This is a genomic window from Saccharomonospora sp. CUA-673 (genome assembly GCF_001942305.1).
GTDB lineage: Bacteria > Actinomycetota > Actinomycetes > Mycobacteriales > Pseudonocardiaceae > Prauserella.
The window spans coordinates 1-54,718 of the sequence record NZ_MKKE01000026.1 but is presented as its reverse complement, the minus strand read 5'-3'; the positions used below and the strand labels follow the sequence as shown (position 1 = coordinate 54,718).

The following is a 54,718-nucleotide window of genomic DNA, read 5'->3' as shown; positions in this document are numbered from 1 at the left end:
TCGAATCCCTATAGGCGCGCCAAAGCCCCAGGTCACAGACCTGGGGCTTTTTACTGCCTCGACGATCACCGCGTCGCTAGGCGGCGGAGGAGGCGGACCCACGGGTTCCAGCGGGCGGGGGTCGCGATGGTGCCGGTGATGCGGTGTTCGGCGCGGTCGAGGAGGTCTTCGAGGAGTGCGTCGTGCAGCGGGCCGTAGACGAGTGGCCAGCTGAGGCGCGCTGTTCCGTGGACGCGCATGGCGATCAGGTGACGCAACACCGTGTGGTCGCCGTCGGTGAGCGCGGTGAACTCGTGGACGCCGTCGAACCCGGTGGGCCGGTCGAACGAGAAGCGCACCCAACGGCCGGGGACGTAGGCGATCACGTGGTACCGGACGGGGCCGTGTCCGCCGGTCGCCCCGACGCCCAGCGGTCGGTCCAGGCGGAGCGGGGGCCACAGTTTGCCGGGCCACACCGGGTCGTCGTCGCCGGCCAGCGCGTCGATCAGCGCGCCGACCTGGTCCTGGGGCACGGCGAAGCGCCGCTCGTGCACGTTCACGACACCCATGCCGACCACCCGTCCTGCCCCCTGACACCGACATTACCGGCGAGTAGTCGCGCGGGCGAGTGGAGCGCGCAGGTCGGTGTCCGCAGGGGTCAGCTGGCGCGGTCTGCGGTGAGTGCCGCGAGCAGTCGCAGATCGGCCACGGCAGCGGGGTCGCGTCGATGCCGGACACCGTCGCCACAGCCTGCTCGCCGAGCTGACGTGCCTGTTGCCGGCTCCATGCGCGCCCACCGGCGACTTCGACCAACTCTGCGGCCTTCTCCGCTTCGGCGTCGTCGAGCGGCGCGTCGCGGGCGTACAGGTCGGCCAGCGCGGCGCCCGCCTCCGTGCCGGAATGCAGCGCCCACACCACGGGTAGCGACTTCTTGTGACTGCGGAGGTCGGAGTACGCGGACTTCCCGGTGACCGCCGGATCGCCCCAGATGCCGAGCAGATCGTCGGCGTGCTGGAACGCGCGGCCGCACAGGCGGCCGTACTCGCGCAGGCGGTGGAGGTCGTCCGGGCCGGCGTCGCCGAACATGCCGCCCGCGGTGGTGGCGCACTCGAACAGCGCGCCGGTCTTGTCATCGGCCATGGCGAGACATTCGGTGACGTCCACATCGGAGCGTTGTTCGAAGCTCACATCGGCGAACTGCCCCTCGATGAGGCGGCTGACGGCCCTGCTGATCAGTTCCGTCACCTCGGTCGCCCGCGCATGGCCGCTGACGGCGACCAACTCCAGCGCCCGGGTCAGCAGGGCGTCACCGGCGAGGATCGCCGGTCCGGTCCCGAACGCCACCCACGCGGTCGTCCGATGCCGACGGGTCGTGTCGCCGTCCATGACATCGTCGTGCAACAGCGAGAAGTTGTGCACGAGTTCGACCGCGACCGCCGCGGGCAGAGCGGCGTCCGTACTGCCGCCGACCGCGCGGGCGGCGAGCAGTGCGAGCGCGGGCCGCAACGCCTTGCCACCGTCGGTGTCCTCCGGCCGGCCGTCACGATCCCACCAGCCGAGGTGGTAACCCGCGACGGTCCGGATCGACGCGGGCAGCGTGTGCACCGCGTCCCGCAGTTTCGGTGTGACGCAGGCCCGACTGCGTTCGAGAATCGCCACGGCGGCGTCTGCGTCGGCGCTCTGAGACCTCGTCGGCAATTCGGGTGCTCCCTCGTCGATGCTTACCGGCCGAGCTGAACGTTCGTCAGCATGCCGAGGGCGTCGCTGACGAGCACGGCCGCGGCGTGGTTTGCGCCCAGCACGTAGGTGGCGACGGCCTTCTCGTCGATGCCCGCGAACCGGGCATTGATGCCGGGCCGGACCTCGTCCGGCAGACCCGTCTGCCGCAACGCGATCACTCCGTCGTCGCGCTCGCCGACGCGCATGGCGAGAATGCTGCTGGTGCCGGTGGCCGAGATCGGGATCTTGTCGGACGGCAGGATCGGCACCCCGCGCCACGCCTGGACCGGACGGCCCTCGACCTCTGCCGGCGTCGGGTAGATGCCACGTGCCGTGCATTCGCGGCCGAACTGGGCGATGACCTTCGGATGTGCCAGGAAGAACGCGGTCTTGCGGCGCCGGGCCAACAGCCGATCCATGTCGTCCGGGGCGGGTGCGCCGGTGACCGACCGCAGCCGCTGGGTGGGATCGACGTTGTTCAGCAGTCCGTAGTCGTGGTGGGTGAGCAGATCGCGTTCCTGCCGCTCCAACAGCGACTCGATCGACAGCCGCACCTGCTGCTGCAACTGGTCCATCGGCTTGTTGTAGAGGTCGCTGACCCGGGTGTGCACCCGCAGCCGCAGCTGGGCGATGCTCAGCTCGTACTCACGCGGCTGTGGCTCGTAATCGACGTAGGTGCCGGGAATGGCCGGCTCGCCGTGCTGCCCCGACGTGAGCCCGATCGCCGCCTGCCCGTACTTGTCGGATCGAGCGCGGTCGGCGACGACCCTGGCGGCGGTCTCGGTGAGGTGGGCCGCCAGGTGCGGATGGCTGGTGCTCACCCGGTCGACCACCTCTCGCGGCAGGGTCAGCACCGTGCACGTGGTTTCGGCGACCGCCGTGAAATCCCAGGCCGCCTGCGGGTCCAGCAGTCCTGTTCCGCCGAAATGGTCGCCGTCGTCGATGACGTCGAGCAGGATCCGTTCACCGTATTCGCCGGTACCGTGCCTGGTGACCCTGCCGCGCGCGAGCACCCGCACCCCGTCGACGGGGTCGCCGGACGCGCAGATCGTCTCGCCGGAGGTGTACTCGTCCTGCCGGAACGCCTCCGCCAGTTCCCGCAGCACGTCATCGTCGTCGAACTCGCGCAGCGCGCGCAGTTCCCGCAGTTCCCCGGCGACCGGACGGTAGGTGCCGTCGGCGAGGGTGCAGGTGATCTGCCCGTCGCCGATGGTGTAGGTCCGCCGCCGGTTGACCCGGTACGTACCACTGGAGACCTCCACCCACGGCAGCATGCGCAGCAGCCACCGCGGCGTGATGCCCTGCATGTAGGGCTCGGACTTCGTGGTGGTGGACAGCGTCCGAGCTGCCTCGGTGCTGAGGGCGGACAACGGCTGCGCGGTCGTGGATTCGGAATCGGGTGTGGTCACGCTGGTTCCTTTCGGTCTCGGGTGGCCTCGGCTGCAGCACCGGTCATGTCGACCGCACGGAATCGCTGCCGGCGAATCGGCGGGCGGCGGACGTGCCGAAACCGGTGGGACCGCGCGGGACGGCCGGTCGCACGGGCGGTGGCGTCGTCGCAGGGGCAGCAGCGGTGGCGGCAGCAGCGGCGGCCGGGCCTGCGGCCGCGTGGGGGTGGCGCAGATTTTCCGGGCGGTAGCGGCTCGTCTCGCGATGCCACAGCAGAATGCCGGCGATCCAGTCCTGCAGTTCCCCGATGTAGTCGGTGATTCCGGCGCGGGCGGCGGAATCGAGCCGGTGATGCTCGAACAGCACGGGCAGTTCCTCGCTGACGAGTCGCTGGAACTGCCGCATCCTGGCCCGCATCAGGTCGGACACGACGCCCGCCGCCGTGTCCCGGTCGCAGTCGAAGAACGACTCCACGACCAGGACGAGATTGTGCAGCTCACCCTCGTACTGGATCTCCTTCTGGTAGGAGAACACGTCGTTGATGAGACAGCCGTAGTCCTGCGCGGCGTTCTCGATGCCGCGCATGGTGCTGGTCCGGAAGATCTCGTCGGGGACCGCGCCACCACGGGCGATCTTCGACAACGTGATGGTCATGTCCGAACCGAACGTGCGCCGGCGCATCTCCAGATAGTCGACCGGGTCGGGCACCCGTCGCTGGATGTGGTTCGCCAGCTCCCACAACCAGCTCTCGGTCATGCTTTCCACCGCGGCCTTGAACATGCGGCGCGCCGAGGTCGACATCGGACCGGCGGTGCGGGGCCACAGGTCGGCGAGGGCACGTTCGAGCGGGTTCAGCGGTTCCGGCATGTCCTCCAGATCCAGCGGGAGGAACTGCGCCAGCCGGGCGTTGCACGCCTTGGCCGCCTCCATCGCCGCGACTGTCTCTGTTGGACGGAACACCGCGGGGAAGTAGTCGTCACCCCACGTGCCCCACGTGAGCCATTCCGCCGACAGGGTCAGCGCGGTCTCCGTGGCGTCCGGATCGAGACCGGCGGAACAGAGCGCGAAGTCGAATCCGACGTTGTCGGCACGGGTCCACAGTTGCTGCCCGCCCAATTCCGGCAACGCGTCGTAGAACCCGACCCGGCCCGCCCAGTCGATGCTCTCGCGGCGCGCCGTGGGCAGGTGCGGGGACAGGCTGACGTCGAAGTCCAGGTCGAACTCCGGCAACGGCAGCGGGCCCGTCGTCCGCATCGGCGGCTGCAGGTGGCTGCGCAGTCCGCCCGGCCCGGCCAGCCCCTTCAGGAAGCCGATCCGGGCCGCGGAGGTGCCGAGCCCGGTCGGCCCGCCGAGCACCGGCCCGGGACCGCCGCCCGCCGAGCTGTTCATGTACCGGTTGGACCGCATGTGCCACTCGTGCCCGCCCGACTGCCAATCCTGCAGCCCTTGCACGTAGGACAGCGTGTCGGCGCGCTGCTGCGGGTCGATGCCGTGGTCGTCGAACAGCGGGCCGAGCTCGGTGAGCACCGTGTTCTCGAACTGGTGGATCCGGGAGGTGAGCTGATCGTTGACGATCTCGGCGGCCTGTTGCGGCGAGCAGGCGAAGAACCGCTCGATCACCAGGACCCCGTTGTTGACCTCGCCCTCGTCCTCCGTCTCCCGCTGATACGAGAAGATGTCGTTGCGCAGATGCACGGCGTCGGCGAACGTGTCCGCCAGCACCCGCAGCGGACGGGTTCCCGCAAGGGCATCGGGAACCTCGGCCCCTCGTGCGTACTCGACCAGGTTGGCCGACCACGGTGCACCGCCGACCTTGCGGCGCATCTCGATGTAGTCGATCGGGTTCGGCACCCGATCGCTGTTGATGTTGCGGATCTCCCACACGCAGTCCAGCAACAGGTTCCGGGTGCTGTCGGCGAAGCGTTCCCGCCACGTCTGCGACATCGCCGGCACCGTGCGGGCCCACAGGTCACCGAGTCCGCGTTCGTCCGGATTGGTCGGTTCCGGCATCGACATGCGTCGAGCGGCATGAACGTGGCCAGCCGGTCCAGATAGGCCCGGGCCCCGTCCAGGTCCCCGGTGCGTTTGAACGCCTCGAGGAAGTGGTCGTCGAAGTAGAAGACCCAGGTGTACCAATCGGTGACGGTGTTCAGAACCGGCGCACTGGCCTCCGGATGGGTGTAGGCGCACAGGCCGGCGTAGTCCATCCCGTCGAACGTCGCCTCGTCCCAGACCACGTCGCCGCCGACCGTGTCGCCGAGCATGCCCATCTCGAAGGCCCAGCGCTTCGTGTGCTCGCGGGCCGTTTCGACATGAGGATTCAGCCTGGCCGGGTGCGCGACGTAGAACTCCGGCAGTTGGAAAGGCTGCATGCCGGTCAGCTCTCGGTGCCGATCTGGACGTCCGTCAGGAGCGCGAGCGCGTCCGGAACCAGCACGGCCGCCGAGTAATACGTGCTGACCAGATACGAGATGATGGCCTTCTCGTCCATCCCCATGAAGCGCACGTTCAGGCCGGGCTCGTACTCGTCGGGAATCCCGGTCTGCCACAACCCGACGACGCCGCGGGCGTGTTCACCGGTGCGCATCAGCATGATCGAGGTGGTGTTGGTCGCCGAGACGCCGATCTTGTTGCACGGCAGGATCGGAACCCCGCGCCAGGACGGCACCTGATGCCCGTTCATGTCCACGCTCACCGGGTAGATCCCGCGACGGTTGCACTCGGCGCCGAACGCGGCGATCGCACGCGGGTGAGCCAGGAAGAACGACGGCTCCTTCCACACCAGCGCGAGCAGATCGTCCATGTCGTCCGGGGTCGGCGGTCCGGACCGGGTGCTGGTTCGCTGCCGCAGATCGGCATTGTGCAGGAGGCCGAAGTCGCGATTGTTGACCAGTTCGTCTTCCTGCCGCTCGCGCAGGGCCTCGATCGTCAGTCGCAGCTGCTGCTCGACCTGATCCATCGGCTGGTTGTACAGATCGGCGACCCGGCTGTGGACCCGCAGGACCGTTTGCGCCACGCTCAGCTCGTACTCGCGCGGGGACAACTCGTAGTCGACGAACGTGCCCGCCAGCGCCTGTTCACCCGCGTGGCCCGAGGCCACCTCGACCGACGCCTCACCGTCGGCGTTGCCGTACCCGGAGTGCTGGTCCTCGGCCTCGCGTTCCCTGCGGACGTGCTCACGCAGCGGCGTGATGGCCTCGCCCGCTTCGGCCAGCGCGCTGTCGGTGAGCACCAGGACGGTGCACGGGGTGAGCGCCTTGACCGTGAAGTCCCAGTCGGGCACCTCCTCACCCAGAATGCGCTCGCCGAAGAACCGGCCGTCGTTGAGCACCTCGAGCGCGGTCTGCTCGCCGTACGCGCCGGTGCCGAGTTTGCTCGCCTTGCCGTGTGCGAGCAGAACGAGTTCGTTGGCCGGGTTGCCGGCTTCTGCCAGCAGGTCTCCCGGCTCGTACTCCCGTTTCTCGAAGCGATCGGCGAGCGCTTCGAGCGCGGCGTCGTCGTCGAAGGTGCGCAGGTACCGCAGCTCCCGCAGCTCCGGCGCCAGCACGCGGACGTCGTCACCGGAGGTCACGCACGTGATCCGGCCGTCCCCGATGGTGTAGGTCAAACGCCGGTTGACCCGGTAGACGCCGCCGTCCGCCTGAACCCACGGCAGCAGCTTCAACAGCCACCGCGACGTGATGCCCTGCATCTGCGGCGTCGACTTGGTGGTGGTCGCGAGGTTTCGCGCCGCCGCGGTACTCAGGCTCTGCTGCGGGTTCTCCGCGCCTGCACCCGATTCAGCGGACTTGGTCATCGGTTTCTCCTCCTGTGCGTGTCACGCGTTGTGCGCTGTCGAACGGTCGTCGGATTTGCCGGTGATTGGTGATTGGTGCGTCGGTGATTACTGCGTCCGTGGCCGGTGATGGGTGCGTCGGTGACCCGTGTTCGCGCTACGGGTTACGGGCTATGGGTGCGGGCGTGCGGCGGGAGGGAGTTCCGTGGGGTCGGCTACCGGCCAGTCGGCAGGGCCGCCGTCGAGTTCGGCCAGTGCCCGCAGTTGTTCGGCGCACCACGGGGAGACGGTGACCTCGCCGGTGGACACCGCTCGGACGAACTGGTGCCACGCCACCCACTGCGTGGCCGACACCTCGTCGGGCGCCGGCACGGGTGTCCCGTCGACCTGCACCCGATAGACCGGGCACCACTCGTTCTCGACGATGCCGTTGGGCATCGTCGCGCGGTACCGGAACATGGGCAGGACCAGATCGATGGGCCCGGCGGTGAGTCCCAACTCGTCGGACAGCCGCCGCGCGACAGCGTCGGGCAGCGGTTCGTCCGGCAGGGGATGACCGCAGCAACTGTTGGTCCACACGTGCGGCCAGGTCTTCTTGCTCGCCGCCCGGCGGGTCAACAACAGCTCGCCGCGCGGGTTGAACACGTAGGCGGAGAACGCCAGATGCAGCGGAGTGTCCCGATGATGCACCGTCGACTTCGCCTCGGTGCCGATCCGGTCTCCGTTGTCGTCGAGCAGCACGACGGCCTCGGTGCTCGTGTCCGCCGCGGTGTCCGCTTCCGGGATGGCCGATTCGGCCATCGTCGGTCCCCGTCCTCCTGCCCGTGGTCGTCGAGCGGCGACCAGGTTGCCCGATGAACGGCGCAGTCGAATCAGCCAGACAGGTGTCGTTGACGTCCACCATCGAGCCCCGTCGGGTCCCTTGAGATCAACTTTGGGTAGTCATCGGTGGTCAGCCTCGCCGGGTAGCGACGCCGGGTGTGACAGGCAGCACCCGGTCCTTGCGCGGGCCCGCGCGGCGACTCGGACAGGCGCATTGGGCAGGCACAGCGGTGCATGGGAAGGGCACAATGGCGCCGTGGTCGAGACAAGTCGTTGGATGCAGAAGGTGGCCGAGGATCCCGGTCATTCCGAGTGGTATGTGGAGCGGATGCGGGGTCTCGCGCGCGCAGGCGAGGACCTCGCCGGTGAGGCGCGGCTGGTGGACGCGATGGCCCCGCGCGGCGCCCGCATCCTCGACGCCGGATGCGGTCCGGGCCGGGTCGCGGCGGCGCTCGCCGCGGCGGGGCACGACGTCGTCGGCGTGGATGTCGACCCGGTGCTGATCGCCGCCGCCGAGGAGGATCACCCGGGGCCGCGTTGGCTGGTCGGCGATCTCGCCGAGGTGGACCTCGCGGCCGAGGGCGTCGCGACGCCGTTCGACCTGATCGTCTGCGCCGGCAACGTGATTCCGTTCCTCGCGCCGAGCACCCGCGCCACCGTCGTGCGCCGATTCCGCGAGTGGCTGGCGCCGGAGGGGCGGGCCGCCGTCGGATTCGGAACCGACCGTGGCTACACCGCCGACGACTTCTTCGCCGACGTCACCGCCGCCGGCCTGCGCACCGACCACGCCCTCGCCACCTGGGACCTCGAACCCCTCGAACCGAACTCCGACTTCCTCGTCGCAATCCTCAGCCACACCCCGGCGTGACCGGCAGCGTGCGTCAAGGGCCGGCGTACTCCTCGACGTCGCAACCGTCGAGGTCGAAGCGGCGGAGGAGCTCGAGCGCGCGGTCGGAGACCACGAGGGACGCCCGTCGGTCGACGCCGACATCGTCCACGCCTGCTTGCCCGTGAACCTTCAGCCAGACGAACGTCGGGAACTCGCGTACGCCCATGTCGCGTCGGAGTTCGTCGGCTTCCGGTGTCACGGTCAGCCGCATATCGGCGAGCTCGAACGACCCGAGCCCCGACTTCTCGAGTGCCGTCCCCAGTTCGGCCGACACCACGAAACAGGGAAACGACTCGAGGATGTCCGATCCGAACCAGGCGCTCACGACGTACTCCAGCTGGTGAACGACCGGCGGATGCGTGGAGGTGTCGAGAACCGTTCCCTCGCCGAGTTCGCCCGCCACGTCGGGCCGCAGGAGGTGGAATGCCATCACCGGCGCGCTCCGATCAATCCCCGACGCCCTCGATGACGTCGCAGTGGTCGCTTCATGGGTTCTGTCGTAGGGCTCGGCCGGGGTCATCGCCCCCGTGCGGTTCGTGGGCGGCATGTTGATCTCGATGTCGGCTGGGTGGTCACAGGTGCCGCCGATTGGGCTACCCTGCGTGTCTGAGGTCCCCACCGCCGTGACGTCCGTGTGTAGCGAGGTCAGTCTGAGATGTCCGCTTCTGCCGAATCCGAGTCCGTGTCGCCGACCGTGAAGACGATCGACACGACGGTGCCCAGCATCGCGCGTGCCTACGACTTCGCCATCGGCGGCCAGACGAACTACGAGGTCGACCGCGAGCTGATCTACCGCATGGACGAGGCCGTTCCCGAGGTTCGGCAGATCGCGATCAGCAACCGCATGTTCCTGATCCGCGCCGTGCGGTTCCTCGCCACGCGCGCGGGCATCGACCAGTTCCTCGACTGCGGTTCCGGCCTGCCGACCGCCGAGAACACCCACCAGGTCGCCCAGCGCCTCAACGACGACGCCCGCGTCGTCTACGTCGACAACGACCCCGTGGTGCTCGCGCACGGCCGCGCGATCCTCGAGGAGAACGAGAACACCCGCTTCCTCGACGCCGACATCTTCGAGCCCGACGACGTGCTCGGCAACGAGTCGGTCCGCGAGTTCCTCGACTTCTCCCGCCCGCTCGGCCTGCTGCAGGTCGCCACGCTGCACCACCACGACGCCGAACACGGCATGCCGCCCGTCGACGTGATGCGCGCCTACATCGACGCGCTGCCGTCGGGTTCGTACGTCGCGTTCACGCACTTCATCGACCCGGAGAACGAGCACACCGAAACCGCGATGCGCGTGCAGGAGATCATGCGCGGCGCAGGTGGCACCGGCCGTGGCTACTGGCGCAAGCGCTCCGAGATCCTCGAGATGCTCGACGGTCTCGACCTGATCGAACCGGGCCTGGTCATGAACGACGAATGGTGGCCGGACGGCCCGCCGCTCGACGGCCACTCGTCCGCGGCCCACTGCATCGCCGCCGCAGTCGGCCGCAAGCCGTAACGTCACGCGGCGCTGGAGCGTGCCTCCATGAGCAGCCAGGAGCGCGACGAGCTGAAGCGCCTGGTGGACGAACTTCCGGACGAGCACGTCCGCAGGTTGGTCGCCGAAGCGCGGCGGCTCGTGGTCGCGTCGACGTCCGACGAGGCGTCAGATGCGGCTCCGGCGGCCTGGCCTCCGGCGTTCTTCGGCGCCATCGAGGGCGACGGCACGCCGATCGGCTCCGGTGGGAAACCGCGTGCTCGGTGGCGGGGTGGTGGCTAGGGTTCGGGGGTGCCGAGTGAAGCCACCCTCCGTGCCGCGCGCATCGACGATCTTGTCGTGGGCGCCGCCGAACTGGAACACACCGACCGCGGCGTGCTGATGCACCGGCTGCGACGTCGGTCCGCACGCGCTACTTCGACGGCCGCGGGCCCGGCGCCCAGCTGGCCATGGCCGAAACGCAACCCGCCGGGGTGCGGCTGGCGTTCCGCACCGCCGCCACCGTCGTCGAACTCGACGCCGTGCGCACGGCCAAGAGCTACGTCGGCGTGCCACCGCGCCCCGACGGACAGTACGACCTGCTCGTCGACGGCCGCCCCGTCGCACACGCGACGTCCACCGGCGCGACCGGGTCCATGTCGACATGCGACCGGTGACACCCGCGTCGAATCCGGACCCGTGGCCACCATCCGGTTCGACGGACTCGGCGAATCCACCGGAGTATCCACAGGCGAATCCACAAAGGACGTCGAGATCTGGCTGCCGCACAACGAGACGATCGAACTCGTCGCCCTGCGCGCCGACGCCGACGTCGCACCGGCCACGCCGCGGAACCGTCCGGTGTGGATCAGCCACGGCAGCTCGATCAGCCAGGGCTCCAATGCCGCCGGACCAGCCGGGACGTGGCCCGCGGTCGCCGCCCGGCACGCCGACGTCGACCTCGTCAACCTCGGCTTCAGCGGCGCCATGATGCTCGACCCGTTCGCCGCCCGCATCATCCGCGACCGGCCCGCCGACCTGATCAGCCTCGAGATCGGTATCAACCTCGTCAACAGCGACGCCATGCGGCTGCGCACGTTCACGCCCGCCGTGCACGGCTTCCTCGACACCATCCGCGACGGCCACCCCGACACCCCCATCGCGGTGATCTCGCCGCTGCATTGCCTCATCCACGAGCACACGCCGGGACCGGGCACCTTCGACGTCGACGCGCTGCGCGCCGGGGAGATCCGGTTCGCCGCCACCGGCGACCCTGCCGACGTGGCCGCCGGCAAGCTCACGCTCACCGTCATCCGTGCGCAGCTGCGCGAGATCGTCGCGGGCCGCGCCGATGCGAATCTGTTCCATGTGGACGGACAGGAGCTGTACGGCGAGGCCGACCACGCCGAGTTCCCCCTGCCCGACGCGCTGCACCCCGGCCCCGAATCGCACCGCGTCATCGGCGAGCGCTTCGCCGCCACGCTCGCGAAGCTCGGAAGCCGCTGAGCCGCGGGGAAACGCCGGAGAACGTTCAGAACGTTCAGAACGCGATGAACATGATGTGCAGGCCGACTCGTCCCTTCACCGGGTGGTCGAACGCGCCGGGCACCGTGCCGACGATGTGGAACCCGAGCCGCTCGTACAGCTTCACCGCCGACGTATTGGTCTCGACCACGGCGTTGAACTGCATGCCGGCGTAGCCTCGGCGCGTGCCCAGTCGAGCGCGTACCGCACCATCGCCTCGCCGACGCCCTGGCCGCGCGCCGCGCTCGACACCATGAAACTGGCCGTCGAGATGTGCGCGCCGCGGCCGGGCCGGTTGGCGTCCATGTGCGCCGTGCCGGCGATGTCGCCCGCGTCGTTCACGGCGACGACCGTGTGGCCGTCCACCCAGAAGTCGTATGCCTGCTCGGAGGTCAGGTCGGGGGCGACGGCGAACGTGTCCTCGGCGCGGATGACCTCGCGCACGATCGGCCACACGGCGGGCCAGTCGGCGTCGGTGAAATTGCGGATCTGCACAACGGCCACGGTAGGTCACGTGTCCCGCGGACGTCCCGCCGTCGCCCCGTGATCTGCGCCAAGCGGGCCAACCCGCCCGGAAGGTCCGACCTGTTGCGCCGCCGAGGTGATGATCCGTGTCGGGAGCGGCGCGTCCGCGCGGCAGGTGGCAGGCTGGCAGGGTGCAGGACCACCACTGGACACGTCGCGGAGTACTGCTGGCCGCCGCGGCCGCCGGACTCGCCGCGTGCACCACGGACGACGACGCCGAACCACCTCCCCAAGGAGCGGGCGTGCCCTCGCGGCTACCCGAGGGCCCCGACATCACAGGCCAACTGCACGCCGTCGAGACGCGTTTCGGCGGCCGGCTCGGCGTCTACGCCGTCGACACCGGCAACGGGTTCGCCGTGCGCTACCGCGAACGCGAACGATTCCTCATGGCATCCACGGCGAAACTGCCGATCGTGGCCGCCACGCTCGGCCGCGGCGTGCCGCTCGACCAACCCGTGCCGATCCGCCAGGAGGACGTGCTGGAGTACGCGCCCGTCGTCGCCGAACGCGTCGGCCAGACGATGACCGTCGCCGAACTGTGCGATGCGGCCATCACCCAGAGCGACAACTCGGCGGCGAACCTGCTGACCGCGCAGGTCGGCGGACCCGAGCACGTGACCGGGTTCCTGCGGGAGACCGGCGACCGCGTGACCCGCCTCGACCGGTGGGAACCCGAACTCAACACGCGCAGCACGTCCCTCGACACGACGACGCCCGCCGCGATGGGCGACTGCACCCGCACACTGCTGTTCGACGGCGCCTCGATGCGCCGGCCCAACGGCACCTGGCGGACTGGCTCAAGGGCAACACCACCGGTGACGAGCGCATCAAGGCCGGACTGCCACCCGACTGGGTAGTCGGTGACAAGACCGGAACGGGTGCCGAGGGGGAGACCAACGACGTCGCCGTCGTGTGGCCGCCGGAGCGGGCACCACTGGTCATCGCCGTCTACACCTCGCCGCGCGGCGAACGGGCCACCGAGGAGGGCGCGGCCGTCGCCCTGGTGGAGGCCACCCGGGTCGTGGGCGGAGCGCTCGGCGCCGCGGCGTAACTCGGTGGGCGCCCACGCCCGTTACGCCTGATCATTGGAGTAGCACGTGCGCACGACACACGGCGGCTCCGGGGACGTGCGACGGGGCCGTCGACGGCGGAAGGACGAACCGTGGCCGAGTCGAATCGTGAGATCACCAGCGTCGCGTTCCTGGGGGCGGGCGGTCTGATGGGCCTGCCCATGGCGCGCAACCTCGCCCGCGCCGGATTCGAGGTGCGGGCCTGGAACCGCAGCCCCGACAAGATGCAACCACTCGCCGCCGAGGGCGTCACGCTGTGCGACGACGTGCGCAGCGCCGCCGAGGGCGTCGACGTCGTGCTCACCATGCTGGCCGACGCCGACGTGATCCTCGAGATCCTCGACGACTCGTTGACCCGCGCCGCCGACGGAGCGGTGTGGTTGCAGATGAGCACCGTCGGCATCGACGGCACGCAGCGGCTCGCCGACCTGGCCGAAACGGCGGGCGTGACGTTCGTCGACGCACCCGTGCTGGGCACGACGGCACCCGCCGAGGCGGGCGAGCTCGTGGTCCTCGCCTCGGGTGGCGAGGACATGCGCGAACGCCTCGAGCCGGTGTTCGACGCCGTCGGCAGCAGGACGCTGTGGGTCGGCGAGGCCGGTGCGGGCAGCCGCTTGAAGCTCGTGGCGAACGCGTGGGTGGCGTCGGTCGTCGAGGCGACCGCGGAGACGGTCGCGCTCGCCGAGGGCCTCGACGTCGACCCGAAACAGTTCCTCGAGGCCGTGTCGGGCGGGGCGCTCGACCTGCCGTACCTGCAGGCCAAGGCCACCGCGATGATCGCCCGGCAGTTCGACCCGGCCATGAAACTGTCCCTCGCGGCCAAGGACACACGGCTCATCGACGAGGCGGCCGCCGACGCCGACCTCGACCTGCCCATGCTGCGCACCATCCGCCACCGGTTCGCCGAAGGTGCCCGCGAGCACGGCGACGACGACATGTCCGCCACCTACCTCACCAGCACCCCCAAAGCCGGCTGACCAGGCGTCAGGGCTCGACCCAGCCTGCGCGGGCGAGGATGTCCCGGATGACGGGGCCCTTCGCCTCGGCGTAGTAGTTCATGTCGTCCCACTCGCGGCGGGCGAGCTCGCGTTTCGTGTCCGCGTAGAGGTCGCGGTCGTCCGGGTGGGTGCGCAGGTGGTCGCGCAACACCAGGTACCGCCGCGTCTCGACGTCGTCGGGTGCGTAGCAGTGCAGGTTCACCGGTTCGTCCGGATCGCCGGCGCGCAACGCGCGATGTCCCGGTTCGGTGACGCGCAGGTCGTACCCCGCGGCCTCGAGGTCGGGCAGGTAGGCGGCCTCGTCGTCCGGGTCGTCGATGCCCACGACGATGTCGACGACCGGTTTGGCCGCGAGTCCGGGCACCGACGTCGAGCCGATGTGCTCGATCAGCCGCGCCCGCTCACCCAGGACCTGTCGCAGCTGCACCGCCCTGCGCTCGAACCGGCGGGGCCACTCCGGGTCGTGGTCGACGATCTCCACCCGTGTCCGTTGTGGACCGTGCACGAGCATCGCCGCCAACCGTTCGTCGTCGAAGGGTTCGCGCGCCATACCGGGCACGCTAGTGCGCCCAAGTCGGCGGGAACAACTGCGCGCGCGGCCGGAATGTGCGGTGTCGCCAGTCTGTCAGGGCAGGGCGGAGACTCCCGCCTCGGCGACCTCGGTGTCCTGTTCGACGCTGCCCGCGCTGACCCCGATGGCGCCGACGACCTCTCCGTCGCGCGTCAACGGGATGCCGCCGCCGAAGACGACCAGCCCGCCGTTCGTGCCCTCGATGCCGTACAGCGGCGCGCCGGGCTGAGCCGCCTCGCCGACCTGCGCCGTCGTCATCCTCATCAGCGCAGCGGTACGTGCCTTGCGCGTGGCGATGTCGATGCTCGCCAGGATCGCACCGTCCTGGCGGGCGAACGTCACCAGATGGGCACCGGCATCGACGACGGCGACGTTCATCGGCTGTCCGATCTCGAGCGCCTTTGCGAGCGCGGCGTCGAGCACCTGCCGGGCATCGTCCATGGTCAGCTGTGCGGCCACGATTCCTCCATCCGTTCTCGGGTCGTCCCGGGTTGCTGTTTGAACGGCAGCCCGACCACCAGCCGGGCCGCGTTGTGCCCGCACCAGCGGGCCTGCGTGGGGTCGGCCGTCAGCACCGGCCGTGCGGCAGGCCGCTTGGCGTGATGCACACACACCGCATTGCCCGCCACGCCGGTTGCTATGCCGATACCGACGCCCAAGGACGACGCCTGTGCCGCAGCGAAGGCGAGGCTGACCGCGTTTCCGCCGTCTCCGGTGGCTTCTTCGCCGGACCGCCCGCCCTCGGCGACAGCGCTCTCGACGACAGCGCCCTCGACGACGACCGGCACGCCCTCCTCCTCGAGGCCGGCGCACACGTCGCGGGCGACCGCGCCCGGGTCTCCGAGGTGGCGCAGGACAACGGCCGGGGGCCGCCTGCGGGCCCGCTCCGTGCGGCGATCGGTCGGGTTCACCGGGCACCCCCGGCGTGGTCGGCGACCAGCCCGGTGGCCACGGCGTTGCGCGGGCCTTGCGAGCCGCGCACGTTGCCCGTTCCGCAGACGATCCCCGAACCCGCGACCGCCTCGGCGATGAGATCCGGGATCTCGAAGTCCAGCGCGGACCCGCCCAGCACGACGACGAAGCCGATCTCGCGCAGATTGCCGCCCGGTGCGACGCGCTCCAGCGCGCGAACCGCGTTCACGACGAAGACCTTGTGTTTCGCCGACCTGCGCACCTGCCGGATCCGCTCGAGCGAATGGCGCGTCGGGATCGGGCGCATACCCTCCTCGCCCAGGACGACGACGCGGGCGAACGCGTCGGTGGGCAGCGGTTCGTCGAAGAACCGGGCCGTGCCGTCCTCCAACCGCACGTGGAAGAAGCTCTCCGATTTGGCCAGCGGATGGCGTTTGATGTCCTCGGCCAGGTCCCGGTTCTCGAGGCCGAGTTCGGAGTCGATCAGCTTCGTCACCAGGTCGCCTGCACCGGCCAGGTGCACCGACGTCACGTCGCCGCCCGGCATCGCCAGCGCCGCGTCCGTCGACCCTCCGCCGAGGTCGAGGATCGCCACGGGCCGTTCGGTGCCCGGGGTGGTCAGCGCACCCAGCACGGCCATGTCCGCCTCGACCCCGCCGACCACGACGTCCGTGCCGAGCGTCGCGCGGATCTGCTCGGCGAGCGCCTCCATCGGCCCGCGGCTCGTGCGCACCATGGCCGCGAGCGCGACCGCGTTCTCCAGCGCGAACTCGCCGGCCAGCGCCCCGGTCACGTGCTGGGGGACGAACGTGTCGACGGCCAATACGTCCTGGATCCGCACGTCCTGATCACCGGGTCGTCCGACCGGGCCGTCGGCCAGCGTCTCGGTCATCGCGTCGCGCACCGCCGCGAGCATGCCTCCGACGTGGGTACCCGCCTCGCCGGTTGCATCCGACAGGGGTGCCACGCGGCGCAGCGTCGCCATGATCTCGTCGGCTCCCGCGTCGATGCCCACAGCCAGCGTCGAGTGCTCACCGATCAGCGTGAGCGTTCCCGCCGGGATGCGCCGGTCGGCGATATCCCCGCGGGGGGTGCGCACCACGACCGCCGACCGGTTGCCCACGAGCGCCCGCGCGACCGGAGCGACCATCCGCGTCTGCTCCGGGGTGAGCTCGAACAGCGTGGCGATGCCGTAGCTGTTGGACAGCGTCCGTACCGTTCGCCCCGGTTCGGCGACCTCGACGGCCGCGGGCATCCCGAGCGGGACCTTCTCGACGAGTGTCACCTCGTCCACCACGGGAATCGGCGTGCTCAGACGGTTCACGATCAGGTTGGCGTCGTCGGCGCGGACCACGGCACCGGCGACCTCCACCCCGCGCGCGACGGCGGCGTCGATCCCCGCCGCGGCGTCCTCGAAGTCGACCCCGCCCCCGACGACGCAGACCACCGGCTCACCCGGCCTGCAGTCGGCCAGGTCCGCGAACGCGACCGTCGTGCCCACACCGAGCCCGGCGCCACCGGGGGTGTCCGGGTTGTGCCCGATCATCGTCGACTCGGTGATGATCGTTTCGGTGATCGTCTCCATGGCCAGGCCGCTGATCACCGGCGTGGCCTCGTTGACCAGCACGGTCGTGAGCTCGTCGGCCGAGCGGCCCGCCGCCGACAGCGCCTCGTGGACCACCTTCACCACGCCGGGCACGTTCTCGGCCGTGCCCTTCACCCCCGAGGTCGGCGCCAGGGCCCCGCCCAGGTAGCGCGGTCCGCTCGGGCCGATCTCGGCCAGGCAGGCCTCGGTCGTGGAGTTCCCGATATCGACGCCGACGACGAGCTCCGTGCCGTCGCGCGCCGCCCCTCCCGCCGTCATCCAGCGTCGGCGAGGCGGATCCGCACGTCCAGTTCGACCGGCGCCGCCCCGGGGGTCACGAACTCGGTCTCCTTGATGTGCAGCAGCGCGGCCTTGGCCTGCCATCGTGGCCGAGCCATGTAGTCGTTGCGCGCCGGCACGGGTTCCGGCGACTCGCCCTTGGCATAGCGTGCCGCGTTGCGGCCGACCTTGCGGAACGTCTCCGGGTCCAGCAGCGGTGCCTGCGGGAACAACTCCAGGTTCGACAGCCGGACGAGATCCTTCTGGTGGATCATCGTCGTGCCGCGCGACAGCACACCGATACCGATCCCCGAACCGGACAGTCGCGCGGCCGTGTGCGCGATGACGGCGAGGTCCGAGCCGCCGCGGTAGCGGATCACCCGTGCGCCGACACCTTGCTCCTCGACACCGGCCAGGAGTTCACGGAGCACCTCGGCGTGAGGGACGTCGACGATCGTCCGGGTGAAGAAGTCGCCGAACGCCGGTGAGATCCCGATGACCACCTCGTCCGGGCGGGTCCCTACCGCGGCCTCGCCCCGTTCCACGGCGTCGAGGACCCGCATCGTCTGCGCCTCCGTACTGGTCATGGCCCAGGTCCCTTCTCGGTCAGCCGACTTCGGTCTCGGGGTTGCGTGCACTGACGACGTGGCGCAGCCGTTTCATCTCGTCCCAGCGTTCGCCCGACGGGCGATAGCCGGTGCCGGGACCTGCGTAGTCGTTGGCGTCGTTGACCGCCGACAGCGTCTCCAGTTCCGAGGTGAGGATCGCCGACGTGTGCAGCAGGTCGCCGGACACGCGGTGCCGCAGCACGGCCAGGAGGGTTCGCGCCATGTCGCTGTGGCCGGACGCCTCGAGTGCCTTGATCACGTCGAGTCCGGTGATGCCACGATCCATCACCGACTGGGCTGCCTTGAGGTCCTCGAGCACGTCGCGCATCGGCAGGTCCTGGCTGCCGTGCGCGTAGGTGACGGCCTCGACCTCCTTGTCGGTGATCGTCGGCAGTCCGAGCTGGGCGAACACCGCCTGCAAGGCGCGGGCGGCACGGCTGCGTGCGGCGAGGAGTTCGGCCTCGGGAACGTGCCGCAGTGCACCGTCGACCTGCAGGTCGCGCTGGATGGTGTTCCAGTCGTCGTAGTCCGAGGAGTCCAGATTGGACCCGGCGAACATGTTGTCGTAGTTCGGCACGGCCGAGTAGCCGGAGCAGACGAAGTCGGTGCCCGGCAGCAACTGCGGCAGCAGGCGGGCGGTGCGCCGCATGTCGGAGTGGGAGAAAGACTGGTCGTTGCCCGACGCGCACTCCAGGTCGACCGTGCTGGCGATCAGGTTCTCCGCGAGGACCGCGCGGATGCCGGCCGGCACCGCACCCGGGACGCCGATGCAGCTGATCGACCCGTTCTGCAGGCCCTGCACACCCGCGCCCTTGGCGACGAGGATGCAGCGGATCTCCAGGTACAACATCGACTTGCCCTCGGCGTTGCCCATCTGCACCTCGGATCCGGTGCCGGAGGTGAAGCGCATCTTGATCCCGCGTGAGGCGTACGCCGAGGCCAGGAACGCCTTCGACCACGGTGTGTCGTCCCCGTCGCAGAACACGGGCTCGGTGCCGTAGACGGAGATCGTCTCGGCGTACGCGGTGATGCCGCGCATGCCGAGCTCGAGTTCGGTGGCTTCCTCGAGCGCGCACTGCGTCAGGGCCCCCGGAGTCCCGGCCAGCGAACCGACCTGCAGCGCGATGGCCACGAGCGGTGCGTAGCGCACCACGCCCAGGGTCGTCTCCAGTTCCCGGAACCCGCGCAGTGAAGCCTCGGCGGCCTCGGCGGCGACCTGCACCGGATTGTCCCGGGCGCTCGTCGAATGTGCCTGATTCGCGGGCGTGCGCCGGGCACGCATCTTCTGCAGCGCCTGCATCATCTCGACGACGTTCATCGTCTTGGCGACCTCGAGCAGTGCCGCGGGGGTGAGTCCACCGGCGATCTCGACGACCTCGGAACGCGTCACCGCCGGGTCGACGAGCATGCGCGCGATGTCGACCGGCCCGAGGGCCATCGCACGTTCGGTCGCCGACACGTCGATCGCATGGTCGGCGATGAACTGGTCGAGGAAGTCGAACTCGGCCCGCGGCTTGCCGTCCATCTCGACGATGACGCCGTCGGCGACGCGCACGCTCGGCGTCGGGTCGTACGGGCTGTCCATCGCGACCATGCCCACCTCGGGCCATTCCTCGACGAACCCGTCGAGGTTGACGGGTCGGTCCTCGAGGATCTCCGTTCGCTTGGACGATGGGGTTGAAGCAGGAAGCGGTTCCGCGGTCATGGCCGGACCTCCTTGTCGGCGGGTGGCGGATCAGCTCGGGTCGGCGAGGATGTCGCGACGCTCGTACACGTCGGCGGCCTCCCGCACCAGCTGCGCGCACAACGTGGCGGCGTACTCGTTCTCCAGGCGGTCGGCGATGTCGACCAGCTGCTGTCGCGTGGAGGCGTTGGGTCGCAGCGCGTTGTAGATCGACAGCACGAGTTCGTCGGGCAAGGCCGTGAGCTCGGCGGCGCGGCGGAAGTTGCGGGCAAGCTGGGTGCGGCCGACCCGCTCGGCGATCTGCGCCTGAAGTCGAAGCGTGTCGGGCGAGATGCGCAGGTCCTCGGCGGCGACCTCGCCGGACAGGACCGCCTGCATCGTCAGGTCGTCGATCGGCTTGCCGGTCGGCGTCCGGAGGAGTTCCGGCCGGTTGGCCGCGAGCGGGTAGTCGCGGGCCGGGTCGAGTTCCACCTGGTCGGGAAGCGTCACCGCCACCACCTGCCTTCGTCGTTGAAGTCGGTTTCGAGGTCGAAACTAGGTGCGCCGACGTTGCAGCGACGTTGCACTCATGATGTGTCCTCATTGCCGAGCAGCCAGTTCAGCCGAGCGTCGACGACCGGCCGGCGCGGGTCCGCGTGGGGCAGCACGCGACCGAGCTGTTCGAACACCTCGATGTCGTCCCGGCCGGGTTCGGTCTCCGCCAATGCCCACAGCGCGTGCGCGTCTCGACTGTCGAGCACGGCCTTGCGCAGCGCGGCGGTCTGCTGATCGCGCTCGGCCCGGATCGTGGGCGACTCCGAGCGGGACAGCAGCGGGGCGGTGGCGGTCGTGGCCGCGCCGACGACGTCGCCCGCTGCGAGCGCATCCCGTACGCGCACGAAGTCGGCGTCGATATCGGCCGCCAGTCGGTACGGCTTGGCCAGCAGCGCTCCGCCGAGCTCGGCCCGGAGCCGGTGCACCTCGGCGCGGACCGTGGTCGGGTTGCCGTCGTCGCCGTACAGATGCATCGCGAGCTGGTCGCGGTCAGGCCGCCGGGATGGAGTACGAGCAGGGCGAGGATCTCGGCTCGGCGCAGCGTGAGCGGGATGACTCGTCCGTCGAGCGACGCCTCGGGTGCCGATCCGAGGAGCGACAACGTCACCGCCGGCCGCCTCCGCGGAGCCGAGGAACGGGCGAAACGGAGCAGATAGCCGCCCGCCAGGGGTTCCAGAAGGGCCTCGCGGCCGCCGACGTCGACCCGGTCGGAGTCGGGCGGGGAAGCGGTGGGGTCGTCGAGGTCGATCCGGCGCGGAAATCCTCCGATCGGGTTGGCCGCGATGACCCTCCCGGACGGTGCGAGAAGAGCCGCCGACTCGCCGCCCAGGCGCTCGAGATGCCGCATGTTCCGTGCACGCATCCGCTCGTCCTGCTGTTCCATCCTGATCCGCAGGTGGTTCTCGGCCACCTGCGCCGTCGCGTTGACCAGCGACACCATCGCCGGATGCAGCGTGTCGAGCCTGCCGCTGATGTCGATGGCGCCCAGCACACGATCGGTGTCCGGGTCGTGGATCGGAGCCGCGGCGCACGTCCACGAGTGGTAGGTGCGCACCAGGTGCTCCGCGGAGTAGATCTGCACCGGGGCGTCCACGGCGAGGGCGGTACCCATCGCGTTCGTCCCGATCGCCTGTTCGGACCAGCGCGTACCTTCGCGCAGGCCCACGTGGTCGGCGACGCCGCACAGCGCCGACGGCCCCTCGCGCCACAAGATCGTGCCGTCGGCGTCGGTGACGATCGTGATGTGCTGCGACTCGTCGGAGATGCTCACGAGCAGCTCCCGCAGCGGGGTCAGCACGGCGTGCAACGGATGGTCCGCCCGCACCTGGGACACCTCGTCGAAGTCGTACACCTCCGGTGGGCGGTAGTCGTCCGGGTCGACCTTCGCCGCCAACGACCGTTGCCACGACTCGGAAATGACGGTGCGTGGCGCGTCCGGTGACCGTTCGCCGCCGAGGGTCGCGTCCCGGAGCCGTTTCAGCGCATGTTGCAGCTCCAGCGGGTCGGACGTCGTGAGAACGGCGTCTCGGGCGGGTTCGACAGCCATGGGCACTCCGCGGCAACGATGACGGCAGGTGCGGACGCGGCTCGGCGAAACCGGCAGGTCACGCCGGGCCGTCCTCTGAGCATGCCTCGGTCGTACACCCCGGGGCAAGGACGGGCATTCGGGCGGACGCGCCGTGCAACGGGCCTGCAACGTCCGCGGCCCTAGCGTCCGGGCACCAAGCGCAGTACTGCTTCGCACAGCGTTCCATCGAGCAGAGAGGCTCCATCGGATGACCACTTACGCCGCACCTGGGCAGTCGGGCAGCGTCGTCGCGTTCGAGTCGCGGTACGACCACTACATCGGCGGCCAGTACGTTCCGCCGGCCAAGGGCCAGTACTTCGAGAATCCGACACCGGTCACCGGTGCGGTCTTCACCGAGATTGCGCGTGGCACCTCCGACGACGTCGACCGGGCCGTCGCCGCGGCGACCGGTGCCGCCGATGCGTGGGGTCGCACCTCGCCTGCAGAGCGAGCGGGGCTGCTGAACAAGATCGCCGATCGGATGGAGGCCAACCTCGAGGCCCTGGCAGTCGCCGAGAGCTGGGAGAACGGCAAGCCGGTACGCGAGACGCTCGCTGCCGACATCCCGCTGGCCATCGACCACTTCCGGTACTTCGCGGGCGCCATTCGCGCCCAGGAGGGCGGCATTTCGCAGATCGACGCCGACACCGTCGCCTACCACTTCCACGAACCGCTCGGCGTGGTCGGCCAGATCATCCCGTGGAACTTCCCGATCCTCATGGCCACGTGGAAGCTGGCCCCGGCACTGGCCGCGGGCAACTGCGTGGTGCTCAAGCCCGCGGAACAGACCCCCGCGTCGATCCACGTCCTCCTGTCGTTCGTCGCCGACCTGCTGCCCGCCGGCGTGGTGAACATCGTCAACGGCTTCGGTGTCGAGGCGGGCAAGCCGCTGGCCCAGCATCCCGGCATCCGCAAGGTCGCCTTCACCGGTGAGACCACGACCGGCCGGCTGATCATGCAGTACGCCAGCGAGAACATCATCCCGGTGACGCTCGAGCTGGGCGGAAAGAGTCCGAACATCTTCTTCTCCGACGTCGCCGACGCAAATGACGCCTTCTACAACAAGGCACAGGAGGGCTTCGCGATGTTCGCCCTCAACCAGGGCGAGGTGTGCACGTGTCCATCACGTGCGCTGGTGCAGTCGTCGATCTACGAACGGTTCGTCACCGACGGTGTCGCCCGGGTCGAGCAGATCAAGCAGGGCAACCCGCTCGACACCGACACGATGATCGGCGCCCAGGCCTCGAACGATCAGTTCGAGAAGATCCTGTCGTACATCGACATCGGCAAGCAGGAGGGCGCGAAGGTCCTCATCGGTGGTGAGAAGGCCGATCTCGGCGGTGAACTGTCCGGCGGTTTCTACGTCCAGCCGACGGTGTTCGCCGGGGACAACAAGATGCGGGTCTTCCAGGAGGAGATCTTCGGTCCGGTGGTGTCGGTGGCGTCCTTCGACGACTACGACGACGCGATCAAGACCGCCAACGACACGCTGTACGGCCTCGGTGCCGGTGTCTGGTCGCGCGACGGCAACACCGCCTTCCGCGCGGGCCGTGACATCCAGGCGGGTCGCGTGTGGACGAACTGCTACCACGCCTACCCGGCACACGCAGCTTTCGGCGGGTACAAGCAGTCCGGCATCGGCAGGGAGAACCATCGGATGATGCTCGACCACTACCAGCAGACGAAGAACCTGCTCGTGTCGTACTCACCCGATGCGCAGGGATTCTTCTGACGATGAACAGGGTGGATCTCACCGAGGCCGCGGCGGATCTGCTGCGGCGACTGGCCGACGTGCACGGGCCGTTGATGTTCCACCAGTCCGGTGGATGCTGCGACGGCAGCGCTCCGATGTGCTATCCGGCCGGTGAGTTCCGTACCGGAGCAGCGGACGTGCACCTCGGCGACCTCGACGTCGCCGGGGTGCACGACCCCGTGCCGGTGTGGATGTCGCGTTCGCAGTTCGAGTACTGGAAGCACACGCACCTCACGATCGACGTCGTGCAGGGCCGGGGCAGCGGGTTCTCCCTCGAAGCCCCGGAAGGGGTGCGGTTCCTGATCCGCTCCCGGCTGCTCACCGACGACGAACTCGCCGTCCTGGGGTGAGGGCCGGGGCCCGGCGCCCCAGCCGGAACGTGCGGTGTCGCCTAGCCTGGCCGCAGTCGTCCCCACGCCTGATCCAGGAGGAAGCGAATGATCTTCATTACCGCGAAGTTCCGGGTGAAGCCCGAGCACGCCGACCGGTGGCCCGAGATCTCGAAGGCGTTCACGCACGCCACCAGGGCCGAGCCCGGCTGTCTGTGGTTCGAGTGGTCGCGCAGCCTCAACGACCCCAACGAGTACGTGCTGGTCGAGGCGTTCCGGGACGGCGACGCGGGCGGCGAGCACGTCAACTCGTCGCACTTCAAGGCCGCGCAGCAGATGTTGCCGCCGTACCTGCAGGAGACGCCGCGGGTGATCAACACGACCGTCGACCAGGACGACTGGTCCGAACTCGGCGAGATGGCCGTCAAGTAGGGCGTGGGAGGGCCCGCCGCCCCCGACGGCGGCGGGTCCCCGGCTCCGGTGGTCGCAACTGGCCACAACCCACCGGAGAGAAGGAATACCCCTCGCCCGGGTTCGAAAACCGCTCAGCGCTGGGTCAGCGTGTCGGCGAGGCGGGTCAGGTAGTCGGCGACCTCGTCCTCGTCGCGATCCGGCAGGCCGAACAGCGTCTCGGTGACGCCGGCGGCGGCCCACTCGTCGAGCTCCTCGAGATTGGGTTTGCCGGCCAGCGCGACCACCTCCGGCGTGCCCGCGCGGCCCGCCTCCCGCCACGAGGTGTGCAGGGCCTGCACCTTCGCGGCGAGATCGCCCTCCAACGGCGTGGTGATCCAGCCCTGCCCCGTGCGGGCGATCCAGTCGAACGTCCGTTCCGTGCCGGCGGCGCCGACCAGCACCGGCACGTCGCCTGCCGGCGGTTTCGGCCACGCCCAGCTCGGCCCGAACGACACGAACTCGCCCTCGTAGGCGGCCTCGTCCTGGGTCCACAACGCCCGCATCGCCTCCACGTACTCCCGCAACATCGTGCGGCGCCGCTTCAGCGGAACGCCGTGGTCGGCCAGCTCGTCGGTGTTCCAGCCGAATCCGACACCCAGCGTGACCCGACCGCCCGACAGGTGGTCGAGCGAGGCGATCGTCTTGGCCAGCGCGATGGGATCGTGTTCCACCGGCAGCGCCACCGCCGTGCCGAGCCGGATGCGCGAGGTGACGGCCGCCGCCGTCGAGAGCGCGACCCACGGGTCCAGGGTGCGCACGTACCGATCGTCCGGAAGTGACGCATCGCCCGTCCGCGGATGCGCCGCAGCACGGCGAATGGGGATGTGCGTGTGCTCGGGAACGTAGAACGACGTGAACCCGGCCTCCTCGGCCAGCCGCGCCGCGGAGGCGGGCGCGATACCGCGGTCGCTCGTGAACAACACGATGCCATGACGCATCCCGCAAGTAGAACATGTTCTCGATCTGGGTGTCACCCGCCGAAGGAGTAGCCTGGGGGATCGTGTCCACTCTGAGCGAGGCACAGCGCAGGCGGTCCTTCGCTGTCATCAGCCACCCCGACGCGGGTAAATCGACCCTCACCGAGGCGCTCGCGCTGCACGCGCGCGTGATCTCCGAGGCCGGCGCGTCCACGGCAAGGGCGGCCGGCAGGGCGTCGTGTCCGACTGGATGGCGATGGAGCAGGCGCGCGGCATCTCGATCACGTCGGCGGCGCTGCAGTTCGAGTACCGCGACTGCGTCATCAACCTGCTCGACACCCCCGGGCACGCCGACTTCTCCGAGGACACCTACCGCGTGCTGTCGGCCGTCGACTCCGCCGTCATGCTCCTCGACGCCGCCAAGGGCCTCGAACCGCAGACGCTGAAGCTGTTCGACGTCTGCCGGCACCGCGGCATCCCCGTCCTCACGTTCATCAACAAATGGGACCGGCCCGGCCGTGAGGCTCTCGAACTGTGCGACGAGCTGGTCGAACGCATCGGCCTGCAGCCCATGCCGCTGACCTGGCCCGTCGGCACCCCCGGACACTTCCAGGGCGTGCTCGACGTGCCGACCGGCGAGTACGTCCGCTACGCGCGCACCGCCGGCGGCGCCACGGCGGCCCCCGAGGAGCACCTGTCGTCGGAGCAGGCCGAGGCCGAGGTCGGGCAGGACTGGACCACCGCGCGCGAGGAGTACGAACTGCTCCTCGAATCCGGTGGCGAGTTCGACGAGGCGAAGTTCCACGACGCCAGCGCGACCCCGGTGTTGTTCGGCGCCGCGGTGTTGAACTTCGGCGTGCGGCACCTGCTCGACCTCGTCGTCGACCTCGCACCCCGGCCCGCGCCGCGCGAGGACGTCGACGGCGCGCCACGGCCGTTGGACGGCGAGTTCTCGGCGTTCGTGTTCAAGGTTCAGACCGGCATGGACCGCGCACACCGCGATCAGGTGGCGTTCGCGCGCGTGTGCTCCGGGATGTTCGAACGCGGCATGGTCGTCACCAACGCGACGACGAACCGTCCGTTCGCCACCAAGTACGTGCAGCAGGTGTTCGGTCAGAAACGTTCCACTGTGGACACCGCGTTTCCCGGCGACGTGATCGGTCTGGTCAACGCCACGGCACTGCGCGTCGGCGACACGCTCTACGCCGGCAAACCGGCCGTGCGGTTCCCCGGCCTGCCGCAGTTCGCGCCCGCCCACTTCGCCGTCGCCACGCCCGCCGACCTGAGCAAGGCCAAACAGTTCCGCAAGGGTATCGACCAGCTCGGCGCCGAGGGCGTCGTGCAGTTGCTGACCTCCGACCTGCGCGGCGACGGTGCTCCCGTGCTCGCCGCGGTCGGGCCCATGCAGTTCGAGGTCGCCACCCACCGTATGGAGCACGAGTTCAACGCGCCCGTGAAACTCGACCGACTGCCCTACAGCGCCGTGCGCCGACTCGGCGACCCGGCACAGCGGTCCATCGTCGACGCCGGCCGCCGCAGCGAGGTCCTCGACCGGGCCGACGGGACCGAGTTGGCCGTGTTCGACGACGAGATGTCGCTGCGCATCCTGCTGCGGGCGCATCCGGAACTGGCGTTGGAGCCGCTCGTCGCCGAAGGCTGAGCTCGTTGCGTGCCGGGCGCTTGCGTGCCGGGTGCTTGCGAGGCCGTGGGTGCTTGTGTGCCCGGTGCCGGGTCAGTCGTCGGCGGCGTGCTTGTCGGACTCGCCCGCGCGGACCGCGACGTACAGGCAGAGGAGCGCGGCCAGCGCCAGCAGCACCGCGAGCACGATCGGCCACCACACCGACATGCTGTCGGCGAGGAACAGTTGCAGCGTCGCCGTCGCGGCGAAGGCGAGCGCGAGCAGCAGGAACAGCACCCGCTCGATGAGCAGGTGCGACGGCCAGTGATCACTGATCTGACGTCTGAGCATCGCGCGTCTCCTGGGAAGCTGCCTCTCGCTAGCCGGATGCCGGGTTCCCGGCCGGGCCTCATAGCACGTATCGCGGTTCCGCCCGGCTTGGTTACGCCGGGCGGGTGAGACCTTCGTCGTGCGCCGGCTGGAGCATGACGTTGGTCACGTCCTGTGATGATCAAGTTGCCCATTGGGGGAAGAAAGGGCAGCTAGTCCGCTTGGCGTATGCCGAGAGTGGTGATCCACGTGAGTTATGAGCGTTGACTCACTCGACCGGGCTGCATAGCCTCCGCTTCGCATGTAGGGCTTACACGGCGTGGTGGCGTCCCCGCATGTGCAGCGGGGATGGGGGCCCTGGGCAGTCATCCGGCGTCGATGAAAGGGCCTTGAGGCGTGGCCACCAAGCCGTCCCGGCGTTCACTGCGCGGACGCGTACTCGCGGCGGCGCTGATACCCAGCGTGGCGCTTCTCCTGGTTGGCGTAGTCCTCTCGGGTTATCTCATCTACGACGCCGCCAAGGGGCGCGATTTCGTCGTCCGAGTGCACGAGGCCGCACAGCCCGGTGTCGACTTCTTCGGCGCGATCCGTGAGGAACGCCGCCTCACGCTGCAGGCCGTCGCCGAGTCGCCCGGATCCGACGAACTCGCCGAGCAGCGCGACGCCACCGACGCCGCGGCCGAACGGCTCATGAGCGACGTCGAGGGCATGGTCGACGGCGCCACCGACGAGATCCGCGCCAGCATCTCGCAGCTCGAGGAGCAGCTCGGGGCGATCACCATCTTCCGCCAGCAGGTCGACAACGGCCCCAACACGCCGGGCGGCGGTCCGGAGCTGCGGGACGCCTACGAGTTCTACAACCGCATCATCGACACGGTCGCCGCCGGACTCACCGGCGTCGCCAGGCTGACGCCCGACGCCGAGACCGCCTACCTGCGCATCACGTCGATGCCGCTGTTCACCGCGGCCGACGGCATGGCCCGGGCCGACGCGCTCGCCGCCGCGGGACGGGCCAACGGTGGGCTCAGCAACGAGGAGTTCGAGGCGTACGCGGGCGAGATCGGCGCCTACCGGACCCAGCTCGCGCGGGCCTCGATGATCCCGTCGGTGCGCGCCCAGTTCGAGGAACTGCAGAACAGTCCCGCGTGGCAGACCGTGAACAGCGTCGAGGACGCCGTCATCAGCAACGGCGGCGGCACCCAGCGCATCCCGGTGTCGGAACAGGAGTGGCACGCGGCGGCCAGCGAGGTCGGTGGCTCGCTCATGTCGCTCTACATCGAACAGAGCACCAACGCCACCGACGAAGGCGTGGCGCGCGCCGACCGCACGCTGACCGTGGCGATCATCGCCGCCGCCGCGGCCGTCCTCGTCGGCAGCACGCTGATCTTCTTCGCGTGGCGGCTGGCGTCCTGGCTGGTCCGCCGGCTCGTCCGGCTCCGCGAGGAGACATTGGACCTGGCCGAGAACCAGCTGCCCGAGATGGTCGCGCGGGTGCGCAGGGGCGAGAACGTCGACGTCGTCGACCTCAAGTCCTCCGACCACGGGCAGGACGAGATCGGCCAGGTCGCGGACGCGTTCGCCAAGGCCGAGCGGACCGCCGTCCGGGCGGCGATCGAGGAGTCGCGCGTACGCGAGGGCACGCGCACGGTGTTCCTCAACATCGCGCACCGCAGCCAGGTCCTGGTGCATCGCCAGCTCAAGGCCCTCGACGAGGCCGAACGCGGTCTCGAGGACCCGAAGCAGCTCGAGGTGCTGTTCCGGCTCGACCACCTGGCGACGCGGTCGCGTCGGAACGCCGAGAACCTGATCATCCTGGGTGGCGAGCAGCCCGGCCGGCGATGGCGCAACCCGGTGTCGGTGTCCGACCTGGTGCAGGGAGCGACCGCCGAGATCGAGCACTACCGGCGGATCGACATCGTCGGACTGCCCGAGGCCACGGTGATCGGCCCGGCGGTCGGAGACCTCGTCCACCTGTTGGCCGAGTTGTTCGACAACGCGACGGCGTTCTCCCCGCCGGACTCGCGCGTGCAGGTGCGCGGCGAGGCGGCCGAGGGTCGCGGCGTGATCATCGAGATCGAGGACCAGGGCCTCGGCATCGAGGAGGACGACGCCGCGCGACTGAATGAGCTGTTGGCCCAACCTCCCGACTTCAGCTTCATGGCGCTCTCGGACGAACCGCGACTGGGCCTGTTCGTGGTCGCGCGCCTCGCCGCGCGGCACGGCGTCCAGGTGCGGCTGCGCGAGGCCATCCACGGCGGCACCCGTGCCATCGTGCGTCTCGGTTCCGACCTGCTCGGTTCCGTCAGCGGAACGGGCGGTTTCCCCGTGGTGGCGGCCGAGCCGCCGACCCGCAGCACGGGTGAGCAACCCGCCGTCCCGGCCGCGCCTGATCGGACACCTGCGCCGGCACCCGGCCAGGGAGTCGACCGGCGGCCCGACGGCGGTGGCCCGGTCGGACCCGCATGGCCGACAGCCGAACCGACCGCGCCGCCCACCCCGCCCACTGCGGCGCCGACCGCCGAGTCGCGTCCGACCGGCGAGCAGCGTGCTGTGGGTGACGCGCGTTCTACGGGCGAGCAGCGGCCGACCGGCGAGCAGCGTCCGACCGGTGAGCGGCGTCCGGTGGCCAGGCCGTGGTCGACGGCCGAACCGCGCCGGCGGGCCGCGTCGGTGAGCGAAACCCTGGCGGGCCTCGGTTCGACGTCGCGGGAGCAACCTCCGGCCGAGCCACCTCAGGCAGAAACGCCGGCACCACCGGGCGGAGGGTGGTTCGGCAGCGCTCGACGGGACACCGGCGAGCAGGACGCCGTCCGATCATCCGACCAGGCCGCATCTGCGGGGCCTGCCGGACATGCCGGGACGGACTCGGCCGGGCGACCGGAGCCCTTGCGTCGGCGACACGCACGTGAGCAGGCACAACCGCAACCGGAGCCGCGGCAGCCGGCCCCGCCGCCGCGGCCGCGCAAACCACCGATGCCGCAGCAGACCGGCCAGCCGATGCAGCCGACCCAGGTGTCGGGGCAGGGCAAGCCGCCGCTGCCGAGGAGGCGTAAACAGGAGAACCTGGTTCCGCAATTGAGGGAGGCGCCGCCGGAGACTCCGGAGCCCGGGCAGGGCCGGCCGGTCGGCGGCGGAGATGGACGAACGCCGAACGCGGACGCGGTGCGCGACCGCTTCGCAGGTTTCCAACGTGGCACGCAACGTGCCCGTCAGGATGGGGAAGGACCACGATGACGAACAGGGGTAGTGAGCTCGGCTGGTTGCTGGACGACCTGGTGAAGGAGGTCGCCGGCGCCGACAGGGCGGTCGTGCTCTCTTCCGACGGGCTGCTGATGGGCAACTCCGGCAACATGACGGCGGAGGAGGCCGAGCATCTGTCGGCCATCGCGTCCGGTTTCCAGAGCCTGGCGCGCGGTACGGGACGGCAGTTCGGCGGTGGGGGAGTGCGCCAGACGCTCGTCGAGATGGACCATGCGTTCCTGTTCGTCACCGCCGCGGGCAGCGGCGCGTGCCTGGCGTTGTTGACGTCGTCGGATGCCGACATGGGCATGGTGGCGTACTCGATGAACATGATGGTGAAACGTGTGGGAGCGGTGTTGACCGCCGCGCCGCGGACGTGATCGATCCTCGCGATTCTTGGGCCGCCGCATCCGTGATCGGAATCTGCTGCGAAGATGTTGCTCCCCGGTGACGGTATGCCGGCGGACTTTCCCACGGAATCGGACACGACACGTATCGCAGGCGGTTTTCGATGACACCCGGACATCTCGAACCCGGCAATGCGGCTGGGGCCGGCAGAGGGGCTAGCGAGGCCGGAGGGGCCGACGGCGGAGGTGACGCGGGCGGTGTCGGCGATGCCGAGGCTATTGCCGCGAAGCTGCTGATCGCCGGCGGTTTCGGCGTCGGCAAGACCACCCTGGTCGGGTCGGTCAGCGAGGTGCCGCCGCTGCGTACGGAGGAGGCGATCACCTCGGCCTCCGCCGGGGTCGACGACCTGACCGGGGTCGAGTCGAAGGTCAGCACCACGGTCGCGCTCGACTTCGGCCGTATCACCATCAGCCCGGAACTGATCCTGTACCTGTTCGGCACACCCGGGCAGGACCGGTTCTGGTTCATGTGGGACGAGCTGGCCGAGGGCGCCATCGGTGCGGTCGTGCTGGCCGATCCGCGGCGCCTGGAGACCTCGTTCCCGGCCGTGGACTTCTTCGAACGCCGCGGTGTGCCGTTCATCGTCGGCGTCAACTGTTTCGACGGCGCCCACAAGTACACGGCCGAGGAGGTTCGGCATGCGCTGGACGTCGCCCCGAACGTGCCGCTCATGCTCTGCGACGCGCGGCAGCGGGCATCCGCCAAGGACGTGCTGATCACGTTGGTCGAGCACGTCATGTACCAGTACGACCTGGCGCACTCGACCCTCTGACGGGGCGCCGGCCGCTATCGCGACTCTCCTCGGATCGAGGCGTCCAACAGCTGCACCGGATGCATCATGGGCACGTCCTCCAGATAGCGCCGCATCTGCAGTAGGCAGCCCGGATTCGCTGTGACCAACAGGTCGGGATCGACCGCCCGAATGTTGTCCGCCTTGCGCCGCCCCAGTTCCTCGGCCGGTTCGGGCTGGACCATGTTGTAGATCCCCGCCGAGCCGCAACACAGTTCGGCCTCGGGCAGATCGACGAGCCGGATCCCCGGGATCGTGCGCAACACCGACCTCGGCTGCGCCCGGATTCCCTGTGCGTGCCCCAGATGGCAGGCGTCGTGGTAGGCCACCGTGGCGTCGATGGGGTGTCGTTCGGCTCGTGGCTCCAGCTCGGCCAGCACTTCGCTGACGTCCCGCACCCTGGCGCTGAACGCCTGTGCACGGTCTGTCCATTCCGGATCGTCGGCGAGCAGGTGGACGTACTCCTTCATCGACGATCCGCATCCGGCCACGTTCACGACGATGTCGTCGACGGGCAGCTCCTCGAACGTCGCGATCGTGCGTTTCGCGCGGTCGCGCGCATGCTGTTCACGCCCGGCGTGCAGTCCGAGGGCGCCGCAGCATCCCTGGTCGCGCGGGGTCAGCACCTCGCAGCCCTCCGCCGCGAGTACGCGCTGTGTCGCGACGTTGACCTCGTGGAAGAACACGTCCTGCACGCATCCCGACAGCAACGCGACCCGCCTGCGCACCTCGCCTTCCGGTCGTACGCGTCGGGGCAGCGCGGCGAACGCCGAGTTCAGTTTCACCTCCGGCATGAGCGCCTGCGCGGCGCGCAACCGTGGTGGCAGCACCCGTTCGGCGAGTTTCGCCAGGCCCGTCTTCTGGTAGATCGCGCCCGCGACCGCAGCGGCCCGCAGCCTTCGTCGATACGGGAACAGTGCGAAGATGCCGTTCCGGAACCAGCGATCGGACTTCGGCCGGGGCACGTTCCGTTCGATCTGCGGCCGGGTCGCCTCCAACAGCCGGTCGTACTGCACACCGGACGGACACGACGTCACGCACGCCATGCAGCCGAGGCATGCGTCCATGTGCTCGGTGAAGGCGCCTTCCAGCTCGATCTCCCCGCGTTCGGCGAGGTCCATCAGGTAGATGCGGCCGCGCGGGGAGTCCATTTCCTCGCCCCACAGTTGGTACGTGGGACACGTCGGCAGGCAGAATCCACAGTGGACGCATTCGTTGAGCAGTTCCCGCGACGGCGGGTGGGTGGCGTCGAAGCTCGAGTCCGTCACGTGCGCTCCTCCTGGGTCGTCTCGGTCCGGGGAACTGCTGAACTGGTGGTGTCGGCCGGTTCGAGCCACGATTCGAACCTGCCGCTGCACAGGCGTCGATCGGGGTCGAGTTCGTGTTTGAGTGCGCGGACGACCCCGAGTGCCGACGGGCGTTGCCCCCATGCCCGTCCGGTGCCGTCCGGCCGGTGACGCGTCACCGATGTGCCGCCTGCGGCGGTGACCCGGTCGTGCAGGTCGTCGATCTCGGTGCCGGGCGCGGTCACCGTGGCGACGCCGCTGGCCAGGCCGGCGACCACCGGTCCGGCACGGTCGGCGAGCACCTCGGCCAACCGGCTGGGACGGCAGCCGAGACGGACGGTTGCGCCGTCGACGAGTGCCGCGTGCCGCTCCCATTCGGTTGCGGCCTCGTCCTCGGGCAGCACGGTGCCGTCGATCAGGTCCGCGAGGTCGGCTGCTCGCGCATCGGTGCCCGCGGTGGTGCCTTCGATCCGTGCCAGGAGCGTTCCCGCGACCCATTCCAGGCTCACCGGTTCCAGCGCGGACGCCATGAGGGTTCGCGTGTGGCCGATCGCCTCGTCGAGGGTGCAGGTCCGGCGGACCGTGCGGTGCGTGGTGAGCGGGTGCAACCGGAGGACGACTTCGGCGAGCAGGCCGAACGCACCGTAGGAACCGTGGAGGAGCTTCGTCAGGTCGTATCCGGCGACGTTCTTGATCACGTGGCCGCCGGTGCGCGCGATCGTCCCGTCGGCGAGGACGACCGTCGCTCCGATCACCAGGTCGCGCAGCGACCCGTAGGCCGGTGCGAGCGGTCCGGAGTCCGCCGTCGCGATGAGGCCGCCGACCGTGGCGCCGCGGCGGACGCGTGCGGCGTCGAACGCGACACGTTGGCCGTGGCGTGCGACCTGCCGCTGGACGGTCTCCAGCGGTGTGCCCGCCAGCACCGAGATCGTCATGTCCGCCGGGTTGTAGGCCAGCAGCCCGGTCAGTCCGGTGGTGTCGAGGACGGTGTCGGCTCGTCCGGGCGTGCCCGCCCACCCGTGCGCGGTGTCGGCGCCCTGGATGCGCACCGTGCCTTCGCTCTTGGCCATGGCCTCGCCGGCCGAACTCAGGTCGGTCGGTGTCAGTGTCGTGGTCATAGGCGCTCGATCACCCCGGCTTCTTCCAGTGGGTGCGGTCGGTACCGTCCCGGCTGCTCCCCGCACAGCCGTGGTGTCGGCAGGAGCTTGCCCGGGTTGCACAGTCGGTGCGGGTCGAACGCGCCGCGGACCCGATCCATGGTCGTGAGGTCGTCCTCGCCGAACATCCGCGGCATCGAACAGGCCTTGTCGGTGCCGATGCCGTGCTCCCCGGACAGCGAGCCGCCCAGTTCCACGCAGAGTTCGGCGATGTCGGTGGAGAGCTGTTCGGCGCGTTCGAGTTCGCCCGCGTCCTCGTCGAACAACACCAAGGGGTGCAGGTTGCCGTCGCCCGCGTGGAACACGTTGGCCACGCGCAGGCCGGCGCCGGTGCCCATGTCCTCGATCCGCCCGAGCACCTCCGCGAGCCGAGTCCGCGGGACGACGCCGTCCTGCACGATGTAGTCGGGACTGATCCGGCCGACGGCCGCGAACGCGGCCTTGCGACCCTTCCAGATCTTTGCGCGTTCCTCGGCCGTGTCCGCGATGTGCAACCGGGTGCATCCGTGCCGTTCGCAGATCTGCCTGACCTGGTCGAACTGCGCGCTGCACTCGACCTCCGGGCCGTCGAGCTCGACGACGAGCGCGGCCGGGGTCGTGAGCGTGTAGCCGGCCGCCACGGCCTTCTCCGCCGCCTGGATCGCGAGGTTGTCCATCATCTCGACGGCCGCGGGGATGATGCCGGCGGCGACCAGGTCGCTGACCACCTCGCCGGCATCGGTCACGGACGGGAAGTCGGCGAGCAGGGTGCGAACGGTCTCCGGGGCGCGCAGCAGCCGCACCGTGATCTCGCAGACGATCCCGAGCGTGCCCTCGGAACCGATGAACACCCCACGCAGATCGGGCCCGAGCTGCTCGCCGCTGTCCTCGCCGAGGGTGACGATCTCCCCATCGGGCAGCACCACCGTCATCGACAGCACGTGGTTCGTCGTGAAGCCGTACTTGAGGCAGTGCGCCCCGCCGGAGTTCTCGGCGACGTTGCCGCCGATGGTGCACACCTGCTGACTCGACGGGTCCGGCGCGAAGTAGAGCCCGTGCGGCGCGGCGGCCTTGGTGATGTCCAGGTTCGTGACACCCGGTTCGAGCACGGCCCGCCGGTCGAGCGGGTCGATCTCGAGGACCCGACGCATACGCTGCAGGGAGATGACCACGCCGTCGGCGACGGGCATCGCCCCGCCGGACAGTCCGGTACCGGCTCCTCGTGCGACGAAGGGGACGCCGTGCCGGTGACAGGCCCGCACCGCGGCCGCCACCCCGCGGGTGTCGCGCGCCAGCACGACCAGCGAGGGCGCCTGACGGAAGCCGGTCAGCCCGTCGCATTCGTAACTGCGGAGCTGTACCGGATCGGACAGAACGTTCTCCGGTCCGACCGCGGCAACCAGCGCGTCATGCGTTGCTGGGTCGAGCATCGTCGCTCTCCTTCCACGTCCGTGCCTTCATCGATTCGCACTGAATTTCGCACTGCGGAAGCTGAATACCGTTAAGAGAAACTTTACTGCGGCCCGGCCTGTGGTCGTCAACCCCAAACCAGGTGCCTCTGCTGCACTGATGGGTCCGCGTGTGCGTTGCTCCGCTCGCCGTTCCGGCCCGTGGTTCCGGTCCACTGCTCCGGCCCGCCTGTTCCGATCGGCGTGCTGCGATCCTTTGTACTACGTCGTCGATCCGTTGACAAGTGGCTGCTGTCGTCGTTACGTTGACGTCGTGGATGGATATGCGAGCCTTCGGACGACGGTCGAGCGGGTTGCCGACGACGGCGTGAACGGTGATACCGGCGCCGGGGATGTTGCTGTGGACGACATCCTCGCGGCGTTGGAGTCCCTGCGCGCGTTGCGCGACGAGCTCGCCGACTGGGAGCCGAGGCTCATCGGTGCGGCCCGGCGGCACGGGGCGAGTTGGGCTGATCTGGCGCCCGCGCTCGGCGTGGCCAGCCGGCAGGCTGCGGAAAGGAGGTACCTCCGGCTGCGGAAGCCCGAGCACGGCCGGGCCGGCGCCGGGAGTGGTGACGGTGTCGGCGGCGCCGGCGTCGGCGCTGGTGCCACGACGGCCGACGGCCGGGTGCAGGCCGAACGTGACCGTCGCGCGGGCGAACGAGCGGTCCGTGCGTGGGCCCAGGCCAACTCCGGGGCGGTGCGCACACTCGCCGCCATGGTCAGTGCGGTGGAGCCGGCCGACGAGTCGACACGACTCAAGGTCGACGTGGTGTACCGGCGACTCGGTGAGGACGACCCGGTCGCGCTCCTGGAACCGTTGGCGGCCGTGGCGGAGCCGCTCCACGCGACGCGTCCCGAGCTCGCCGAGCAGGTCGACGAGCTCAACGCGCAGGTGCAACAGGCGCGACGCGAGGCCCTCGAGCGCAGGGTGGGGAGGTGAAGAAGTATCGATGAACTGCGAAAACGCGTACCGTTCCCGGTATGCGCGTCATGTGGAAGGGTGCAGTGTCCTTCGGGCTCGTGACGATTCCGATCCACCTGTACGCAGCGACCGAGAGCAAGAACATCACGCTGCGGCAGGTGCACGAGGCCGACGGTGGGCGGATCCAGTACAAGCGGGTGTGCACGGTGGACGGCGAGGAAGTGCCGTACGCCGACATCGCGAAGGGCTACGAGCTCTCGGACGGCGGCATGGTCGTCCTGACCGACAAGGAACTGGCCGAGCTGCCCGTCTCGACCTCGAAGTCGATCGACGTGCAGGAGTTCGTCCCGCTCGAATCCATCGACCCGATCTACTACGACAAGAGCTACTACCTCGAGCCGCAGAAGGCGGCGGTCAAGCCCTATGTGCTGCTCCGGGATGCCCTCCACAAGTCGGGCCAGGTGGCGATCACGAAGGTGGCCATCCGGCAGCGGGAGTCCCTCGCCGTGCTGCGGGTCGTCTCCGACGTCATGGTGCTCACGACGATGCTGTGGCCGGACGAGGTGAGGGAGGTCAACTTCCCGTTCCTCGGCGAGGATCCGCCGGAGGTGCGCTCGCAGGAGATGTCGATGGCGAGCTCACTCATCGACTCGCTCTCCGACAGCGTCTTCGAACCGGAGAAGTACCATGACAGCTACCGCGCGGCGCTCAACCAGCTGATCGAGTCGAAGATCGAGGGCAAGGAGACCGCACCTGCGCCCGCCGTCGAGGCGGACACCGGGGCGACCGACCTGATGTCCGCGCTGCAGGCGAGCGTGTCCGCGGCGAAAGAGGCTCGCGGCGACAGCTCCGACAGCTCCGGCGACTCCGATGGCTCGGGCGACTCCGATGGCTCGGGCGACTCCGGCGACGCGTCGACGTCCGGGAAGTCCGCTCGTTCATCGGGCACCGCGTCGAGCAGGTCCGGCTCGAGTCAGTCCGGTGGGGCGAAGTCCGGCGGCAGCCGTTCGGGCGGTGCCAAATCCGGCTCCGCAAAGGGCGGTGCGTCCAAGGGCGGTGCGTCCAAGAGCGGTGCCTCCAAGGGCGGTGCGTCCAAGTCGGGTTCGTCGAAGGCCGACTCGGCGAAGTCCGGTGCATCCAATTCCACGGCGTCCAAGTCCGGCTCGGCGAAGTCGTCACGCAAGTCGGCGTAGTCCCGCGTGGGCCGCCGCGTGCGGAGCGCGCCGCGGAGGTCGGCCGGGCACTCGGCCGGCGAGGGCGTGTCCTGCGCAGGGTCACGGACAGGTGGTGGTACCAAGGGTTCATGACCTGCTCGAGCTGTGCGACCGGCATCGACCACTGCCACGGGACACTGCTGGAACATGCGGCAGGGTTCGTCGAGTGCACCGACATCGACTGCGTGAGCGTCCGTATCGAGCGGCACGTGCTCGCCACCGACTGCGGCGACATCGTCGGAGGGTGCGGCTGTGTCGAGTCGATCCCCGCGGGCTCCGTCAGGCCCGAGGCCGGCCCCGATGCGGTGGACGAGTCGACGTCCGAACAGTTCGCATCCGCGCAGCTACTGCGCGCGTCGTGACGACCCTGTCAGTGACCCTGACCCTGACCCTGTCGCTGCCACGTCACCGGCATCACTGCCCACACCGCTGACCTGGTCACTGGTGTCACTGGTCACGCTGCGTGGGCAGCGTGGTGCGGCCCTCCTCGGCCTCCAGGCCCAGGGCTTCCAGAAGCATGGCGGCGTCGTCGGCGTCCTTCGCTGCGGAGGCGATCGCGCGCACGGCACGACGACGCTGGTCGGCGTCCGGTTCGTCCACGCGAGGGAGCGACGGCTGCGGGTTCTGGGTCGGTGCGGTCGGGCTGTGTGCGTTCACGGTTCACTCCCCAAAATCGTGTCCGGCTGCGTGCAGCAGCTACCCGTTAAACGCGCGAGACACACGTTGTGTTTCCGAATCGGCCGGAAAATGTGCCATGGACAACTGAGGTCCGAAGTAGACAGTGCAGGCCGATGTCGCTGCGCGGTGATCAGGTAGCCGCCTGTGTACGTGCTGTCGTTTCAGGCTTGGCGGGTGTTACGGGCGTGGTGAGTCTCGGGTGACCGTGCTCGAGCCGCCTGCATCGCCGCCACGAGGAGCACGCCCAGCAGACAGAAATCCACCACGAAAACGAGGCGTTGGGTGAAACCCACCGGCAGGGTTTCGGCGAGAGTGCCGAAAACCGGCCAGGGGGCGAGTCTGTCCGCGACGTAACTGACGGCGAACGCGGCGAGGCTGACGACCGCGATGCGCAGCAGCCACGCCAATGCCGTCGCGACCCTGTCGAGGGTCCGCGTCGAGCGGACGACCTCCAACAGCGACCAGGCGATCGCCGGCATGCTGGCGAACGCCACGACGCTGGCGTACTGGTGGATCCGTCCGCTGAGCGGGTCGATCTCCGGACTGAACGTCGCCGGGAACAGCACAGCCGTCACCATGCCGGTCGACGTGGCGTAGACGAGCGTCGACGTCGTCCTGGTCATCGGCAGTCCCGACGACACGAGCGCACCGCGGACGGCGATCACGCCCACCGCCACCGACAGCAGGCTCGCCTCGAGCATGCCGCTTCCGCGGTCGGTGAACGCGTAGCGGCTGAGCGGGTCGGTCAACGGGTCGAACGAGCTGACGATATGCAGCATCACCAGGGTGAACAGCCCCCAGCACAGGCCGGCGCCCGCCGCGACCGTCCACGCGCGGGTGCGCGCGAGATCGGCGGCGTGCGCTCTGGTTTCGACCTGTGACCGCGGGGCTGACATACGTGTATTTCATCGCATCGGGCACGCATGTGTGTTCCGGGTAAAACCCTGAATTCACCCTGAGGTGGCGGGTGTGCGCAGGGGAGATCCGCGGTTCGGGCGGTGTCCTCCCGGTCCCGGCCGGGCCTACGCGGCGCCGAACTCGACCACGACCAACGCCTGGTCGTCGTGGACCTTGCCGCGCGGCCACCGCGTGCGGTCGGCGTCCACGCGTTCGGCCGTACGGACCGTGTCCAGTACGGCCGAGGGCCCCGACGAGCGGCAGCGGTCACGGACCTCGGCCCAACCGAAGAGGTGATAGTCGTCGACGCCGGTCGACACGCCGTCCGTCGCGAGGATCAGGGTGTCCACCTCGGCGCGCGGCCAGTCGGCCAGCACCGCCTGGGCGGCCGCCGACGGATCGGCCTCGGCGACCCAGAACCCGCCCTCGTGGTTGCGGACCCGGGCGACCGCCTCGAGGCTGCGCAGCTTGCCCTCGGCGCCCAGTCGGGCGAGGCGATCGTCGATGACGGCGTGCACGCCGAAGTCGCCGAACGCGACCACGGGGCTGTCGGCGAGCACGAGCGCCTCGACGCGCTCGGACGTCCACCGCGCGATGGCCACGGTGCTCGACGGGCTGGCGCCCGGTGTGAGGTCGTGCGCGGCGGCCACCTCGGCGATCGCGCAGGCCAGCACGTCGGTCAGCGCCGCGTCCGGCCGCGCGACCAGCGCAGCCCGCAGCCGCTCGGCCAACCGCTCCGCGTACCAGCCGCCGCTGGGCAGACCGGGTCGCTGCTCGGTCGCACCGTCCAGCACGGCCACAGCGCCGGACTCGCCGGCACCGGACCCCACGGCACCGGAGTGCGGACTGCCGAGCCGGTCGACGATCACGATGCGGTCCTCGGACGGGCGCGGCGTGCCGTCGAGCGCGACACCTGCCTGCTCGGCCGTCTCGATGCGCGGCATGGAAGCCATACCCGAACCGTAGTCGTCAACAAGGGTTGACACGTAGGTGGCGTCAATCTAGATTGACATCATGACGAATGCGACCGAACTGGCCTCCCAGGCGGGCGACCGTGATCCGCGTACCGGACTGCGTGCTGTTTCGGCCCTGCGGCGGCTGCTCGAACAGCTCGAGGCCGTGCAGGTGCGCAGCGCGCGTGTGAGTGGTTGGTCCTGGCAGGAGATCGCCGACGAACTGGGTGTGAGTCGGCAGGCGGTCCACAAGAAATACGGGAGGAAATGATGTTCGAACGGTTCACCAAGGGCGCTCGCGAGGCCGTGTCCGGTGCCGTCGCGGAAGCCGAATCCACCGGAGCGCACCGGGTCGATGCGCTGCACCTGCTCACCGCCGTCGCCGGTACCGCGGACGCCGCCGCTGTCCTGCGCGCGCTGGACATTTCCGGTGCCGCCGTATCCGATCGGGTGGAGGAGCTTCGCCGGCAGGGAGGATTGAGCGACGTCGACCGGCACGCGTTGTCCGAGCTCGGTATCGACGTCGACACCGTGGTCGCCCGGGTCGAGCACGAGCACGGGCAGGGAGTGCTGGCCGGGCATCCCCGACGGAGGCGCTGGCACACCCCGTTCGCGGGTGACGCCAAGCGGGTGCTCGAAGCGAGCCTGCACGAGGCATTGGAAATCCGGGAGAAGCACATCGGCGCCGAGCACGTGCTGTTGGCGCTGGCTACCGTGCCCGGGCCGGCAGCCGACGTTCTGGTGGCCGCGGGTGTGCAGCCCCGCCGATTGCACGCGGTTCTGCGGCAGCGCAGGCAGGCGGCCTGAGCGGCCCCGGCTCAGTTGTGGCGCGGCTGCCAGATGACCCACGGCAGGAACAGCTGGACCAACGGGCCGATCGACAGCGCGAACAGCACGGTGCCCAGGCCGACCGTGCCGCCGAGCAGCCAGCCGGTGGCCAGCACGCATACCTCGATGCCCGTGCGCACCAGGCGCACGGACAACCCCGTGAGCGCTGTGAGGCCGGTGAACAGTCCGTCCCGTGGGCCGGGGCCGAGCCGGGCGCGACGTACAACGCGGTCGCGAAGCCGTTCAGCACGATGCCGCCGAGCAGCAGCGGGATCTGCGCCGCCAGGTGCTCCTGGGCGGGCAGGAACCAGCGCACCGCGTCCACCGACACGGCGATCAGCACGACGTTGGCGCCCGTGCCGATCCCGGGACGCTGCCGCAGCGGGATCCACAGCAACAGCACCGTCACCGCCGTCACGACGGTCACGGTGCCGAACGTGAGCCCGGTCAGGTGCATCAGGCCTTCGTGCAGCACGTCCCACGGGTTCAACCCCAGCAGCGAGCGGGACATCATCGCCATGCTCGCGCCGAACAGCACCAGCCCGACGACCAGCTGCGTCAGCCTCCGCGCGGGATCGTGTCGTACGGACACGGGACCGAGTTCGAACTGCGCGGTTGTCGCCACTCTTTCACTATCCGCCGGGGCGAATGGTCGGTCCATGTCCAATCGGTGTCGCAACTGGACCGGATTCCGGACGCGGACATGAAGAAGCCGGTGCGCTGGATGCTGGGGGTGCCGTCACTCCAGTAAACGGCGGGACATCCAGCGCACCGGCTTCGTACGTGCCACGCGGGCACGATCGCCACCGGCCGTGTTCCGGCATCGCCCCTCGCCATGCCGGTTGGGCCGGCGGCTCAGGTGCGCAGCGGCGGCGTCGCCTCGGTCGGCGCGGTGAACGAGACGACGCGGCGCGCACCCGGACACGGCTCGGGCGCCGCGGGGGCAGCGCGGCGCCCGAGCCAGGACCCGTCCCGGCCAGGCGCGGTCGGCCGAGCGGGAAGTCGTCGATACATGTGGATTACCCCGAAGTGCAGATGTGTACGCACCGCGATCGTCGGGTGACGGTGCAGATGCGTGCGTGAACGCCTGGACGCGGCGTCACCGGGCACACGTGCCCCGGTGACTGTCGGGGTGGGTCAGTCCGGCGCGGTCGGCGGAAGGCCGAGGTGCGCGCCGGCGACGTCGACGTCGGACGCGTCGAGCGTGCCGCCGGGCAGCAGGGTGTGCGGAGCGGGCGCGGTCGGCAGCACGCCGAGGCCCGCGCGGCTCTGGGAGTGGTCGTGGGCGAAGCCCGTCACCGACGACGTCGGCGCCGGTGGAGACGTCGGCGCGGCAGGGGAGCCGTGCGAGCTCTGGACGTCGATCTGGCCCTGCGGAGCGGGCTTCGGCGGGGTGGTTCGTTTTTCGGACGCGTCGTCGGCGGCCCGTGCGGGCGCCGCGTGGGCGCGGTCCGCGGCGGCCCGGTCGGAGGTGTCGGGTGCCGGCGTCGACGCGGCGGGCGCGAGCGGTTGTCCGGACGGCGCGCCGGGTGCCGGCGCGGGCGCGAACCCGTCGCCGGTGCCGTTGCCGTCGGGGGCCTCGGGTGGTGCGGTCGGACCGCCGAGCGGCAGGTCCGGACCGAGCGGGCGCAGCGGGGCGGCCACCGAGTCGACGGTGTCGGTGACGGCGCCGACCGTTCCGCCGACCGTCCGCCCGAGCTGCTCGGTGCCGGTCGTGACCACGTGGTTCACCGTGCCGGTCACCTGGCCGACCAGGTTCGCCGGCGGCTCCGGCGCGGGGGCGGGTGCCGCCGCTCGTCGGCGGATTCGGACTCGGCGGGCGCTGGGGACGGTGCAGGGGCAGATGCGGGAGCCGACGTGGGAGCAGGCGCAGCGGCGCTCGACGCGGCGACCGGGTCCGCGGTGGGGGTTGCCGCCATGGGGCCGTGGGGTGCATTGCCGTGGGGTGCATTGCCGTCGGCTGCGTCGGAACCGTGGGAGGTGTCGGCGCCGAGGGTCTCGTGCAGGGCGCCGGAGACGACGTCGGTGGACTCGTCGGACAGGCTCACGGAATCGGACGCGCTCACGGAATCGGACGCGGTCGCGATACCGCCCGCGAGCAGCCAGCCCATCAGGGCGAACGCCACGACCGCAAGCGCGCGCACGACGAACACGGAGGCTGTGCCACCCGTCGCCCGCATCGCACGCTCCCGCTGCTGTGTCGTCCTCGATCTCGGACCGGCCGGTCCTGGTCAGCGGCATCTTCGCAGGTCCGACCGCGGTCTTTCTAGCACCGGGGTGGGTTGTTCCGCCGATCGCGGGTCGGTACGCGGCGAGCGGCGCTCAACCCTGACGTAGCTGGTGGAGACGTCGCACGGCCTCGTCGAGGACGTCGTCCTGTTTGCAGAACGCGAACCGGAGGACGTGATTCCACTCGTCCGGGTGGTCGGTGAACACCTTGACGGGGACGGCGGCCACGCCGGCCAGCTCCGGCAGTTTCCACGCGAGATCGCCCGCGTCGGTGAACCCCAATGGCCGTACGTCGGCGCAGACGAAATACGTACCCGCGCTCGGCCACACGGCGAACCCCGCGTCGGTCAGGCCCTTCGCGAGCCGGTCACGTTTTCCGGCCAGCGACGTCCGCAGCTGTTCGACCCAGTCGAGCTCGTGCTCGAGCGCGTGCGCGACGGCGGGCTGGAACGGCCCGCCGGAGACGAACGTCAGGAACTGCTTGGTCGTCTTCACCGCCGCGACGAGCTCGGGCGATGCGCACACCCAGCCGATCTTCCAGCCGGTGCAGTTGAACGTCTTGCCCGCGCTGGAGATCGACACGGTGCGCTCGCGCATGCCGGGGAACGTGGCCAGCGGCGTGTGCTCGATGCCGTCGAAGGTCAGGTGTTCGTATACCTCGTCCTGCACGGCGATCAGGTCGTGCTCGACGCACAGCTGCGCGATGGCGGCCAGCTCGTCGCGGGTGAACACGGTGCCGGTCGGGTTGTGTGGCGAGTTCACCAGCACCGCCCTGGTCCGCGGCGTGACGGCGGCGCGCAGGGCGTCGACGTCGAGGGCGAACCGGGTGCCGTCGGACACCAGCGACACGGTGCGCCGCTCGGCGCCGGCCATGGCGATCGCCGCCGCGTAGGAGTCGTAGTACGGCTCGATGGCGATGACCTCGTCGCCCCGGTCGGTCAGGGCGAGCAGCGACGCCGCGATGGCCTCCGTGGCGCCCGCGGTGACCAGCACCTCGGTGTCCGGGTCGTACTCGAGGCCGTAGCGCGTGCGATGCCGCGCGATCGCCTGCCGCAGCTCGGGACGTCCCGGGCCGGGCGGGTACTGGTTCGCCCCGCCGTACAGCGCGTCGCGGACGGCGTCCAGCATTCCCGCGGGACCATCGGTGTCGGGAAAGCCCTGGCCGAGGTTAACCGCGCCTGTGCGCGTGGCCAACGCCGTCATTTCGGCGAAGACAGTCGAGGTGAACGGCTGGAGGCGGGAGGCGAGTGGTGGACGCACGAGGCAACATCCTCACGGACAATGAAGGTGTGGAGCAACCGAGTGACATCGTGACGTCCGGCGGGCTCGCCAGTGACGAGGCGAAACGGCAGAGCCTGCGCCGGATGAAGCGGGTGTCGGCCGCGTTCCTGCTGGGGGCGGCGGTCGTGTTCCTGCTCGCCCGGTGGGCCGAGAGCGAGGGGTGGCCGGCCTGGGTCGGCTACGTCCGCGCGTCCGCGGAGGCGGGCATGATCGGCGGACTGGCCGACTGGTTCGCCGTCACCGCGTTGTTCCGGCATCCGATGGGGATCAAGATCCCGCACACGGCGATCATCCCGAACAAGAAGAAGGTGCTCGGCGACAGCCTCGGCGACTTCGTCGGCGCCAACTTCCTGTCCGAGCCGGTGGTGCGCGACAAACTGCGCCGCGTCGAGGTGTCCCGTCGTACCGGTGAGTGGTTGACCACCGAGGAGAACGCCGAGCGGGTGACGGCGGAACTGTCGTCGGTCGTGCGCGGCGCGGTGACCGTGCTGCGCGACGAGGACGTGCAGGCGGTGCTGGAACAGGCCGTCGTGCGCAGGGTCGTCGAACGCGAGTGGGGACCGCCGCTGGGCAAGCTCCTCGAACAGGTGCTGCTCGACGGGGCGCACTATCGATTTGTCGACCTCATGTGCGATCGCGCGTACGAATGGGTGCGCACCAACCACGCCACGGTGCTGCGGGTCGTGTCGGACCGGGCGCCGTCGTGGTCGCCGCGGTTCGTCGACGCGATGCTCGCCGACAAGGTCTACGGCGAGGTGCTGACGTTCGCGTGGGCCGTGAAGACCGACGTCAACCACCCGATGCGGCTCGCGCTGGACCGGTTCGCGACGGAGTTCGCCGAGGACCTGCAGAAGGACCCGGAGACGATGGCGCGCGCCGACGCCGTCAAGCAGCAGCTCGTCGAACACCCCGAGGTGCAGAAACTGATCGGCACGGCGTGGGCGACCGCGAAGGACATGTTGCTCACCGCCGCCGAGGACCCGTCCAGCGAGCTGCGCACGCGGGTTCGCGAAGGGCTGCAGACGTTGGGCGGGCGGCTGCAGAACGACCCCGAACTGGCCGCGAAGGTCGACGGCTGGGTCGAGAGCACCGCGGCGTACGTCGTGCGGCACTACTCGCGGGAGATCACCACGATCATCTCCGACACGATCGACCGGTGGGACGCCGAGGAGACCGCCCGCAAGGTCGAGCTGCAGGTCGGCCGCGACCTGCAGTTCATCCGCATCAACGGCACCGTCGTCGGCGCCTTGCCGGCCTCGTCATCTACACGTTCGCCCAACTCGTCTTCGGCTAGCGGCCCACGGGAGCGTCACCGGTTGCGTGTGCGGTGGGGGTTGGTTCGGGCCACCGGGGGTGTGGTCTGCGCCACCCGGTCGGGGGAGGTTATCCACAGTAGGTGGGGTTATCCACGTAGTTGTCCACAGGTTTGCGGGGTTGTGGTCAACCGTGTGTGGACGCGGAGTCGCCGTCACCGGCCACGCGTTTACGGAACGTGCGCGCCTTCATCCGGTTGCCGCAGACGCTCATCGAGCACCACGAGCGGGAGCGGTTGCGGGACTCGTCGTAGAACGCCCACAGGCAGTCGTCGGCCGGGCAGATCTTCACCCGGTTCCACACGCCCCGGAACGCCAGGCGCACCGCCGCGGCGTAGACCGCCGCGACCGCCGTGTCGGCGACGAGCTGCGGACTCGCGTCCCAGGCGGCGTTCAGTGCGATGTCCACCGGCACCCGCACGTCGGCACCCTCCGGCGTCGCGGCCTCCGGTGCTCCGGTTGCGATGCGCAGGGCATGGCGGGCGCGTGCCGCCTCGTCGAGGGGGTCCGGGCGGAGGGTGCGTTCGTGCGCCCACACGTGCCAGTCGGCGGTGGAGCGCAGGACGTCCGTGTCCTCTTCGACGTCCACCGTGTTGAGGAAGTCGAGCACGAGGGTCACGTCCGCATCCACGTCACCAGTGTAGGCAGAACGGTGGTTGTTTCCGGTGTGGATAACCGGCATACTTCAATTACTGGTTACCGCTGCATGATCCGCCGCGAGGAGGCACTGATGACCACGTCGATGACGTTCGGCTGTGTGGCCCTGGACTGTCCGGATCCCTACCGGCTCGCCGGGTTCTACGGTCGCCTGCTCGGGTGGGAGGTGAAGGCCGGCCACGGACCGGACGACGAGTGGGTCACGCTGGTCAACCCCGACGGCGGCGCCGACCTGTCGTTCCAGCGCGATCCCGACTACCGCCCGTCGACGTGGCCGTCCAACGAACTGCCGCAGATGCTGCACCTGGACTTCGACGTCCAGGACCTCGAGGCCGAGCACGAGCGCGCCCTTGCCCTCGGCGCCCGGTTGCTGGACGACGGTCCGGAGACGTTCCGCGTCTACGCCGACCCGGACGGCCACCCGTTCTGCCTCTGCGCCTGCTGAGTCAGCGCAGGCGGAGCGGATCGTGGAACGGGTCGTCGCCGTGGGTCGCTCCGGCCGACGACGCACCTCCGGAACTCTCCGACGGCGGGCCCGACGCAGCCGACTGCGCAGTCGACTGTGGATGGGCGAGCGGGTCGGTGAACGGATCCGCGGCCGGCGCGGTGCGCTGATGTGACGGCGCCGGAATCCCGGACTCCGTGTTCCGCGCGGGGGCGGCCGTGAACTTCGACAGCGGGCCGAGGATCTGCTCGGAGCCGATGGCGTCCCCGCCGGGGCGTTGCCCGACGTGCCGTTCGACGACCTCGGCCTGCTTGGCGGTGGCCTGGGTGATCGCCTGGGTGATGGTCGCGTTGATCGACGCGGTCAGGGTCCGCGCGTTGCCGTGCACGGCGTTGTCGGCCAGTTCGACGGACCGGACGATGCCGCCGGCGCCGACGGTCACGGTGACCGTGCCGTCCGGGGATGTCGCGCGCACCTCGAGGGCGTCGAACTCGTGCTTGGCACCCTCCAATGAGGACAGTAGCTCGCCCCATTCGGCCTGTTTGTCGCGCGCCTGCTGGGCCTGGTGACGTGCCCGCTCGATGAGGTCCCGGTTCGTGGTGTTCGGCATCGATGCTCCGTTCAGAGGTGGTCGTCCGGCGGGTGGTCGGATGTCGCCTCCGCACGGCGTTCGAAGGTGAGCGTGGTGATCCCGAATTCGCCTGACGACGACAAAACCCATGGGCGGGTGTAGGCGGTGAACGTGTAGCCGAGGTCCCACGCGACGCCCGCGTAGATGCTTCTGCCGGGGAAGAGATACGGAATCGCGAAGATGCGGACCTTGTCGCGCCCGTCGAACTCGTTGATCAACGCGGACATGCGGTGGTCGAGGCTCGGGCCGGCCTTCCGGACCTGCAGCCAGAGGCCGAGGACCGCCGAGGGGACGGTGGTGCCAACGACGATCAGCATGGTCGGAAGGATTGCGCTGTCGCCGATGCGGAGCATGAACCCCGTTGCCAGAATCGCGATCAGCAGGGAAACAGCAGTCAGGAATCCCGACACGGTCAGCCTGCGCATCGACCGGAACGGTTTCTTCGTGGGGATGGTCGTGTCGCGAATGGAACGTATCGGAACCCGGCTGATCAGCATGAACGAGGGATCCGGTTCGTGGCCGAAGGATCGGACCACCGTGGCGCCGAATTGCCGGGCGACGGCATCGACGTGGCTCGGATGGGTGCCGGGGGCCACCCGCATCCAGGTGAACGGCTTGTTCTGCAGCGCGTGGCCGACCACGTGCGGAGGTGGCGGACCCGGCATCTCGGTTTGTTTCCAGGCCGCCTCCTTTCTCGCGGCCGCGTCGGTGTAGAGGCCGACGAATCTGTGCACCAACATCACGTTGTCCCGGTGCCGGAGGCGTCGAAGCGGATGCTGTTCGCGATCGCGGCCGTGTGGGCGATCGTCGACGGCCAGGCGGCCTCGCTGCCGGTGACGACGACCAGGACGATGATCCGCGTCAGGTCGGGGGTGGGAATCTGCACCTCCACCTTGAACTCCGGCCGCACGTCGGGCCCGCGGCCGCCGGTTTCCTCGTCGGTGAAGTGGTACGAGCCCGCGCGATACGCGACGACCGCGGGGCCGAGCGTGATCCGCTGCGCCTCGACGCGGGCATCCGGGACGCGCTTCCGGTAGGCGCGGGCCAGTTCGGCGACGATCGCCCCACGCTGATCTCCCAGCAGGTCCCGCTGCTCCGGCGTGGTGGTTAGTTCGCGCATGGCCAGGGTGAGCGTGGCCAGCGCGGGTTCGGTGGGCTCCGCGCCGTCGACCGCGAACCGTCCGTAGAGCTGGATCCGTTGCTCGGCCAGGGCGCCGGTCAGGGCCGTGAGCTGTGCCCGCAGTTCGTCGACGTTCGGCGGGGTGGTCTGCGTTGCCTGCGCCGTCTCCGCGGCGCGCGCGACCATCCGGTCGATCGAGCGCAGCACGTCCTCCTCGCTGCCCGTGATCGGGATTCCGGCGAACCCCGGCGGCAGATCCACGCGCAGTCGCGGCTCGTTCTCGGTCGGTGCCGTCATTCCCAGACCCTCTCCTGCGCACGCTGCTGATCCCGCTCAGCCTGGCCTGCCTCGTCGAGCGCGGACGCATCGTCGAGATCGGACCACCACCGTCCGCCGAACGGAATCCTCCCCCAAGCCGTTCCCGCGTCCTCGCCCTGAGTACGTGCTGCGACCTCTGCCCCCGCCTGGAAACCCGCATTGAAGAGGCCGCCGCCGTACGGCATGCCGCTCGCACCGAGCCCGACGACGTCGAACATGAAGCTCTCGGTCGGAATGTCGGCGCCGCCTGCCTTGGCGGCGAGGCGACCCGCCGTGCTCACCCCTCCGAGCACTGAGCTGGCGGTGCCAAGGGCTTTCCCGGGCGCCCCCGGGACGAACTCGGCTGCGAGTCCGAGCATCGTGCTGACATCACCAGCGAATCCGGAGACCTCACCGATGACATTGGCGTTGTCCTCGACGAAGTCGTAGATCGTCTGCTGAAGGGCTTGGGCGGAGTCGATCTGGAAGTTGGCGTAGTCGGTGACCAGCCGCTGAGCCCGTCGAGCATCTTGCCCACCAGGCCCGGTTCGTCGGGGGCCAGTTGGCGGGCCTCGTCGAGTGTCGCGGCGACCTGTTCGGCGATGTCCCGGTGTTGGGCCTGAAGTCGCTCGGCAGCGTCCATGATCTCGGCCAGCCGGTTGGCTGCGCTGTCGACCTGGGTGGCGGCGTTGCCGAGTGCCGTCTGCGCCGACTGCAACGCCTGCGCGTTGTCGAACCACTGGTTCGCGAGTTCGAAGGCCGGGTTGGCCTCTGCCGCCTCGAGCTCCTCCTTCGCCTTCTTCGCCTGCCGTTCCAGTTCCTCGGCCGCGCGGCGCATCTCGGCGAGCGTGCCGGCCCACTGGGTCAGCGCCTCCGCGGCCTTGTTCATCGACCCGGTCGCGGCGTCGAGGTACTCGGGAAGGTCGCCGACCCTGCGGGTGAACGCCTCGCTCGCCTCGCCCTCCCACATGCCGCGCTGGGTGATGATCGACTGGATCGCCTCGTGGGCATGGTGCAGTTTCTCGGCGATCCCCGAGTACTGCCGGGCGCCGGCGCCGACCGCGGGCGGCTCTCCGGGCGCCGGGTTGAAGCCGAGCGCGGGGAAGCCGGTCGCCTCGGCGGCGACGTCGGGATTCACGAACATCAGGACCCACCGCCCAGGATGTCGCTGATCGACGAGCCGGCCACGCCCGTCGCGCCGGGGCTCTGCCCGGGCGGCGTCGGGTCGCTCACGATGCCGCCGCCGACCGGCCCGTCACCCATCGGGCTGCCGGGCCCGGTCCCCGGCGGCAGACCGCCTGCCGGACCGTCGCTGCCGATGCCGCCGCCGATGCTCGGTGGCGCGCCGCCGAGGACGCCTTCACCGACCTTCGCGATGGATTCCTGGACGGTGTCCTCGAGTTCCTGGTAGTTGCGCTTCGCGGATTCGAGCCGCTCGATGACGTTCTCCGCGGCCTCGTCGAGCTTGCCGAGGCCCCATTCCCATTCCTCGTCGAACGCGCCCGCGGCCTCGACCAGCAGGGGCGAGCCGAAGTCGCCCCGGCCCTTGTCGGCCAGCTGCTTGTTGGCGCGCCGGATCTCCTGGGCACCCTCGTCGAGGGTGGTGATCAGTGTGCCGAGCTCGTCGATGTTGACGGAATAACCGCCGCTCATGCCCCCTCCTCATGCGGCCGGCGACAGCGTCATCGCGGGGCCGCGGTCAGGCACTATATGCGTCCGTTATGTACTGACACGAGGCGATTGCACTCAGTCACCCGAAACGGCGAGGGTGGTCGCCATCACACGCCAACGTTGCAAGCAGAGTGCTTGCAGTTGCTAGCACTCGTCGGTATCGTCGGTGTTGTCGCAAGGAGGTGGCAGGCGTGACGGACAAGCCGGACGACACCGGGGTCGGTGACGAGTCCGGTCCCATGGACAGGGTCGCCGACATCGGTCGGGACATCGGCTCCTACATCCGTCAGCAACGCAGCAGCGCCAAGATCTCCCTGCGTCAACTGTCCAAACTGGCCGGTGTTTCCAACCCGTACCTGAGTCAGATCGAACGCGGGGTCCGCAAGCCGAGTGCGGAGATCCTGCAGCAGATCGCCAAGGGGTTGCGAATCTCGGCGGAGGCGCTTTACGTGCAGGCGGGGATTCTCGACCTGCCGAACGGGGGTCCGGTGCCCGACGCGATCCGCGCCGACACCGAACTGTCGGAGCGCCAGAAGACGGTTCTGCTCGAGGTGTACGAGTCGTTCCGCAAGCAGAACCGCGAAACAGGCCCGACCGAGGGCGAGCCGGACAGCTCGACGTCCGTCAGGACGGCGTCCGACACCCGCTCGCCCGGCAAGACCGAGTCCGACGAACCCCACGCCGAGGAGTGAGCCGCGATGGCTACCAAGACCACCGAGACCGAGTCCAAGACCACCGCCGAGCAGATCAAGACGCCGCTGCTGGCCGCGCTCGGCGCGGGCAACCTCGCCAGCAAGGCCGTCAACGACGCCCTGGGCAAGGCCCGCAGCCGCTACTCCGAGACCAACGAGAGCGTGCGCAAGAGCGTCGAGGAAGCCAGGAAGAACTTCGAGGACCTGCCCTCGGAGATCAGCAGTCTCACCGGCAAGCTCGAGCCGGCCGAGCTGCGCAAGCTGCTCGACGAGTACACCGAGGCCGCGCTGAAGCTGTACCGCCGCTTCGCCGAGTCCGGTGAGGAGACCTGGGACAAGTTCATCGCCCAGGAGCAGGTCAAGAAGGCCACCGACCAGATCGGCGAGACCTTCCAGACCGTGCAGACCCGCGTCGACGAGGCCACCAGCGACGTCCGCAAGGGCATCGACGAGGTCGTCTCCAAGGTGACCTCCACCGTGAAGGGTGCGGGCGAGGACGCCGGCGAGGTCGTCTCCGCGACCGCCGAGAAGATCACCGGTGCCGCCGAGAAGGCCGAGACCGCCGTCGAGGAGGCCACCACGACCTCCAAGCCGAAGACCTCCAGCGCCTCGAAGTCGACCACCAAGTCGACCACGACGCGCCGCACCACCTCGAGCGCCGCCACCAAGAAGTCCACGGGCGGTTCGACGAAGTCCGAGAAGTGAGCTGAGCCCTCGCTTCGAGTGACACCTCGGGCTCCGGTCGTCATCCGACGTGATTCGACGACCGGAGCCTGAAGTCTTTTCGACCTCTGACGTAGGCTGGGCGCCGTGCCGGTACTCGCATATTGGATCGTGTTCGTGATCGACTGGGCAGGCACGCTGGCCGGCCTGGTGGCCTTCATCCATGCGCTGATGCAGCGTTCCGACGCCTACACCGCGGCCGACCGGCACACGAAGCCGATGTGGCTCGGCATCACCGGCGGCGCGACGCTCGCCATGCTGCTGTTCAGCTTCTACGGCCCCGGCATGATCTTCTGGCTCGCCGGCGTCGTCGCCGCGCTCGTCTACATCGTCGACGTGCGCCCCAAGCTCATCGAGGTCCAGCGCGGCGGTTCCGCCTGGTGACCCTGTGCCCGGTGTCCGGTTCGGTGACTACGGTGGCGGCGTGAACGACTGGAACATCGCGGGGACGCTGACCGTCGTACCGGCCGCCGAGCGTCCCGACCTCATGGCCGAACCGGTGGCCGCCGCGCTCGCCGGTGTCAAGGGCCCCGTGGGCATCGCCGAGATCGACCCCGAGCTGGCCGACACCGCCGCGTTCTGCGAGGCCTACGGCTCACCGCCGGCCGCGTCCGCCAACTGCGTCGTCGTCGCCGGCAAACGCGGCGGCGAGGTGCGCTACGCGGCCGCCATGGTGCTGGCGACCACGCGCGCCGACGTCAACACCGTCATCCGCAAACGCCTCGACGTGCGCAAGGTGTCCTTCGCGCCGATGGATGAGGCGGTCGAACTCACCGGCATGGCCTACGGCGGCATCACCCCGGTCGGCCTGCCCGCCGACTGGCCGATCCTCGTCGACTCCGCCGTGGCCGAGTCGGCCGAACTGGTCATCGGCAGCGGCATCCGCGGCAGCAAACTCCTCGTCACCGGTGAGGCGCTCGCCGCCTTGCCAGGAGCCGACGTCGTCGACGGGCTCGCGAAATAACAACCAGCAGGAGGAACGAATGGGACAGGTCACCGCGACCGCCGAGCGCACCATCGACGCACCCGTCGACACGGTCCGCGCGCTGGTCGCCGACTACACCGACACCCGCCCGAAGATCCTCACCGAGGCCTACTTCGACTACGCCGTCAGTGAGGGCGGCACCGGCGCGGGAACCGTCGCGTCGTGGAAGCTGCAGGCCACGTCGAAGCGCGTGCGCGACGTCGCCGCCACCGTCACCGAACCCGAGCCCGGCACGGTCGTCGAGACCGACGCCAACTCGACCATGGTGACCACGTGGACCGTCAGCGAGTCCGGCAGCGGTTCGACCGTGCGCATCGAGACCACGTGGCAGGGCGCGGGCGGCATCGGCGGCTTCTTCGAGAAGACGTTCGCCCCCGGCGGGCTGAAGAAGATCTACGACGGCGTGCTCGACAACCTCGAGAAGGTGGCGAAGGCCTGACATGACCGGCACCGCTGACACCACCGGTACCGCAGATCAGACCGGCACCGCTGTGGAGATCCGGCTCGCCGACCGGCCGCACGGCGAGCCGACGCTCGAGAACTTCGACATCGTCGACGTCGACGTCCCGCAGCCCGGGCCCGGCCAGGCGCTCGTGCGCAACACGTGGCTGTCGGTGGACCCGTACATGCGCGGGCGGATGAGCTCGGCCAAGTCGTACGCCGACCCGTACGAGGTCGGCGAGGTCATGATCGGCGGTGCCGTCGGCGAGGTCGTCGCGTCGAACGTCGACGGGCTCGCGCCGGGCGACACCGTGTTGCACCACCTCGGCTGGCGCACCCACGCGCTCGTCGACGACCGGTCCGCGACGACGGTCGATCCGGCCAAGGCGCCCGCGCGGCGTACCTGGGCGTGCTCGGCATGCCCGGGCTGACCGCGTACGCCGGGCTGGTCGACGTCGCGCAGCTGCGGGAGGGCGACGTCGTGTTCGTGTCCGCCGCGGCCGGTGCGGTCGGCTCGATCGTCGGACAGCTCGCCAAGTTGCGCGGCGCCTCGCGGGTGATCGGCAGCGCCGGATCGGCCGAGAAGGTGCGGCAGCTGACCGAGGAGTTCGGCTTCGACGCCGCGTTCAACTACAAGGACGGCCCCGTCCGCACACAGCTCGCCGAGGCCGCTCCCGACGGCATCGACGTCTACTTCGACAACGTCGGTGGGGAACACCTCGAGGCCGCGATCGGGGCGATCAACCTGGGCGGCCGGATCGCGATCTGCGGCATGATCTCCCAGTACAACGCCACCGAGGCCGTGCCGGGACCGCGCAACCTCGTGCAGTTCATCGCCAAGCGGATCACGATGCGCGGGTTCCTCGTGGGCGACCACACCGACGCGCGGCCGCGGTTCGTCGACGAGGTCGCACCGCTCGTGGCCGACGGGTCGATCGCCTACCGCGAGACCGTCGTCGACGGCATCCGCAACGCACCGCAGGCGTTCCTCGACCTCCTCGCCGGAGCCAACACCGGCAAGATGCTCGTCCGCCTCTGAAAACTCCCAAGGGCCCCATGGTCCGCGGGTTCTAGCGGTCCCCGCAACACCCTGTCGTTCAGGGAGTTGTGGGGACCGTGTCGTTTGAGGAGTTGAGGGCCG

58 protein-coding genes and 7 pseudogenes are annotated in these 54,718 nt (G+C 69.8%); 28 read left to right on the top strand and 37 right to left on the bottom strand.

Annotation, left to right across the window (positions count from 1 at the left end; genetic code table 11):
• Nucleotides 1-65 precede the first annotated feature (65 nt).
• From BJF85_RS13630 to idi, 7 genes and pseudogenes are all read right to left on the bottom strand, one after another.
• Complete coding sequence (locus BJF85_RS13630) at nt 66-548, bottom strand: hypothetical protein (protein WP_075847915.1); 483 nt, start codon at nt 546-548, stop codon at nt 66-68.
• Between the two features lie 304 nt (nt 549-852).
• Nucleotides 853-1,584: pseudogene (locus BJF85_RS13625) on the bottom strand (polyprenyl synthetase family protein); the annotation flags it as partial.
• 116 nt (nt 1,585-1,700) lie between these two features.
• Nucleotides 1,701-3,107 (bottom strand): family 2B encapsulin nanocompartment shell protein, encoded by a 1,407-nt coding sequence (locus BJF85_RS13620; RefSeq protein WP_075847893.1) that lies wholly within the window; start codon nt 3,105-3,107, stop codon nt 1,701-1,703.
• A gap of 43 nt (nt 3,108-3,150) precedes the next feature.
• Nucleotides 3,151-4,341, bottom strand: coding sequence for a hypothetical protein (locus BJF85_RS31435; RefSeq protein WP_369822165.1), 1,191 nt, complete (start codon nt 4,339-4,341; stop codon nt 3,151-3,153).
• 345 nt (nt 4,342-4,686) lie between these two features.
• Nucleotides 4,687-5,294, bottom strand: a pseudogene (locus tag BJF85_RS31430) (germacradienol/geosmin synthase); the annotation flags it as partial.
• 170 nt (nt 5,295-5,464) lie between these two features.
• The gene (locus BJF85_RS13610) at nt 5,465-6,883 is read right to left on the bottom strand and encodes a family 2B encapsulin nanocompartment shell protein (RefSeq protein ID WP_075847891.1); all 1,419 of its coding nucleotides are present in this window, start codon (nt 6,881-6,883) and stop codon (nt 5,465-5,467) included.
• A gap of 150 nt (nt 6,884-7,033) precedes the next feature.
• On the bottom strand, nt 7,034-7,663 hold the full coding sequence (gene idi, locus BJF85_RS13605) for an isopentenyl-diphosphate Delta-isomerase (protein WP_075847889.1): 630 nt from the start codon (nt 7,661-7,663) through the stop codon (nt 7,034-7,036).
• 277 nt (nt 7,664-7,940) lie between these two features.
• Between idi and BJF85_RS13600 the strand changes: the two genes are divergently transcribed.
• Entirely contained in the window at nt 7,941-8,552 is a 612-nt protein-coding gene (locus tag BJF85_RS13600) for a bifunctional 2-polyprenyl-6-hydroxyphenol methylase/3-demethylubiquinol 3-O-methyltransferase UbiG (RefSeq protein ID WP_075847887.1), read from the top strand.
• 13 nt (nt 8,553-8,565) lie between these two features.
• Here the strand turns inward: BJF85_RS13600 and BJF85_RS13595 are convergent, their stop codons facing one another.
• The gene (locus BJF85_RS13595) at nt 8,566-9,006 is read right to left on the bottom strand and encodes a hypothetical protein (protein WP_222844549.1); all 441 of its coding nucleotides are present in this window, start codon (nt 9,004-9,006) and stop codon (nt 8,566-8,568) included.
• Between the two features lie 222 nt (nt 9,007-9,228).
• Between BJF85_RS13595 and BJF85_RS13590 the strand changes: the two genes are divergently transcribed.
• From BJF85_RS13590 to BJF85_RS13580, 4 genes are all read left to right on the top strand, one after another.
• The gene (locus BJF85_RS13590) at nt 9,229-10,074 is read left to right on the top strand and encodes an SAM-dependent methyltransferase (protein ID WP_075847883.1); all 846 of its coding nucleotides are present in this window, start codon (nt 9,229-9,231) and stop codon (nt 10,072-10,074) included.
• A gap of 27 nt (nt 10,075-10,101) precedes the next feature.
• Nucleotides 10,102-10,335 (top strand): hypothetical protein, encoded by a 234-nt coding sequence (locus BJF85_RS13585; protein WP_075847881.1) that lies wholly within the window; start codon nt 10,102-10,104, stop codon nt 10,333-10,335.
• A gap of 167 nt (nt 10,336-10,502) precedes the next feature.
• Complete coding sequence (locus BJF85_RS31425; RefSeq protein WP_369822162.1) at nt 10,503-10,709, top strand: hypothetical protein; 207 nt, start codon at nt 10,503-10,505, stop codon at nt 10,707-10,709.
• 22 nt (nt 10,710-10,731) lie between these two features.
• Complete coding sequence (locus tag BJF85_RS13580; RefSeq protein WP_369822161.1) at nt 10,732-11,538, top strand: SGNH/GDSL hydrolase family protein; 807 nt, start codon at nt 10,732-10,734, stop codon at nt 11,536-11,538.
• A 34-nt stretch (nt 11,539-11,572) separates the two neighbouring features.
• Here the strand turns inward: BJF85_RS13580 and BJF85_RS30090 are convergent, their stop codons facing one another.
• Nucleotides 11,573-11,707, bottom strand: coding sequence for a hypothetical protein (locus BJF85_RS30090; protein ID WP_255375613.1), 135 nt, complete (start codon nt 11,705-11,707; stop codon nt 11,573-11,575).
• Nucleotides 11,680-12,060 (bottom strand): GNAT family N-acetyltransferase, encoded by a 381-nt coding sequence (locus BJF85_RS13575; protein ID WP_255375612.1) that lies wholly within the window; start codon nt 12,058-12,060, stop codon nt 11,680-11,682. Before BJF85_RS13575 ends, BJF85_RS30090 begins: the two co-directional genes overlap by 28 nt.
• Nucleotides 12,061-12,167: 107 nt before the next feature.
• On the opposite strand from BJF85_RS13575, the gene BJF85_RS26610 reads away from it, so the two are divergent.
• The 3 genes from BJF85_RS26610 (at nt 12,168) to BJF85_RS13565 (ending at nt 14,128) form a co-directional block, all read left to right on the top strand.
• On the top strand, nt 12,168-12,938 hold the full coding sequence (locus BJF85_RS26610) for a serine hydrolase (RefSeq protein WP_083666351.1): 771 nt from the start codon (nt 12,168-12,170) through the stop codon (nt 12,936-12,938).
• Entirely contained in the window at nt 12,866-13,132 is a 267-nt protein-coding gene (locus BJF85_RS31420; protein WP_369822164.1) for a serine hydrolase, read from the top strand. The genes BJF85_RS26610 and BJF85_RS31420 overlap by 73 nt, the downstream gene beginning before the upstream one ends.
• A 111-nt stretch (nt 13,133-13,243) precedes the next feature.
• Nucleotides 13,244-14,128, top strand: coding sequence for an NAD(P)-dependent oxidoreductase (locus tag BJF85_RS13565; protein WP_255375611.1), 885 nt, complete (start codon nt 13,244-13,246; stop codon nt 14,126-14,128).
• 7 nt (nt 14,129-14,135) lie between these two features.
• Here the strand turns inward: BJF85_RS13565 and BJF85_RS13560 are convergent, their stop codons facing one another.
• The 8 genes from BJF85_RS13560 to BJF85_RS13525 all read right to left on the bottom strand — a co-directional run bounded on the left by BJF85_RS13560 (nt 14,136) and on the right by BJF85_RS13525 (nt 21,868).
• Complete coding sequence (locus tag BJF85_RS13560; RefSeq protein WP_075847879.1) at nt 14,136-14,699, bottom strand: GrpB family protein; 564 nt, start codon at nt 14,697-14,699, stop codon at nt 14,136-14,138.
• Between the two features lie 75 nt (nt 14,700-14,774).
• Nucleotides 14,775-15,161, bottom strand: a complete 387-nt coding sequence (locus BJF85_RS13555; RefSeq protein WP_075847911.1) for a heme-binding protein — start codon at nt 15,159-15,161, stop codon at nt 14,775-14,777.
• A 2-nt stretch (nt 15,162-15,163) separates the two neighbouring features.
• The gene (locus tag BJF85_RS13550) at nt 15,164-15,631 is read right to left on the bottom strand and encodes a glycerol dehydratase reactivase beta/small subunit family protein (RefSeq protein WP_083666349.1); all 468 of its coding nucleotides are present in this window, start codon (nt 15,629-15,631) and stop codon (nt 15,164-15,166) included.
• A complete protein-coding gene (locus BJF85_RS13545) occupies nt 15,628-17,496 on the bottom strand; it encodes a diol dehydratase reactivase subunit alpha (protein WP_075847877.1) in 1,869 nt (622 codons plus the stop codon). The genes BJF85_RS13550 and BJF85_RS13545 overlap by 4 nt, the downstream gene beginning before the upstream one ends.
• On the bottom strand, nt 17,493-18,083 hold the full coding sequence (locus BJF85_RS13540; protein WP_075847875.1) for a propanediol/glycerol family dehydratase medium subunit: 591 nt from the start codon (nt 18,081-18,083) through the stop codon (nt 17,493-17,495). Before BJF85_RS13540 ends, BJF85_RS13545 begins: the two co-directional genes overlap by 4 nt.
• A 19-nt stretch (nt 18,084-18,102) precedes the next feature.
• Complete coding sequence (locus BJF85_RS13535; RefSeq protein WP_075847873.1) at nt 18,103-19,809, bottom strand: propanediol/glycerol family dehydratase large subunit; 1,707 nt, start codon at nt 19,807-19,809, stop codon at nt 18,103-18,105.
• Nucleotides 19,810-19,839: 30 nt separating this feature from the next.
• Nucleotides 19,840-20,277 (bottom strand): diol dehydratase small subunit, encoded by a 438-nt coding sequence (locus BJF85_RS13530; RefSeq protein ID WP_255375610.1) that lies wholly within the window; start codon nt 20,275-20,277, stop codon nt 19,840-19,842.
• A gap of 109 nt (nt 20,278-20,386) precedes the next feature.
• Complete coding sequence (locus BJF85_RS13525; RefSeq protein WP_369822160.1) at nt 20,387-21,868, bottom strand: GAF domain-containing protein; 1,482 nt, start codon at nt 21,866-21,868, stop codon at nt 20,387-20,389.
• A gap of 229 nt (nt 21,869-22,097) precedes the next feature.
• Here BJF85_RS13525 and BJF85_RS13520 point away from each other — a divergent pair, with 229 nt between their 5' ends.
• The 3 genes from BJF85_RS13520 (at nt 22,098) to BJF85_RS13510 (ending at nt 24,403) form a co-directional block, all read left to right on the top strand.
• On the top strand, nt 22,098-23,621 hold the full coding sequence (locus BJF85_RS13520; RefSeq protein WP_075847871.1) for an aldehyde dehydrogenase family protein: 1,524 nt from the start codon (nt 22,098-22,100) through the stop codon (nt 23,619-23,621).
• A gap of 2 nt (nt 23,622-23,623) precedes the next feature.
• Nucleotides 23,624-23,992 (top strand): DUF779 domain-containing protein, encoded by a 369-nt coding sequence (locus BJF85_RS13515; protein WP_075847869.1) that lies wholly within the window; start codon nt 23,624-23,626, stop codon nt 23,990-23,992.
• An 87-nt stretch (nt 23,993-24,079) separates the two neighbouring features.
• Nucleotides 24,080-24,403, top strand: a complete 324-nt coding sequence (locus BJF85_RS13510) for a putative quinol monooxygenase (protein WP_075847867.1) — start codon at nt 24,080-24,082, stop codon at nt 24,401-24,403.
• A gap of 113 nt (nt 24,404-24,516) precedes the next feature.
• On the opposite strand, the gene BJF85_RS13505 is transcribed toward BJF85_RS13510, so the two are convergent.
• On the bottom strand, nt 24,517-25,362 hold the full coding sequence (locus tag BJF85_RS13505) for an LLM class F420-dependent oxidoreductase (RefSeq protein ID WP_075847865.1): 846 nt from the start codon (nt 25,360-25,362) through the stop codon (nt 24,517-24,519).
• Nucleotides 25,363-25,376: 14 nt separating this feature from the next.
• Here BJF85_RS13505 and BJF85_RS13500 point away from each other — a divergent pair.
• Nucleotides 25,377-27,001 (top strand): annotated as a pseudogene (locus tag BJF85_RS13500) (peptide chain release factor 3).
• A gap of 72 nt (nt 27,002-27,073) precedes the next feature.
• On the opposite strand, the gene BJF85_RS13495 reads toward BJF85_RS13500, so the two are convergent.
• Nucleotides 27,074-27,310 carry a hypothetical protein gene (locus tag BJF85_RS13495; RefSeq protein WP_075847863.1) on the bottom strand — a complete coding sequence of 79 codons (237 nt, stop codon included), beginning with the start codon at nt 27,308-27,310 and terminating at the stop codon, nt 27,074-27,076.
• Between the two features lie 375 nt (nt 27,311-27,685).
• On the opposite strand from BJF85_RS13495, the gene BJF85_RS13490 reads away from it, so the two are divergent.
• From BJF85_RS13490 to BJF85_RS13480, 3 genes are all read left to right on the top strand, one after another.
• Nucleotides 27,686-30,523 (top strand): sensor histidine kinase, encoded by a 2,838-nt coding sequence (locus BJF85_RS13490; protein ID WP_083666348.1) that lies wholly within the window; start codon nt 27,686-27,688, stop codon nt 30,521-30,523.
• Nucleotides 30,520-30,909, top strand: coding sequence for a roadblock/LC7 domain-containing protein (locus BJF85_RS13485; RefSeq protein WP_075847861.1), 390 nt, complete (start codon nt 30,520-30,522; stop codon nt 30,907-30,909). The genes BJF85_RS13490 and BJF85_RS13485 overlap by 4 nt, the downstream gene beginning before the upstream one ends.
• Before the next feature lie 131 nt (nt 30,910-31,040).
• Complete coding sequence (locus BJF85_RS13480) at nt 31,041-31,709, top strand: ATP/GTP-binding protein (protein ID WP_083666347.1); 669 nt, start codon at nt 31,041-31,043, stop codon at nt 31,707-31,709.
• A gap of 14 nt (nt 31,710-31,723) precedes the next feature.
• Here BJF85_RS13480 and BJF85_RS13475 read toward each other — a convergent pair whose 3' ends face one another.
• From BJF85_RS13475 to BJF85_RS13465, 3 genes are read right to left on the bottom strand one after another with little or no spacing between them, the layout of a single operon-like run.
• Nucleotides 31,724-32,995 carry a (Fe-S)-binding protein gene (locus BJF85_RS13475; RefSeq protein WP_075847859.1) on the bottom strand — a complete coding sequence of 424 codons (1,272 nt, stop codon included), beginning with the start codon at nt 32,993-32,995 and terminating at the stop codon, nt 31,724-31,726.
• Nucleotides 32,992-34,131, bottom strand: a complete 1,140-nt coding sequence (locus BJF85_RS13470) for an FAD-binding oxidoreductase (RefSeq protein WP_075847857.1) — start codon at nt 34,129-34,131, stop codon at nt 32,992-32,994. Before BJF85_RS13470 ends, BJF85_RS13475 begins: the two co-directional genes overlap by 4 nt.
• A complete protein-coding gene (locus BJF85_RS13465) occupies nt 34,128-35,579 on the bottom strand; it encodes an FAD-binding oxidoreductase (protein WP_075847855.1) in 1,452 nt (483 codons plus the stop codon). The genes BJF85_RS13470 and BJF85_RS13465 overlap by 4 nt, the downstream gene beginning before the upstream one ends.
• 292 nt (nt 35,580-35,871) lie before the next feature.
• On the opposite strand from BJF85_RS13465, the gene BJF85_RS13460 reads away from it, so the two are divergent.
• The 3 genes and pseudogenes from BJF85_RS13460 to BJF85_RS13450 all read left to right on the top strand — a co-directional run bounded on the left by BJF85_RS13460 (nt 35,872) and on the right by BJF85_RS13450 (nt 38,098).
• On the top strand, nt 35,872-36,540 hold the full coding sequence (locus tag BJF85_RS13460) for a hypothetical protein (RefSeq protein WP_075847853.1): 669 nt from the start codon (nt 35,872-35,874) through the stop codon (nt 36,538-36,540).
• Between the two features lie 41 nt (nt 36,541-36,581).
• A pseudogene (locus BJF85_RS13455) lies at nt 36,582-37,373 on the top strand (Ku protein); the annotation flags it as partial.
• A gap of 452 nt (nt 37,374-37,825) precedes the next feature.
• Nucleotides 37,826-38,098: a hypothetical protein gene (locus BJF85_RS13450; protein ID WP_075847849.1), complete on the top strand. Its 273-nt coding sequence runs from the start codon at nt 37,826-37,828 to the stop codon at nt 38,096-38,098.
• Nucleotides 38,099-38,183: 85 nt separating this feature from the next.
• Here the strand turns inward: BJF85_RS13450 and BJF85_RS13445 are convergent, their stop codons facing one another.
• The 3 genes from BJF85_RS13445 to BJF85_RS13435 all read right to left on the bottom strand — a co-directional run bounded on the left by BJF85_RS13445 (nt 38,184) and on the right by BJF85_RS13435 (nt 40,255).
• Nucleotides 38,184-38,393, bottom strand: coding sequence for a hypothetical protein (locus tag BJF85_RS13445; RefSeq protein WP_075847848.1), 210 nt, complete (start codon nt 38,391-38,393; stop codon nt 38,184-38,186).
• A 182-nt stretch (nt 38,394-38,575) separates the two neighbouring features.
• A complete protein-coding gene (locus tag BJF85_RS13440) occupies nt 38,576-39,310 on the bottom strand; it encodes a DUF998 domain-containing protein (RefSeq protein WP_075847847.1) in 735 nt (244 codons plus the stop codon).
• A 126-nt stretch (nt 39,311-39,436) separates the two neighbouring features.
• Nucleotides 39,437-40,255 (bottom strand): protein phosphatase 2C domain-containing protein, encoded by an 819-nt coding sequence (locus BJF85_RS13435; RefSeq protein WP_075847901.1) that lies wholly within the window; start codon nt 40,253-40,255, stop codon nt 39,437-39,439.
• Between the two features lie 70 nt (nt 40,256-40,325).
• Between BJF85_RS13435 and BJF85_RS13430 the strand changes: the two genes are divergently transcribed.
• Together BJF85_RS13430 and BJF85_RS13425 are read left to right on the top strand one after the other, a co-directional pair.
• Nucleotides 40,326-40,535 carry a helix-turn-helix domain-containing protein gene (locus BJF85_RS13430; RefSeq protein ID WP_075847846.1) on the top strand — a complete coding sequence of 70 codons (210 nt, stop codon included), beginning with the start codon at nt 40,326-40,328 and terminating at the stop codon, nt 40,533-40,535.
• Nucleotides 40,535-41,071: a Clp protease N-terminal domain-containing protein gene (locus BJF85_RS13425; protein WP_075847845.1), complete on the top strand. Its 537-nt coding sequence runs from the start codon at nt 40,535-40,537 to the stop codon at nt 41,069-41,071. The genes BJF85_RS13430 and BJF85_RS13425 overlap by 1 nt, the downstream gene beginning before the upstream one ends.
• Nucleotides 41,072-41,082: 11 nt before the next feature.
• On the opposite strand, the pseudogene BJF85_RS13420 reads toward BJF85_RS13425, so the two are convergent.
• The 4 genes and pseudogenes from BJF85_RS13420 to BJF85_RS13405 form a co-directional block, all read right to left on the bottom strand.
• A pseudogene (locus tag BJF85_RS13420) lies at nt 41,083-41,753 on the bottom strand (YitT family protein).
• A 476-nt stretch (nt 41,754-42,229) separates the two neighbouring features.
• Nucleotides 42,230-42,835, bottom strand: coding sequence for a hypothetical protein (locus BJF85_RS13415; RefSeq protein WP_075847843.1), 606 nt, complete (start codon nt 42,833-42,835; stop codon nt 42,230-42,232).
• On the bottom strand, nt 42,832-43,272 hold the full coding sequence (locus tag BJF85_RS13410) for a hypothetical protein (protein ID WP_075847842.1): 441 nt from the start codon (nt 43,270-43,272) through the stop codon (nt 42,832-42,834). The genes BJF85_RS13415 and BJF85_RS13410 overlap by 4 nt, the downstream gene beginning before the upstream one ends.
• 142 nt (nt 43,273-43,414) lie before the next feature.
• Entirely contained in the window at nt 43,415-44,581 is a 1,167-nt protein-coding gene (locus tag BJF85_RS13405; RefSeq protein WP_075847840.1) for a pyridoxal phosphate-dependent aminotransferase, read from the bottom strand.
• Nucleotides 44,582-44,610: 29 nt separating this feature from the next.
• On the opposite strand from BJF85_RS13405, the pseudogene BJF85_RS13400 reads away from it, so the two are divergent.
• Nucleotides 44,611-45,896: pseudogene (locus BJF85_RS13400) on the top strand (DUF445 domain-containing protein).
• A 146-nt stretch (nt 45,897-46,042) separates the two neighbouring features.
• On the opposite strand, the gene BJF85_RS13395 reads toward BJF85_RS13400, so the two are convergent.
• Nucleotides 46,043-46,597, bottom strand: a complete 555-nt coding sequence (locus tag BJF85_RS13395) for a CGNR zinc finger domain-containing protein (protein WP_075847838.1) — start codon at nt 46,595-46,597, stop codon at nt 46,043-46,045.
• Nucleotides 46,598-46,645: 48 nt separating this feature from the next.
• On the opposite strand from BJF85_RS13395, the gene BJF85_RS13390 reads away from it, so the two are divergent.
• Nucleotides 46,646-47,017 (top strand): VOC family protein, encoded by a 372-nt coding sequence (locus tag BJF85_RS13390; RefSeq protein ID WP_075847899.1) that lies wholly within the window; start codon nt 46,646-46,648, stop codon nt 47,015-47,017.
• Nucleotide 47,018: 1 nt separating this feature from the next.
• On the opposite strand, the gene BJF85_RS13385 is transcribed toward BJF85_RS13390, so the two are convergent.
• The 6 genes from BJF85_RS13385 to BJF85_RS13360 are packed head-to-tail and all read right to left on the bottom strand — an operon-like array spanning nt 47,019 to nt 50,718.
• Nucleotides 47,019-47,627, bottom strand: coding sequence for a YbaB/EbfC family nucleoid-associated protein (locus tag BJF85_RS13385; protein WP_075847836.1), 609 nt, complete (start codon nt 47,625-47,627; stop codon nt 47,019-47,021).
• Between the two features lie 11 nt (nt 47,628-47,638).
• On the bottom strand, nt 47,639-48,388 hold the full coding sequence (locus BJF85_RS13380) for a hypothetical protein (RefSeq protein WP_075847834.1): 750 nt from the start codon (nt 48,386-48,388) through the stop codon (nt 47,639-47,641).
• On the bottom strand, nt 48,388-49,065 hold the full coding sequence (locus BJF85_RS13375; protein ID WP_075847832.1) for a hypothetical protein: 678 nt from the start codon (nt 49,063-49,065) through the stop codon (nt 48,388-48,390). Before BJF85_RS13375 ends, BJF85_RS13380 begins: the two co-directional genes overlap by 1 nt.
• Nucleotides 49,062-49,367, bottom strand: coding sequence for a hypothetical protein (locus BJF85_RS13370; protein WP_075847830.1), 306 nt, complete (start codon nt 49,365-49,367; stop codon nt 49,062-49,064). Before BJF85_RS13370 ends, BJF85_RS13375 begins: the two co-directional genes overlap by 4 nt.
• Nucleotides 49,364-50,209 (bottom strand): WXG100 family type VII secretion target, encoded by an 846-nt coding sequence (locus tag BJF85_RS13365; RefSeq protein ID WP_075847828.1) that lies wholly within the window; start codon nt 50,207-50,209, stop codon nt 49,364-49,366. The genes BJF85_RS13370 and BJF85_RS13365 overlap by 4 nt, the downstream gene beginning before the upstream one ends.
• Nucleotides 50,209-50,718, bottom strand: coding sequence for a WXG100 family type VII secretion target (locus BJF85_RS13360; protein ID WP_075847826.1), 510 nt, complete (start codon nt 50,716-50,718; stop codon nt 50,209-50,211). The genes BJF85_RS13365 and BJF85_RS13360 overlap by 1 nt, the downstream gene beginning before the upstream one ends.
• Nucleotides 50,719-50,975: 257 nt before the next feature.
• Here BJF85_RS13360 and BJF85_RS13355 point away from each other — a divergent pair, with 257 nt between their 5' ends.
• The 6 genes and pseudogenes from BJF85_RS13355 (at nt 50,976) to BJF85_RS13330 (ending at nt 54,616) form a co-directional block, all read left to right on the top strand.
• Nucleotides 50,976-51,428, top strand: coding sequence for a helix-turn-helix domain-containing protein (locus BJF85_RS13355; protein ID WP_075847897.1), 453 nt, complete (start codon nt 50,976-50,978; stop codon nt 51,426-51,428).
• Between the two features lie 6 nt (nt 51,429-51,434).
• Complete coding sequence (locus tag BJF85_RS13350; RefSeq protein ID WP_075847824.1) at nt 51,435-52,133, top strand: hypothetical protein; 699 nt, start codon at nt 51,435-51,437, stop codon at nt 52,131-52,133.
• Nucleotides 52,134-52,238: 105 nt separating this feature from the next.
• Nucleotides 52,239-52,535, top strand: a complete 297-nt coding sequence (locus BJF85_RS13345) for a DUF2516 family protein (RefSeq protein ID WP_075847822.1) — start codon at nt 52,239-52,241, stop codon at nt 52,533-52,535.
• Between the two features lie 40 nt (nt 52,536-52,575).
• Entirely contained in the window at nt 52,576-53,115 is a 540-nt protein-coding gene (locus BJF85_RS13340) for a YbaK/EbsC family protein (protein WP_075847895.1), read from the top strand.
• Nucleotides 53,116-53,134: 19 nt separating this feature from the next.
• On the top strand, nt 53,135-53,575 hold the full coding sequence (locus BJF85_RS13335; RefSeq protein ID WP_075847820.1) for an SRPBCC family protein: 441 nt from the start codon (nt 53,135-53,137) through the stop codon (nt 53,573-53,575).
• Between the two features lies 1 nt (nt 53,576).
• A pseudogene (locus BJF85_RS13330) lies at nt 53,577-54,616 on the top strand (NADP-dependent oxidoreductase).
• Nucleotides 54,617-54,718: the final 102 nt, after the last annotated feature.

Excerpts from the sequence above, each read along its gene's own strand:
- BJF85_RS13630 (WP_075847915.1), bottom strand. The coding sequence starts at position 548 with ATGGGTGTCGTGAACGTGCACGAGCGGCGCTTCGCCGTGCCCCAGGAC.
- BJF85_RS31435 (WP_369822165.1), bottom strand. The coding sequence starts at position 4,341 with ATGCGGACGACGGGCCCGCTGCCGTTGCCGGAGTTCGACCTGGACTTC.
- BJF85_RS13610 (WP_075847891.1), bottom strand. The coding sequence starts at position 6,883 with ATGACCAAGTCCGCTGAATCGGGTGCAGGCGCGGAGAACCCGCAGCAG.
- idi (WP_075847889.1), bottom strand. The coding sequence starts at position 7,663 with ATGGCCGAATCGGCCATCCCGGAAGCGGACACCGCGGCGGACACGAGC.
- BJF85_RS13590 (WP_075847883.1), top strand. The coding sequence starts at position 9,229 with ATGTCCGCTTCTGCCGAATCCGAGTCCGTGTCGCCGACCGTGAAGACG.
- BJF85_RS13585 (WP_075847881.1), top strand. The coding sequence starts at position 10,102 with ATGAGCAGCCAGGAGCGCGACGAGCTGAAGCGCCTGGTGGACGAACTT.
- BJF85_RS31425 (WP_369822162.1), top strand. The coding sequence starts at position 10,503 with ATGGCCGAAACGCAACCCGCCGGGGTGCGGCTGGCGTTCCGCACCGCC.
- BJF85_RS13560 (WP_075847879.1), bottom strand. The coding sequence starts at position 14,699 with ATGGCGCGCGAACCCTTCGACGACGAACGGTTGGCGGCGATGCTCGTG.
- BJF85_RS13555 (WP_075847911.1), bottom strand. The coding sequence starts at position 15,161 with ATGGACGATGCCCGGCAGGTGCTCGACGCCGCGCTCGCAAAGGCGCTC.
- BJF85_RS13545 (WP_075847877.1), bottom strand. The coding sequence starts at position 17,496 with ATGACGGCGGGAGGGGCGGCGCGCGACGGCACGGAGCTCGTCGTCGGC.
- BJF85_RS13540 (WP_075847875.1), bottom strand. The coding sequence starts at position 18,083 with ATGACCAGTACGGAGGCGCAGACGATGCGGGTCCTCGACGCCGTGGAA.
- BJF85_RS13535 (WP_075847873.1), bottom strand. The coding sequence starts at position 19,809 with ATGACCGCGGAACCGCTTCCTGCTTCAACCCCATCGTCCAAGCGAACG.
- BJF85_RS13525 (WP_369822160.1), bottom strand. The coding sequence starts at position 21,868 with ATGGCTGTCGAACCCGCCCGAGACGCCGTTCTCACGACGTCCGACCCG.
- BJF85_RS13520 (WP_075847871.1), top strand. The coding sequence starts at position 22,098 with ATGACCACTTACGCCGCACCTGGGCAGTCGGGCAGCGTCGTCGCGTTC.
- BJF85_RS13515 (WP_075847869.1), top strand. The coding sequence starts at position 23,624 with ATGAACAGGGTGGATCTCACCGAGGCCGCGGCGGATCTGCTGCGGCGA.
- BJF85_RS13510 (WP_075847867.1), top strand. The coding sequence starts at position 24,080 with ATGATCTTCATTACCGCGAAGTTCCGGGTGAAGCCCGAGCACGCCGAC.
- BJF85_RS13505 (WP_075847865.1), bottom strand. The coding sequence starts at position 25,362 with ATGCGTCATGGCATCGTGTTGTTCACGAGCGACCGCGGTATCGCGCCC.
- BJF85_RS13495 (WP_075847863.1), bottom strand. The coding sequence starts at position 27,310 with ATGCTCAGACGTCAGATCAGTGATCACTGGCCGTCGCACCTGCTCATC.
- BJF85_RS13485 (WP_075847861.1), top strand. The coding sequence starts at position 30,520 with ATGACGAACAGGGGTAGTGAGCTCGGCTGGTTGCTGGACGACCTGGTG.
- BJF85_RS13480 (WP_083666347.1), top strand. The coding sequence starts at position 31,041 with ATGACACCCGGACATCTCGAACCCGGCAATGCGGCTGGGGCCGGCAGA.
- BJF85_RS13470 (WP_075847857.1), bottom strand. The coding sequence starts at position 34,131 with ATGACCACGACACTGACACCGACCGACCTGAGTTCGGCCGGCGAGGCC.
- BJF85_RS13465 (WP_075847855.1), bottom strand. The coding sequence starts at position 35,579 with ATGCTCGACCCAGCAACGCATGACGCGCTGGTTGCCGCGGTCGGACCG.
- BJF85_RS13450 (WP_075847849.1), top strand. The coding sequence starts at position 37,826 with ATGACCTGCTCGAGCTGTGCGACCGGCATCGACCACTGCCACGGGACA.
- BJF85_RS13440 (WP_075847847.1), bottom strand. The coding sequence starts at position 39,310 with ATGTCAGCCCCGCGGTCACAGGTCGAAACCAGAGCGCACGCCGCCGAT.
- BJF85_RS13435 (WP_075847901.1), bottom strand. The coding sequence starts at position 40,255 with ATGCCGCGCATCGAGACGGCCGAGCAGGCAGGTGTCGCGCTCGACGGC.
- BJF85_RS13430 (WP_075847846.1), top strand. The coding sequence starts at position 40,326 with ATGACGAATGCGACCGAACTGGCCTCCCAGGCGGGCGACCGTGATCCG.
- BJF85_RS13425 (WP_075847845.1), top strand. The coding sequence starts at position 40,535 with ATGTTCGAACGGTTCACCAAGGGCGCTCGCGAGGCCGTGTCCGGTGCC.
- BJF85_RS13410 (WP_075847842.1), bottom strand. The coding sequence starts at position 43,272 with ATGCGGGCGACGGGTGGCACAGCCTCCGTGTTCGTCGTGCGCGCGCTT.
- BJF85_RS13395 (WP_075847838.1), bottom strand. The coding sequence starts at position 46,597 with ATGCCGGTTATCCACACCGGAAACAACCACCGTTCTGCCTACACTGGT.
- BJF85_RS13390 (WP_075847899.1), top strand. The coding sequence starts at position 46,646 with ATGACCACGTCGATGACGTTCGGCTGTGTGGCCCTGGACTGTCCGGAT.
- BJF85_RS13385 (WP_075847836.1), bottom strand. The coding sequence starts at position 47,627 with ATGCCGAACACCACGAACCGGGACCTCATCGAGCGGGCACGTCACCAG.
- BJF85_RS13380 (WP_075847834.1), bottom strand. The coding sequence starts at position 48,388 with ATGTTGGTGCACAGATTCGTCGGCCTCTACACCGACGCGGCCGCGAGA.
- BJF85_RS13375 (WP_075847832.1), bottom strand. The coding sequence starts at position 49,065 with ATGACGGCACCGACCGAGAACGAGCCGCGACTGCGCGTGGATCTGCCG.
- BJF85_RS13365 (WP_075847828.1), bottom strand. The coding sequence starts at position 50,209 with ATGTTCGTGAATCCCGACGTCGCCGCCGAGGCGACCGGCTTCCCCGCG.
- BJF85_RS13360 (WP_075847826.1), bottom strand. The coding sequence starts at position 50,718 with ATGAGCGGCGGTTATTCCGTCAACATCGACGAGCTCGGCACACTGATC.
- BJF85_RS13355 (WP_075847897.1), top strand. The coding sequence starts at position 50,976 with ATGGACAGGGTCGCCGACATCGGTCGGGACATCGGCTCCTACATCCGT.
- BJF85_RS13350 (WP_075847824.1), top strand. The coding sequence starts at position 51,435 with ATGGCTACCAAGACCACCGAGACCGAGTCCAAGACCACCGCCGAGCAG.
- BJF85_RS13335 (WP_075847820.1), top strand. The coding sequence starts at position 53,135 with ATGGGACAGGTCACCGCGACCGCCGAGCGCACCATCGACGCACCCGTC.